57 protein-coding genes (2 of these 57 running past the window's edge) are annotated in these 55,631 nt (G+C 70.7%); 24 read left to right on the top strand and 33 right to left on the bottom strand.

Annotated features, from left to right (window positions below):
- The 3 genes from AB0G04_RS27800 to AB0G04_RS27810 all read right to left on the bottom strand — a co-directional run.
- Positions 1-470: the 5' portion of a LamG-like jellyroll fold domain-containing protein gene (locus AB0G04_RS27800; RefSeq protein WP_360988271.1), read on the bottom strand. The gene continues 1,966 nt to the left of window position 1, outside the view; 470 of the gene's 2,436 nt are visible here — the first part of the coding sequence; its start codon is at positions 468-470; its stop codon lies beyond the left edge, outside the window.
- A complete protein-coding gene (locus AB0G04_RS27805) occupies positions 470-1,021 on the bottom strand; it encodes a hypothetical protein (protein WP_360988273.1) in 552 nt (183 codons plus the stop codon). The genes AB0G04_RS27800 and AB0G04_RS27805 overlap by 1 nt, the downstream gene beginning before the upstream one ends.
- Positions 1,022-1,098: 77 nt before the next feature.
- The gene (locus tag AB0G04_RS27810; RefSeq protein ID WP_360988275.1) at positions 1,099-1,767 is read right to left on the bottom strand and encodes a helicase; all 669 of its coding nucleotides are present in this window, start codon (positions 1,765-1,767) and stop codon (positions 1,099-1,101) included.
- 134 nt (positions 1,768-1,901) lie between these two features.
- Between AB0G04_RS27810 and AB0G04_RS27815 the strand changes: the two genes are divergently transcribed.
- Positions 1,902-2,501, top strand: a complete 600-nt coding sequence (locus tag AB0G04_RS27815) for a signal peptidase I (protein ID WP_360988277.1) — start codon at positions 1,902-1,904, stop codon at positions 2,499-2,501.
- A gap of 78 nt (positions 2,502-2,579) precedes the next feature.
- Here the strand turns inward: AB0G04_RS27815 and pafA are convergent, their stop codons facing one another.
- The 8 genes from pafA to arc all read right to left on the bottom strand — a co-directional run bounded on the left by pafA (position 2,580) and on the right by arc (position 12,114).
- Positions 2,580-3,938: a Pup--protein ligase gene (gene pafA / locus AB0G04_RS27820; protein WP_360988279.1), complete on the bottom strand. Its 1,359-nt coding sequence runs from the start codon at positions 3,936-3,938 to the stop codon at positions 2,580-2,582.
- 106 nt (positions 3,939-4,044) lie between these two features.
- The gene (prcA, locus tag AB0G04_RS27825; protein WP_360988281.1) at positions 4,045-4,842 is read right to left on the bottom strand and encodes a proteasome subunit alpha; all 798 of its coding nucleotides are present in this window, start codon (positions 4,840-4,842) and stop codon (positions 4,045-4,047) included.
- Positions 4,843-4,873: 31 nt separating this feature from the next.
- Positions 4,874-5,713, bottom strand: coding sequence for a proteasome subunit beta (gene prcB / locus AB0G04_RS27830; protein WP_360988283.1), 840 nt, complete (start codon positions 5,711-5,713; stop codon positions 4,874-4,876).
- A 142-nt stretch (positions 5,714-5,855) separates the two neighbouring features.
- Positions 5,856-6,071: a ubiquitin-like protein Pup gene (locus AB0G04_RS27835; protein ID WP_106320381.1), complete on the bottom strand. Its 216-nt coding sequence runs from the start codon at positions 6,069-6,071 to the stop codon at positions 5,856-5,858.
- A 101-nt stretch (positions 6,072-6,172) separates the two neighbouring features.
- Complete coding sequence (gene dop, locus AB0G04_RS27840) at positions 6,173-7,690, bottom strand: depupylase/deamidase Dop (RefSeq protein ID WP_360988285.1); 1,518 nt, start codon at positions 7,688-7,690, stop codon at positions 6,173-6,175.
- Positions 7,691-7,737: 47 nt separating this feature from the next.
- On the bottom strand, positions 7,738-9,033 hold the full coding sequence (locus AB0G04_RS27845; protein ID WP_360988287.1) for an acyltransferase: 1,296 nt from the start codon (positions 9,031-9,033) through the stop codon (positions 7,738-7,740).
- A 58-nt stretch (positions 9,034-9,091) separates the two neighbouring features.
- Entirely contained in the window at positions 9,092-10,273 is a 1,182-nt protein-coding gene (locus tag AB0G04_RS27850) for an acyltransferase (RefSeq protein WP_360988289.1), read from the bottom strand.
- A gap of 59 nt (positions 10,274-10,332) precedes the next feature.
- Positions 10,333-12,114: a proteasome ATPase gene (arc, locus tag AB0G04_RS27855; protein ID WP_360988291.1), complete on the bottom strand. Its 1,782-nt coding sequence runs from the start codon at positions 12,112-12,114 to the stop codon at positions 10,333-10,335.
- 174 nt (positions 12,115-12,288) lie between these two features.
- Between arc and AB0G04_RS27860 the strand changes: the two genes are divergently transcribed.
- Positions 12,289-12,573: a ferredoxin gene (locus tag AB0G04_RS27860; RefSeq protein ID WP_360988293.1), complete on the top strand. Its 285-nt coding sequence runs from the start codon at positions 12,289-12,291 to the stop codon at positions 12,571-12,573.
- A gap of 46 nt (positions 12,574-12,619) precedes the next feature.
- On the opposite strand, the gene AB0G04_RS27865 is transcribed toward AB0G04_RS27860, so the two are convergent.
- The 3 genes from AB0G04_RS27865 to AB0G04_RS27875 form a co-directional block, all read right to left on the bottom strand.
- Positions 12,620-13,210 (bottom strand): hypothetical protein, encoded by a 591-nt coding sequence (locus tag AB0G04_RS27865; RefSeq protein WP_093611934.1) that lies wholly within the window; start codon positions 13,208-13,210, stop codon positions 12,620-12,622.
- A gap of 224 nt (positions 13,211-13,434) precedes the next feature.
- Complete coding sequence (locus AB0G04_RS27870) at positions 13,435-14,370, bottom strand: tRNA (adenine-N1)-methyltransferase (protein ID WP_360988295.1); 936 nt, start codon at positions 14,368-14,370, stop codon at positions 13,435-13,437.
- Positions 14,371-14,391: 21 nt separating this feature from the next.
- On the bottom strand, positions 14,392-15,483 hold the full coding sequence (locus AB0G04_RS27875; RefSeq protein ID WP_360988447.1) for a site-2 protease family protein: 1,092 nt from the start codon (positions 15,481-15,483) through the stop codon (positions 14,392-14,394).
- A 242-nt stretch (positions 15,484-15,725) separates the two neighbouring features.
- On the opposite strand from AB0G04_RS27875, the gene AB0G04_RS27880 reads away from it, so the two are divergent.
- The 3 genes from AB0G04_RS27880 to AB0G04_RS27890 are packed head-to-tail and all read left to right on the top strand — an operon-like array spanning position 15,726 to position 17,927.
- On the top strand, positions 15,726-16,946 hold the full coding sequence (locus AB0G04_RS27880) for a PD-(D/E)XK nuclease family protein (protein ID WP_360988449.1): 1,221 nt from the start codon (positions 15,726-15,728) through the stop codon (positions 16,944-16,946).
- The gene (locus AB0G04_RS27885) at positions 16,939-17,202 is read left to right on the top strand and encodes a hypothetical protein (protein ID WP_360988297.1); all 264 of its coding nucleotides are present in this window, start codon (positions 16,939-16,941) and stop codon (positions 17,200-17,202) included. Before AB0G04_RS27880 ends, AB0G04_RS27885 begins: the two co-directional genes overlap by 8 nt.
- Positions 17,184-17,927, top strand: coding sequence for a response regulator transcription factor (locus tag AB0G04_RS27890; RefSeq protein ID WP_360988299.1), 744 nt, complete (start codon positions 17,184-17,186; stop codon positions 17,925-17,927). Before AB0G04_RS27885 ends, AB0G04_RS27890 begins: the two co-directional genes overlap by 19 nt.
- Positions 17,928-17,998: 71 nt before the next feature.
- On the opposite strand, the gene AB0G04_RS27895 is transcribed toward AB0G04_RS27890, so the two are convergent.
- Together AB0G04_RS27895 and AB0G04_RS27900 are read right to left on the bottom strand one after the other, a co-directional pair.
- Entirely contained in the window at positions 17,999-18,634 is a 636-nt protein-coding gene (locus AB0G04_RS27895) for an HAD family phosphatase (RefSeq protein ID WP_360988451.1), read from the bottom strand.
- A gap of 68 nt (positions 18,635-18,702) precedes the next feature.
- Positions 18,703-19,419: a neutral zinc metallopeptidase gene (locus tag AB0G04_RS27900; protein ID WP_360988301.1), complete on the bottom strand. Its 717-nt coding sequence runs from the start codon at positions 19,417-19,419 to the stop codon at positions 18,703-18,705.
- A gap of 197 nt (positions 19,420-19,616) precedes the next feature.
- On the opposite strand from AB0G04_RS27900, the gene AB0G04_RS27905 reads away from it, so the two are divergent.
- Together AB0G04_RS27905 and AB0G04_RS27910 are read left to right on the top strand one after the other, a co-directional pair.
- Positions 19,617-20,384, top strand: coding sequence for an ABC transporter ATP-binding protein (locus AB0G04_RS27905; protein WP_360988303.1), 768 nt, complete (start codon positions 19,617-19,619; stop codon positions 20,382-20,384).
- Positions 20,384-22,918: an ABC transporter permease gene (locus AB0G04_RS27910; RefSeq protein WP_360988305.1), complete on the top strand. Its 2,535-nt coding sequence runs from the start codon at positions 20,384-20,386 to the stop codon at positions 22,916-22,918. The genes AB0G04_RS27905 and AB0G04_RS27910 overlap by 1 nt, the downstream gene beginning before the upstream one ends.
- Positions 22,919-22,976: 58 nt before the next feature.
- On the opposite strand, the gene AB0G04_RS27915 is transcribed toward AB0G04_RS27910, so the two are convergent.
- The 3 genes from AB0G04_RS27915 to AB0G04_RS27925 form a co-directional block, all read right to left on the bottom strand.
- Entirely contained in the window at positions 22,977-23,417 is a 441-nt protein-coding gene (locus tag AB0G04_RS27915; RefSeq protein WP_360988307.1) for an SRPBCC domain-containing protein, read from the bottom strand.
- Positions 23,414-23,743, bottom strand: a complete 330-nt coding sequence (locus AB0G04_RS27920) for a metalloregulator ArsR/SmtB family transcription factor (RefSeq protein WP_360988309.1) — start codon at positions 23,741-23,743, stop codon at positions 23,414-23,416. The genes AB0G04_RS27915 and AB0G04_RS27920 overlap by 4 nt, the downstream gene beginning before the upstream one ends.
- Positions 23,744-23,823: 80 nt before the next feature.
- Complete coding sequence (locus AB0G04_RS27925; protein ID WP_360988311.1) at positions 23,824-24,378, bottom strand: hypothetical protein; 555 nt, start codon at positions 24,376-24,378, stop codon at positions 23,824-23,826.
- A 125-nt stretch (positions 24,379-24,503) separates the two neighbouring features.
- Between AB0G04_RS27925 and AB0G04_RS27930 the strand changes: the two genes are divergently transcribed.
- Positions 24,504-25,373, top strand: coding sequence for a PAC2 family protein (locus AB0G04_RS27930; protein ID WP_360988313.1), 870 nt, complete (start codon positions 24,504-24,506; stop codon positions 25,371-25,373).
- Between the two features lie 48 nt (positions 25,374-25,421).
- On the opposite strand, the gene AB0G04_RS27935 is transcribed toward AB0G04_RS27930, so the two are convergent.
- The 3 genes from AB0G04_RS27935 to AB0G04_RS27945 all read right to left on the bottom strand — a co-directional run bounded on the left by AB0G04_RS27935 (position 25,422) and on the right by AB0G04_RS27945 (position 27,080).
- Complete coding sequence (locus AB0G04_RS27935) at positions 25,422-25,613, bottom strand: DUF397 domain-containing protein (protein WP_360988315.1); 192 nt, start codon at positions 25,611-25,613, stop codon at positions 25,422-25,424.
- A 21-nt stretch (positions 25,614-25,634) separates the two neighbouring features.
- Entirely contained in the window at positions 25,635-26,555 is a 921-nt protein-coding gene (locus AB0G04_RS27940) for a helix-turn-helix transcriptional regulator (protein WP_360988317.1), read from the bottom strand.
- A gap of 114 nt (positions 26,556-26,669) precedes the next feature.
- Positions 26,670-27,080 carry a DUF6232 family protein gene (locus AB0G04_RS27945; RefSeq protein WP_360988319.1) on the bottom strand — a complete coding sequence of 137 codons (411 nt, stop codon included), beginning with the start codon at positions 27,078-27,080 and terminating at the stop codon, positions 26,670-26,672.
- A gap of 304 nt (positions 27,081-27,384) precedes the next feature.
- On the opposite strand from AB0G04_RS27945, the gene AB0G04_RS27950 reads away from it, so the two are divergent.
- Positions 27,385-28,176, top strand: coding sequence for a GntR family transcriptional regulator (locus tag AB0G04_RS27950; protein ID WP_360988321.1), 792 nt, complete (start codon positions 27,385-27,387; stop codon positions 28,174-28,176).
- Positions 28,177-28,185: 9 nt separating this feature from the next.
- Here AB0G04_RS27950 and AB0G04_RS27955 read toward each other — a convergent pair whose 3' ends face one another.
- Positions 28,186-29,550 carry an alpha/beta hydrolase gene (locus AB0G04_RS27955; protein WP_360988323.1) on the bottom strand — a complete coding sequence of 455 codons (1,365 nt, stop codon included), beginning with the start codon at positions 29,548-29,550 and terminating at the stop codon, positions 28,186-28,188.
- Positions 29,551-29,660: 110 nt separating this feature from the next.
- Here AB0G04_RS27955 and AB0G04_RS27960 point away from each other — a divergent pair, with 110 nt between their 5' ends.
- The gene (locus tag AB0G04_RS27960) at positions 29,661-30,821 is read left to right on the top strand and encodes a histidine kinase (protein WP_360988325.1); all 1,161 of its coding nucleotides are present in this window, start codon (positions 29,661-29,663) and stop codon (positions 30,819-30,821) included.
- A gap of 130 nt (positions 30,822-30,951) precedes the next feature.
- Positions 30,952-31,623 (top strand): response regulator transcription factor, encoded by a 672-nt coding sequence (locus tag AB0G04_RS27965; protein ID WP_360988453.1) that lies wholly within the window; start codon positions 30,952-30,954, stop codon positions 31,621-31,623.
- A gap of 1,584 nt (positions 31,624-33,207) precedes the next feature.
- Here the strand turns inward: AB0G04_RS27965 and AB0G04_RS27970 are convergent.
- From AB0G04_RS27970 to AB0G04_RS27995, 6 genes are all read right to left on the bottom strand, one after another.
- Positions 33,208-33,525: a hypothetical protein gene (locus tag AB0G04_RS27970; protein WP_360988327.1), complete on the bottom strand. Its 318-nt coding sequence runs from the start codon at positions 33,523-33,525 to the stop codon at positions 33,208-33,210.
- A gap of 212 nt (positions 33,526-33,737) precedes the next feature.
- Complete coding sequence (mshC, locus tag AB0G04_RS27975; protein WP_360988329.1) at positions 33,738-34,982, bottom strand: cysteine--1-D-myo-inosityl 2-amino-2-deoxy-alpha-D-glucopyranoside ligase; 1,245 nt, start codon at positions 34,980-34,982, stop codon at positions 33,738-33,740.
- Positions 34,983-35,142: 160 nt separating this feature from the next.
- Positions 35,143-35,937 (bottom strand): SCO1664 family protein, encoded by a 795-nt coding sequence (locus tag AB0G04_RS27980; protein WP_360988455.1) that lies wholly within the window; start codon positions 35,935-35,937, stop codon positions 35,143-35,145.
- A 17-nt stretch (positions 35,938-35,954) separates the two neighbouring features.
- A complete protein-coding gene (locus tag AB0G04_RS27985; protein WP_360988331.1) occupies positions 35,955-36,554 on the bottom strand; it encodes a DUF3090 domain-containing protein in 600 nt (199 codons plus the stop codon).
- 109 nt (positions 36,555-36,663) lie between these two features.
- Positions 36,664-37,356 carry an MSMEG_4193 family putative phosphomutase gene (locus AB0G04_RS27990; RefSeq protein WP_360988333.1) on the bottom strand — a complete coding sequence of 231 codons (693 nt, stop codon included), beginning with the start codon at positions 37,354-37,356 and terminating at the stop codon, positions 36,664-36,666.
- Positions 37,356-38,408, bottom strand: a complete 1,053-nt coding sequence (locus AB0G04_RS27995; RefSeq protein ID WP_360988334.1) for an LLM class F420-dependent oxidoreductase — start codon at positions 38,406-38,408, stop codon at positions 37,356-37,358. Before AB0G04_RS27995 ends, AB0G04_RS27990 begins: the two co-directional genes overlap by 1 nt.
- A gap of 137 nt (positions 38,409-38,545) precedes the next feature.
- Between AB0G04_RS27995 and AB0G04_RS28000 the strand changes: the two genes are divergently transcribed.
- The 5 genes from AB0G04_RS28000 to AB0G04_RS28020 all read left to right on the top strand — a co-directional run bounded on the left by AB0G04_RS28000 (position 38,546) and on the right by AB0G04_RS28020 (position 42,651).
- Positions 38,546-39,544, top strand: coding sequence for an aldo/keto reductase (locus AB0G04_RS28000; RefSeq protein WP_360988336.1), 999 nt, complete (start codon positions 38,546-38,548; stop codon positions 39,542-39,544).
- Between the two features lie 5 nt (positions 39,545-39,549).
- Complete coding sequence (locus AB0G04_RS28005; RefSeq protein WP_360988457.1) at positions 39,550-40,689, top strand: histidine kinase; 1,140 nt, start codon at positions 39,550-39,552, stop codon at positions 40,687-40,689.
- On the top strand, positions 40,686-41,321 hold the full coding sequence (locus AB0G04_RS28010; protein ID WP_360988338.1) for a response regulator transcription factor: 636 nt from the start codon (positions 40,686-40,688) through the stop codon (positions 41,319-41,321). Before AB0G04_RS28005 ends, AB0G04_RS28010 begins: the two co-directional genes overlap by 4 nt.
- Before the next feature lie 62 nt (positions 41,322-41,383).
- A complete protein-coding gene (locus tag AB0G04_RS28015; protein ID WP_360988340.1) occupies positions 41,384-42,454 on the top strand; it encodes a hypothetical protein in 1,071 nt (356 codons plus the stop codon).
- A gap of 5 nt (positions 42,455-42,459) precedes the next feature.
- Entirely contained in the window at positions 42,460-42,651 is a 192-nt protein-coding gene (locus AB0G04_RS28020) for a DUF5703 family protein (protein WP_360988342.1), read from the top strand.
- 263 nt (positions 42,652-42,914) lie between these two features.
- Here AB0G04_RS28020 and AB0G04_RS28025 read toward each other — a convergent pair whose 3' ends face one another.
- Positions 42,915-43,607, bottom strand: coding sequence for a hypothetical protein (locus AB0G04_RS28025; protein WP_360988344.1), 693 nt, complete (start codon positions 43,605-43,607; stop codon positions 42,915-42,917).
- Between the two features lie 22 nt (positions 43,608-43,629).
- Positions 43,630-44,937 carry a M20/M25/M40 family metallo-hydrolase gene (locus AB0G04_RS28030; RefSeq protein WP_360988346.1) on the bottom strand — a complete coding sequence of 436 codons (1,308 nt, stop codon included), beginning with the start codon at positions 44,935-44,937 and terminating at the stop codon, positions 43,630-43,632.
- A 67-nt stretch (positions 44,938-45,004) separates the two neighbouring features.
- Here AB0G04_RS28030 and AB0G04_RS28035 point away from each other — a divergent pair, with 67 nt between their 5' ends.
- Positions 45,005-45,586, top strand: a complete 582-nt coding sequence (locus AB0G04_RS28035) for a hemerythrin domain-containing protein (protein WP_360988348.1) — start codon at positions 45,005-45,007, stop codon at positions 45,584-45,586.
- 125 nt (positions 45,587-45,711) lie between these two features.
- Entirely contained in the window at positions 45,712-46,692 is a 981-nt protein-coding gene (locus AB0G04_RS28040; protein ID WP_360988350.1) for a LysR family transcriptional regulator, read from the top strand.
- A gap of 48 nt (positions 46,693-46,740) precedes the next feature.
- Here the strand turns inward: AB0G04_RS28040 and AB0G04_RS28045 are convergent, their stop codons facing one another.
- Positions 46,741-49,284 (bottom strand): ATP-dependent Clp protease ATP-binding subunit, encoded by a 2,544-nt coding sequence (locus tag AB0G04_RS28045; RefSeq protein WP_360988352.1) that lies wholly within the window; start codon positions 49,282-49,284, stop codon positions 46,741-46,743.
- Between the two features lie 201 nt (positions 49,285-49,485).
- Between AB0G04_RS28045 and AB0G04_RS28050 the strand changes: the two genes are divergently transcribed.
- The 5 genes from AB0G04_RS28050 (at position 49,486) to AB0G04_RS28070 (ending at position 55,087) form a co-directional block, all read left to right on the top strand.
- The gene (locus AB0G04_RS28050; RefSeq protein ID WP_360988354.1) at positions 49,486-49,968 is read left to right on the top strand and encodes a hypothetical protein; all 483 of its coding nucleotides are present in this window, start codon (positions 49,486-49,488) and stop codon (positions 49,966-49,968) included.
- Between the two features lie 372 nt (positions 49,969-50,340).
- Positions 50,341-50,601, top strand: a complete 261-nt coding sequence (locus tag AB0G04_RS28055) for a hypothetical protein (protein ID WP_106320458.1) — start codon at positions 50,341-50,343, stop codon at positions 50,599-50,601.
- Positions 50,602-50,606: 5 nt separating this feature from the next.
- Positions 50,607-51,530, top strand: coding sequence for a hypothetical protein (locus tag AB0G04_RS28060; protein WP_360988356.1), 924 nt, complete (start codon positions 50,607-50,609; stop codon positions 51,528-51,530).
- A 27-nt stretch (positions 51,531-51,557) separates the two neighbouring features.
- Positions 51,558-54,374 (top strand): FtsK/SpoIIIE domain-containing protein, encoded by a 2,817-nt coding sequence (locus AB0G04_RS28065; protein ID WP_360988358.1) that lies wholly within the window; start codon positions 51,558-51,560, stop codon positions 54,372-54,374.
- Positions 54,371-55,087, top strand: a complete 717-nt coding sequence (locus tag AB0G04_RS28070) for a hypothetical protein (RefSeq protein WP_360988360.1) — start codon at positions 54,371-54,373, stop codon at positions 55,085-55,087. The genes AB0G04_RS28065 and AB0G04_RS28070 overlap by 4 nt, the downstream gene beginning before the upstream one ends.
- A gap of 12 nt (positions 55,088-55,099) precedes the next feature.
- Here the strand turns inward: AB0G04_RS28070 and AB0G04_RS28075 are convergent, their stop codons facing one another.
- Complete coding sequence (locus tag AB0G04_RS28075) at positions 55,100-55,261, bottom strand: hypothetical protein (protein WP_360988362.1); 162 nt, start codon at positions 55,259-55,261, stop codon at positions 55,100-55,102.
- Between the two features lie 30 nt (positions 55,262-55,291).
- Between AB0G04_RS28075 and AB0G04_RS28080 the strand changes: the two genes are divergently transcribed.
- On the top strand, positions 55,292-55,631 hold the 5' end (the start) of the coding sequence (locus AB0G04_RS28080) for a DUF72 domain-containing protein (protein ID WP_360988364.1). It continues 434 nt past the right edge of the window; only the first 340 of its 774 coding nucleotides appear in the window; its start codon is at positions 55,292-55,294; its stop codon lies beyond the right edge, outside the window.

The raw sequence follows: 55,631 nt of genomic DNA on the forward strand, positions 1-55,631 counted from the left end.
GACGGCGTCCCGGAAGGACCTCCCGTGTTCGTCGATCCGGACGCGTCCGCCCAGGACGTCGCGTTCGTGTCCTCGTCCAGGCGCCACCACAACGACGAGTCGTCGGTGGCGATGCTGTAAGTCCCGTCCAGGTTGTTCGTGGAGGAGTCCTCGGCCACCGTCCCCGCCGGGGTGTCCCCGGTTTCCTCGCCGCGGTGGTAGAACACCGGCCCACCGCTGTTGACCACTGCGGGAAGGCCGGGAAAGGAGGCGGCCGCCGAGATCGTGGCCGGCAGCGACGTCGATGCGCTCCACGTGGCGGAGGTCACCGGCAGCAGCGCCACGGCACCGAGCAGGGTCAGCACGGTCAGGCATGCGACGACACGCCGGCGCGGCCGCGCGTCGCGGCGCATCACCGCCGCCGATCGCGCCGATGAACTTCGCGGGCGCTCTGCGTTCGCGTCCCGGTCCTCCCGGAACGAGGCCGTCATCAGATCTGCGCCTCCCAGACCGCGGTGAAGGCGGCGCTCAGCCCGGCGGCCGTGTCGTCACTGGGCAGCAGCAACTCCAGCTGCCAGACTCGCGTGTCGCTCTGCGTCGCCGGCCAGGACCCGTCACCAGTCGTCCAGTCGGTGTGCGCGGTCAGGTAGTCGTTCAGCTTCAGCGTGCCGGCCGCGTTGTAGAGCACACCGGCTGCTACGAAGTCGGCGCAGTCGGTCCGCGTGCCGCTGCCGTGGCGGACCCGCGCGATCAACTTGGCGGCCAGGCCGCCGCTGACGCCGGTGAAGTACATCCGGACGGTCGCCGGGATCGAGCCGGTGTACTGCGTGATCACGCAGGTGATCGGGTTGCTGCCGGGGATCGCACCGGTGACGTCGAAAACCTTGCTGCCCGGCGCGGTCGCGCCGATCGACACGGTGCCGGCGGTGAAAGTGTTGCCGCTCGACGCGGTGGTGACCACATATGCGGCATCCACGAGCAGCAGCTGCAGCCCCGCCACCGCCGCCAGCACGAGGGCGTGAGGCCACTTTCCTCTCGCCATGTCATGCTGTTCGGCCGCTTCCGCGACAGGCTTAGCCGTGTGCCCGGGTGGCTCGGCCAGCCACCCGGGCCGGCCGGTCAGCCCACCTGCGCCTCCCAGGTGAACACGGCCGATGTGTTCTGGCCGGACGACGTGTTGGCCGTGCCGGACGGCAGTAGCCAGGAGATGCGATACCAGACGTTCGTGGTGGTCATGGCTGGGGTCCATTCGTTTCCGGAGGCGGCGTTGAAGTTGCCGGGGAACCCGCTGAGAACACCGCCGGCCTTGGTGCCGGCCGAGTTGTAGACGTCGGCTACGTAGGAGAAGGCGGTGCAGTTCGCATCGGTCGTGCCGTCACCGGTTCCCCTGTCCACCTTGATGATCAGGTCGTTCTGCAGGACCCCGCCCGGGGTGCCACCGGTTGCGGACACGTACATCCGGACCCGGGCCGCGCTACCGGTGTACTGCACGTTCACGCATTTGGTCTGGCCGGTGTAGCCGTTGTCCGGTGAGAACGGATAGGTGATGGCAGTGTCGGCGCTGTCCGGCCGGATGTTGGTGACGGTGAACTGCACGCCACCGGACATCGTGTTGGTGATGTTGGTGACCGAGCCCGAAGCCCACGAGTTGTTGGCACTGTCGGTGGTCACCGAGTAGGCCGCCTGTGACGACTGCCAGACCAGCAACGACCCGAGCAGGATGCTCAGCGGCACCGCGGCGCCGGTCAAACGGCGACGGCGACGGCGACCGTCGGCTGACTGCGTCATGTGCTCTCCCTCTCGAACCGGTGCCTTCAGTGAGCACATTCGGTCACTGGCACGGCGCGTTGAGGAATCGCCGGACTCAACACCTTCCCGCAACAGCCGATCGGACATTCAGGTGATAGTCCGAGGAGAGAGACTTGAACAGGGCGGAGACCGGCGCATGGGCGCGGATCGCGATGATCCTCGCTGCCCGGATCACGATCGGCACCGCCTGTGTGGCCGTACTCTGGTCTCTCGCCCCTGTCCCGTTCGGCTGGACGAGTGTGGTCGTGACGTCCGGCTCGATGGAACCACGTATCCGGACCGGCGACGTGGCGATCGCCAGTCCGGCCGACGGCGACGACATGCAACCGGGGCAACCGGTCCTGACGGACAACCCGGTCCGCCCCGGCACGCTGTTGCTGCACCGGGTGGTCCGCCGCAACCCCGACCGGTCTCTGGTCACCAAGGGCGACGCCAACCGGACCGAGGACTCGACTCCGGTGCCACCGGCCGCCGTCGTGGGGCGGCCCCGCCTCCTCGTCCGCTACATCGGCCTGCCGATGTACTGGCACGGCATCGGCGAGCATCGCAAGGTGGTCGTGACCGTCGTAGTGAGCGTGATGCTCACCATCGTCGCCGCCCGGCGCACCGATGATGAGGAGTTCCCCGGCGTGGCGCCGCCCGTCACCTCGTCGCGGACACGGGCGGGCGTCCACCGGTACCGGCGTAGACGGCCCGCGCACCGCCTTCGGTGACCACCTCGGACCTTTCTCGACACGACGGTCCGGCCGCGCCCCACGGCGCGAGCCGGACCGGTGAGGTGTCGACGCGAATCACATACTGGCGATCAGGCGCTCCACCCGCTCGTCGTAGGCGCGGAACGGGTCCTTGCACAGGACCGTGCGCTGCGCCTGGTCGTTGAGCTTCAGATGCACCCAGTCGACGGTGAAGTCGCGCCGCTTCTCCTGTGCGTGCTTGATGAACTCGCCGCGCAGCCGGGCCCGGGTGGTCTGCGGCGGCGTCTCCTTCGCCTCGAAGATCTGCAGGTCGTTGGCGATCCGGTCGACCTGCTTGCGCTTCTCCATCAGTGCGTAGAGGCCGCGGCCCCGGCGCACGTCGTGGTAAGCGAGGTCGAGCTGCGCAATCCTCGGGTGCGACATCGGGATCTCGTGCTTGGCCTGGTAGCGCTCGATCAGCTTGTACTTCGACACCCAGTCGATCTCGCGGGACACCGGGTCGAGGTCACCGCTCTCGATGGCGTTGAGCACCCGGCCCCACAGCTCCACGACCCGCTTGGCGACCGGGTCGCCACCGCGGCGCTCGACGAACTCGGTGGCCTTCGAGAGGTACTCCTGCTGGATCTCCAGCGCGGAGACCTCCTTGTTGTTCGCCAGGCGGATCTTGCGGCGCCCGGTGACGTCGTGGCTGACCTCGCGGATCGCCCGGATCGGGTTCTCCAGGGTCAGGTCGCGCATCACCACACCGGCCTCGATCATGCGGAGCACGATGTCGGCACTGCCCACCTTGAGCAGGGTGGTGACCTCGTTCATGTTCGAGTCGCCGACGATCACGTGCAGGCGGCGGTAACGCTCGGCGTCCGCATGCGGCTCGTCGCGGGTGTTGATGATCGGCCGGGACCGGGTCGTCGCGCTGGAGACGCCCTCCCAGATGTGCTCGGCCCGCTGGGACAGGCAGAACACCGCGCCCCGCGGCGTCTGCAGCACCTTGCCCGCACCGCAGATCAGCTGGCGCGTGACCAGGAACGGGATCAGGACGTCGGCGAGCCTGCCGAACTCGCCGTGGCGGCTCACGAGGTAGTTCTCGTGGCAGCCGTAGGAGTTGCCGGCCGAGTCGGTGTTGTTCTTGAAGAGGTAGATCTCCCCCGCGATGCCCTCGTCGTGCAGACGCTTCTCCGCGTCGACGAGCAGGCCTTCGAGGATTCGCTCACCGGCCCGGTCGTGGGCGACCAGATCGGTGACGGAGTCGCACTCGGGGGTCGCGTACTCAGGGTGGGAACCGACATCGAGGTAGAGGCGTGCGCCGTTGCGGAGGAACACATTGCTGCTGCGTCCCCAGGACACCACTCGGCGGAACAGGTAGCGGGCCACCTCGTCGGGCGACAGCCGCCGCTGCCCCCGATAGGTGCACGTGACTCCGTACTCGGTCTCGAGGCCGAAAATTCGCCGTTCCATGACAGAACACTACCGGCAGAAACCGGTTCAGCGGCACCCACAACCGACCCTTTCCATGATTGCGGGGCGTGGTAGTCGTAACCACGCCCCGCAATCGTGGACAGACTTACTCCTCGGTGTCCTGCGAGGCCGCCGACTCGGTCGGTTTGCCCTCGGCCGGCGCGGGCGGGGCCGCGTCGACCTCGCCCAGATCCGCGTCCGACACCGACTCGTGCCCGAGCAGGGTGGTGAGCGCCGCCCCGGTGAGCCGCCGGAACGCCCGGCCCGGCCGCCGCCGGTCGAGCACGGCCACCTCGAGCTGCTTGTCGGTGAGCTGGCGAGGCTGCCCGTTCTCCCCGCCGACGCTGCCGAGCGCCTCGGACGCCAGGGACAGTGCCACGGTCAGCTCGGCCGTCGCGTCGTGCCGGTCACGCAACACGTTCGCGATCGCCTCGGCCTGGCCGCCCATCGCCATGAAGCCGGGCTCGTCCATCACCGAGCCGTCGTAGGTGATCCGGTACAGCTCGTCGGCCTCCGGCGTGGCGCCGACCTGCGCCACGCAGATCTCCACCTCGTACGGCTTCTGCGTCTCCGAGAAGATCGCACCGAGCGTCTGGGTGTAGGTGTTGGCCAGCGCGCGGGCCGTCACGTCGCGCCGGTCGTAGCTGAGACCGACCATGTCGGCCATCCGCACGCCGCCGCGCCGCAGCGCCTCGAACTCGTTGTACCGCCCCACCGCGGCGAACGCGATCTTGTCGTATATCTCGCTGATCTTGCGCAGGGTGGTGATGTTCTCGGCGACCAGCAGGATGCCGCCCTCGTAGGTGAGCACCACGGCCGACCGGCCACGGGCGATGCCCTTGCGGGCGTACTCCGAGCGATCGCGCTGGACCTGCTCGGGTGATGCGTAGAACTGCATTGCCACAGGTGGCTACCTCTCTTCCTCGAAGTGCGGGTCAGCCGCCCGGGTTCTCGTGACGCCCCGCGACGACCCTCTCGGCCACCGTGGTGATCTCTTCGTCGCTGAGCCGGTGGGTGCCGGCCGCCGTGGCGGTCATCACCACCGGGTAGATCTTGCGGATCACGTCCGGCCCGCCGGTCGCGGTGTCGTCGTCGGCCGCGTCGTAGAGCGCCTCGACCGCCAGGGCGATGGCGTCCTCGGTGCTCACACCCGCCCGGTAGCGCTTCTTCAGCGCCGACTTCGCGAACAGCGAACCCGACCCGATCGCCTCGTAGCCGGTCTCCTCATAGAGGCCGCCGGCCACGTCGAAGCTCCAGATCCGGCCGGGTCCCACACCCGTGGCCGGCGCCAGGTCGAACCCGGCGAACAGCGGGACCACGGCCAGCCCCTGCATCGCCGCGCCGAGGTTGCCGCGCACCATCGCGGCGAGACGGTTGGCCTTACCGTCGAGCGAGAGCATGGCGCCCTCGATCTTCTCGTAGTGCTCGAGCTCGACCTGGAAGAGACGGATCAGCTCGATGCCGATGCCGGCCGTCCCGGCGATGCCGATCAGCGAGTAACCGTCGGCCGGGTGCACCTTCTTGATGTCCCGGCTGGCGATGAGGTTCCCCATGGTCGCCCGGCGGTCACCGGCCATCACCACGCCGTCGGCCGTCGCGATCGCGACGATCGTGGTGCCGTGCGGGGCGATGTCCGCGGACAGGCCCGGTGGAAGCGGCCGCCGGCCCGGCAGCAGCTCCGGTGCGGCCTGGCTCAGGAACTGCGTGAAGGAGGACGTCCCCGTGCTGGTGAAGAAATCCGGTAGACGCCCGGATGGATCAAAGCCCGTCGCCACGTGGTTCCTTTCGAGTACGTGCAGTTGAAGCACAATATCCCGCCAGAGCCTGCGGGTGCGATCAACACCATCGACATGTCTTGAGAAATGGCGGGCGCCGCCGAAACGGCGGCGCCCTGTCAGTCAGAAGCGGACAAAGCGGTCACTGACCGCCTTTTTGTACGTATCCCCTGACGAACTCTTCGGCGTTCTCCTCCAGGACGGAGTCGATCTCGTCCAGCAGGTCGTCGACGTCCTCGGTGATCTCCGCGTGCCGTTCCGCTACCTCGGGATTGGCCTCGACGGTGACGTCCTCGATCTCCTGGTCGCTGCGGCCCTTGCCACTCTGCGACTGACCACCTGTGTCTCGGGTTGCCATGGATGTCCCCCTTCAGAAGCCACCCGAAGTTCTGCAACATCGGGTTGGAAAAAACCTACCTCGCACCTGTGACGAAACAGCCCGCCGGAACGGGTGTTTTATTACCGGCTCGTGATCACCTCGAGCAGATCCTTGGCGGTGTCGCACTTGTCGAACAGCGCCCCGACATGCTTCTTCGTGCCCCGCTCGGGTTCCATCATCGGCACCCGGACCAGCGACTCCCGTCCCACGTCGAAGATCACCGAATCCCAGCTGGCGGCCACCACCTCGGACGCGTACTGCGCCAGGCAGCGGCCGCGGAAGTAAGCCCGGGTGTCCTCCGGCGGCTCGTACATCGCCCGCTGGGTGGCGTCCGGGTCGAGCAGGGTCTGCATCGAACCGCGGGCGACCAGGCGGTGGTAGAGGCCCTTCTCCGGCCGCACGTCGGAGTACTGGAGATCGACGAGCTGAAGTTTCGGCGAGGACCAGCCGAGGTTCTCCCGCTCCCGGTAACCCTCCAGCAGGCGCAGCTTGGCGACCCAGTCGAGGCTGTCGGACAGCACCATCGGGTCGCCACCCAGCTTCTCCAGGACGTCCTCCCACCGGTCGAGCACGTCGGCGGTCTGCTCGTCGATGTCGGTGCCGTAGCGGTCGTCGCAGAACTGGCGGGCCCGCTCGTAGTACGCCCACTGCAGGTCCAGGGCGGTGAGGCGGCGGCCGTCCCGCAGCCGCATCAGGTGCTTGAGCGAGGGGTCGTGACTGACCGCCTTGAGCTCGGAGACCGGGTCGGCGATGCCCAGCTCGCCGGTGAACACCTTCTCCTCGATCATGTTGAGCACCAGGGCCGTGGTGCCCACCTTGAGATAGGTGGAAATCTCCGACAGGTTCGCGTCGCCGATGATCACGTGCAGGCGGCGGTACTTGTCGGCGTCGGAGTGCGGCTCGTCGCGGGTGTTGATGATCGGCCGCTTGAGGGTCGTCTCCAACCCGACCTCGACCTCGAAGAAGTCGGCACGGGAGGAGATCTGGAAGCCGGCGCCGCTGCCGTCCTGCCCGATGCCGACCCGGCCGGCGCCGCAGAAGATCTGCCGGGTCACGAAGAACGGCGTGAGGTGGGCGACGATGTCGGCGAACGCGGTCTGGCGCCGCATCAGGTAGTTCTCGTGCGCGCCGTACGATGCGCCCTTGTTGTCGGTGTTGTTCTTGTAGAGCTGGATCCGGTGCGTGCCGGGGATGGTGGCGGCCCGGCGCGACGCCTCGGCCATCACCCGCTCGCCGGCCTTGTCCCACTTGACGATGTCGAGCGGGTTGGTGACCTCGGGAGTGCTGTACTCCGGGTGGGCGTGGTCGACGTAGAGGCGGGCTCCGTTGGTCAGTATCACGTTGGCCAGGCCGAGGTCCTCGTCGGCGAGGGCTTCGGCCGGGTCGTAGGCGGCACCGGAGTAGGTGAAGCCGCGGGCGTCGCGCAGTGGCGACTCCTCCTCGTAGTCCCAGCGGGCACGGCCTTTGCTGCTGAGCTCGGGGCGGGCGCCGTAGGCGTTGACCACCTGGGAGGACGTGACCATCGGATTGGCACCGGGCTGACCGGGGACCGAGATGCCGTACTCGACCTCGGTACCCATGATCCGTCGAACGCTCATGCGACCACCCTGTCCGCCACGAAGCTGCGCCTGCTCATGCATCGAGCCTAGACGCTCTGCCCGGCCTTTCCGAAACTCCGCGTGCCCGCGTCGGAACCTTCAGTCGCAGCCGGTGGCCGCAATGGCTGTTCGGGACCGAGAACGATCCCGGCCCGCCGTTGCAGGCGCCGGCCGAGCGCCTGGCCCGGCTGCTCGACGAACCGGTGGGCGAACCAGGACGCGAGCAGCGTGCCGGCGGCGAAGAGCAGCCCGAACAGGATCGGGCCGGCCGTCTCGGCCGGGACGGCCTGCCGGAGCAGGCCGAGCACGACCACGTGAAGCAGGTAGATCGAAAAGCTGACCGCGCCGAGCCAGGTGAGCGCGGCCGGCATGCGGCGCTCGCGCAGTGCGAAGCCCAGCACGAAGGTGATCGTGACCGCCGCCGTGACGCCGGCCCAACGGACGAGTTCTTCCGGCTGTCCGGTGTGCAGCCAGTTCGTGAGGACACAGCCGAGGAACACCACGGTGAGCGCCGCGAACGCCGGGCGCCGCCGGATCTCGCCGTGCTCCACGCGGTGGACGACCGTGCCGGCGAACATCACCCCCAGCATCAGCAGGGCCTGCCACGAGGCGGAGGCCACGATCCACCGGGTGGCGTGCCCGTTCACTGCGGGCAGCAGCACGAACCCGATTCCGGCCGCCCCGGCGGCCAGCACGAGCAGGCGCCGGCCGCTGAGGTAGGCGCACAGGCACGCGGCGACCACCAGCACGAGGACCGCGGCGAGCACTCGCCGCCGTCCGGGGGTGCCGCCCAGCAGCGCGTCCGGCAGCGCCGGGCCACCGAGAGCCGCGGCCAGAGTGAGCCCGGCCGCCCACCACGCGCTGAGGCGGTGCAGATTCCACGCGAAGAGTCCGGCGACGATCAGATAGAAGGTCATCTCGAAGGAGAGCGTCCAGAACGGTGTGATCATCCCGCTCACGCCCACGAAGTCCTGAAGCATCGTGACCTGGCCCAGCCCGCTGCCGACGGTCTCCTCACGCACACCCGGATGCGGCTCGCTGATCCCGGCCGCGACGAGGAGGACGACCACGGCGACGGTGAACAGATAGGCCGGGTAGATCCGGAACAGGCGGCCGACCCAGAACCGGCGCAACGACCCGTGCCGCTCCAGCGACATCGGGATCACATAGCCACTGACCAGGAAGAACAGCAGTACACCGTACTTCCCCAGGTCGAAGTGCTCATAGATCCGGAGGTGGTTGTCCCGGCCGATGACGTACGGGCTGAGGTGGAACAGCGCCACGACGACGGCCGCGAACCCGCGTAACGCGTCGAGCCACGCCATGCGCGGGGTGTTTGTCACGGGCGGGGACGATAACTGCCGTCCGGGGTGTTTCCTCCACCTGGAGGCCACGAGCCGGTTAACGGGCACTTACCGGTGTGCGGCGAGGTTCCGGCGGCCCGGCGGGGCTGTGCCGGGAGAAACGCCGCGCCAGAGCTTGCGCGGGTTGTTCGACCCAGCGATGACCGGCCCAGGCCACGGCGAGCGAGCCGGCAGCGAACGCCACAGCGGTCAGGACCGGGTCGTCGGTGAAGCGGCGGACCACGGCGAGCACCGGGATGTGCAGCAGATAGAGCGAGTAGCTGATCGCGCCGAGCCGGGTCAGCGCGACCGGGACGCCTCGCCGCCGCAATGCCCAGGCGAGCGCGAAGGTCGCCGCCACCGCCGCCGCGACGGACGGCTTGATCTGCACGGCCACCCCGATGGCGACCAGGAGCAGGACGACCGCCGCGGCGGGCCGCCGGATCTCCCCGTGCTGGGCCCGGTAGATCACCGTTCCGGCGAACATCACCGCGAGCATCTGCGCGGCCTGGGCCGACGACCGGCTGGTCACCTCATCGGTGGCATGACCGTTGAGAAGCGGCAGGGCGACGGCGCAGATCCCGGCGGCACCGGCGGCGAGGGCGAGGGGCCTGCGGCCGATGATGTACGCGCAGAGTCCGCCGGCCAGCAGCAGGAAGGCCACCACCGCGGTGATCCGGCGGCCGGCGGCCGTCGCGCCGAGCAGATCGTCCGGCGGGCCCACCGCGGCCACGACGGTCAGTCCCGCCGCCCACCAGGCACTGTCCCGGTGCCGCCGCCACGCGAAGAGGCCGGCCACGATCAGGTAGAACGCCATCTCGAACGAGAGCGTCCAGAACGGGCGCACCACGCCACGGGTGCCGAGCAGGTCCTGCAGCATGGTGGCGTGCCCGAGGATCGCGGTGGTGGTCTCGGTGGCGACCTGGCCGGGCATGCGCATCAGCCCGGCGGCGCCCAGGGTCAGTGCGACGGCGACCGCGAGCAGGTAGGCCGGATAGATCCGCAGCAGCCGGCCGACCCAGAAACGCCGCAGATCGCCGTGCCGTTCCAGCGACATCGGGATGACATAGCCGCTGACCAGGAAGAACAGCAGCACACCGTACTTGCCGAGGTCGATGACGCCGAAGATTCGCAGGTGCAGGGTGGTACCGAGGACGAGCGGGCTGACGTGAAACAACGCCACGATGATCGCGGCCCAGCCGCGGAGGGCATCGAGCCATGCCAGGCGGCCTTGGGTCATACGGGTTGAACGAGGGCGGGGCCGGAGGGAAACCCTCCGGCCCCGCACCGTAACGCGTCTTACAGGTACTGACCGGTGTTCGTCGCGGTCTCGATGGACCGGCCGGCCTCGGCGCCCTTGCCACCGGAGACGAGCGTACGGATGTAGACGATCCGCTCACCCTTCTTGCCGGAGATGCGGGCCCAGTCGTCCGGGTTGGTGGTGTTCGGCAGGTCCTCGTTCTCCCGGAACTCGTCGACGCAGCTGTCGAGCAGGTGCTGCAGCCGCAGTCCCTTCTTGCCGGAGGTGAGGAACTCCTTGATCGCCATCTTCTTGCCGCGGTCGACGATGTTCTGGATCATCGCGCCGGAGTTGAAGTCCTTGAAGTACAGGACCTCCTTGTCACCGTTGGCGTAGGTGACCTCCAGGAAGCGGTTCTCCTCCGTCTCGGTGTACATCCGCAGGACGACCGCCTCGATCATCGCGGCGACCGTGGCGTCCCGGTTGCCACCGTGCTCGGTCAGGTCGTCCGAGCTCAGCGGCAGGTCCGCCAGGATGTACTTGGCGAAGATGTCCTTCGCCGCCTCGGCGTCCGGGCGCTCGATCTTGATCTTCACGTCGAGTCGTCCGGGGCGCAGGATCGCCGGGTCGATCATGTCTTCCCGGTTGGAGGCGCCGATGACGATCACGTTCTCCAGGCCCTCGACACCGTCGATCTCGCTGAGCAGCTGGGGGACGATCGTGTTCTCCACGTCACTGGAGACACCCGAACCACGGGTCCGGAAGATCGAGTCCATCTCGTCGAAGAAGACGATCACCGGGGTGCCCTCGCCGGCCTTCTCACGGGCCCGCTGGAAGACCAGGCGGATGTGCCGCTCGGTCTCACCCACGTACTTGTTGAGCAGCTCCGGGCCCTTGATGTTGAGGAAGTAGCTGGTGTGCTTCTCCTCACCACGCCGCTCGGCGATCTTCTTGGCCAGCGAGTTGGCCACCGCCTTCGCGATCAGGGTCTTGCCACAGCCGGGCGGGCCGTAGAGCAGGATGCCCTTCGGCGGGCGCAGCTGGTGCTCCCGGAACAGGTCCGCGTGCAGGAACGGGAGCTCCACGGCGTCGCGGATCTGCTCGATCTGGGAGTGCAGGCCACCGATGTCGGTGTAGTCGACGTCGGGCACCTCCTCCAGGACGAGCTCCTCGACCTCGCTCTTCGGGATCCGCTCATAGGCGTACGCCGAGCGGGGCTCGATCATCAGCGAGTCACCGGCGCGCAGCTTGCTGACGTCGAGCGAGTCGGCGAGGAACACGATGCGCTCCTCGTCGGCGTGCGACATGACAAGCGCCCGGTCACGGGGGCCGCCGGACGGGTTGTCCAGGACCTCCTTGAGCGAGACCACCTCGCCGGTGCGCTCGAACCCGAACGCGTCGACGACGTTGAGAGCGTCGTTCAGCAGGACTTCCTGTCCCCGCTGGAGCTCGTCGGCGGCGAGCGACGGCGAGACCGCCACCCGCAGCTTGCGGCCGCCGGTGAACACGTCCACCGTGCCGTCCTCGTGTGCCGCCAGGAACACGCCGTAGCCGCTCGGCGGCTGGGCTAGCCGGTCAATCTCTTCCTTGAGAGTGACGATCTGGGCTCTGGCTTCCTTCAGGGTTGCCACGAGCCGCTCGTTGTTTTCCGTCACTCGGGAGAGCTGCGCCTGCGTTGCCGCGAGCCGTTCCTCGAGCTGCCGGACGTGCCGGGGGCTCTCGGTCAACTTTCTCCGGACCAGAGCTAGTTCCTCTTGCAGGAACGCGACCTGGCTCGAGAGATCGTTGGCCTCCTTCTCCCATCGTGCGGCGCGGGAGTTCTCATCGTCGCTACGTGCCACGTCCCACCTCCCCGGGGGGCTTGAACGTCTTGGCTCAACACTAGCCGTTCAGAAACTGTTTTTGACCCATGCAACACCCTCGTCACCGACTCTTGATCGATTGGTCCGACCGCGGCTGAGCCGGTCGGACAGAGTTCGGGTACCGTCGGCCCCGACGGGTTGCAGGAGGTAGATGTGGCGTCGGACACTGATGAGCTGCGGGTCTGGATCGATCAGGATCTCTGCACCGGCGACGGACTCTGTGTCCAGTACGCCCCGGAAGTGTTCGAACTCGACATCGACGGCCTCGCCTACGTGAAAAACGGCACCGGCGAGTTGCTCCAGGCACCGGGCGTCCGCGCGGACGTGCCGCGGCAGCTGCTGCTCGAGGTCATCGACTCGGCGAAGGAATGTCCCGGCGACTGCATCCACGTGGAGCGCTCGGCCGACGGCGTCGAGGTGGCCGGCCCGGACGCCTGACCCGGCCTCGGGCCTCTCCAAGGGCCGGACGGCCCACCCGGGGCTCTCAGAGGGTGGGCCGGCCGACCAGGGACGCGACCACCCGGGAGAACTCCTCCAGGCGGGCGATCTGGCCGGCACCGCCGTCGTCGAGTGTCTTGCCGAACCGCAACGCGTCGTGCCGGAGCGGCGCCCGGCCCTCATCCTCGCCCACACCGGGCGGCGGCACCGCATCATCCACCGAGCTGAGCAGCAGATACACGTCGATGCTGTCGACCCGGGCCTGACCGTTCGGGGTGCGGGTGAGCCGCCGCCGGCATCCCACCTCGGTGACCGTGGACAGCGGCACCACCCGCAACGACGACGTCATCGCACCGACCGGGCCGTCGCCGGGCGCCACGTCCTCGCCGTGCCAGAGCACGAGGCGGCTGCCGTCGCAGACGACGACCTCCTGCCACACCCCGTTCACCTCGTTGACGAAGCGCTCGAGTGTGAAACACAGCACTTGCGCTCCACGCAGCACCCCGAAGAGCGCTTCCAGAGCCACCTCGGGGTCACGCAGATAGGCACGCGCCGCCGAATCCAGGTCCGGGTAGGGCGACCAGTCCGGGAAGACGGCAGGCATCTCGTTGCTGCCGCCGAACGGCGGAGAGCTCATCGCGCCACTCCTGTCCTCCCGAGCCGGAAACCCTCAGGGAACCTACCCGACGCCAGCAACGGCGGTCACTCCCCCGCCGCCTCCGCGGGCGGCCGGGCCGCCGCCAGCCTCACGGACGGTCACCAAGCCACGGCTTCGGTCCCCCGCCGACCTTACGGAACGTTACGTCACCGCCGGCCTGACGGGCGGTCCGTCGCTCGCCGCCGCCCGACTCAAGGGCGGCCTCAGTCGCTCGCCGCCTCCACGGCCTGCGCGGCCAGTGCCGCCTGGGTCGCCTTGCGAATCGCGTACGCCTCGGCGCCCTTGCTCGGTTTACGCCGCCGGGGCGGCGCCGTGACACCGGGCGCGAGCTTGCGTGCCGACACCAGGAACGCGGTGTGCGCGATCATCCGGTGGTCCGGCCGGACCGCGAGACCGTCGGCGTGCCAGTCGCGCACCAGCGACTCCCACGCGCGCGGCTCGGTCCAGCCACCCCGCTCACGCAGCGCCTCGACCAGCTCGGACAGCTGCGGGGTGGTCGCCACGTAGCCGATGAACACGCCGCCCGGGATGAGCGCCTTCTCGACCATGTCGAGGGCCTCCCACGGGGTCAGCATGTCCAGGATGATCCGGTCGAAACCACTGATGTCGTTACCGGCCACGTCGCCGTGGTGCAGGTGCCAGGCCGGATGCGGGCCACCGAAGAACGCCTCCACGTTCTTGCGGGCGATCGCCGCGAAGTCGTCGCGCAGCTCGTAGCTGTGCACCTCACCCGAACTGCCGACGGCCCGCAGCAGCGAGCAGGTCAGCGCACCCGAGCCGGCACCCGCCTCGAGGACTTTCGCGCCCGGGAAGACGTCGCCCATCGCGACGATCTGGGCCGCGTCCTTCGGGTAGATCACCTGCGCGCCGCGCGGCATCGACAGCACGTAGTCCGACAGCAGCGGGCGCAGCGCCAGGTAGGCGGTGCCGCTGGTCGCGGTGATGACGCTGCCGTCCGGCAGACCGATCAGCTCGTCGTGCTGCAGAGCGCCGCGGTGGGTGTGGAACGCCTTCCCGGGTTCCAGCACGATCGTGTGCATCCGCCCCTTCGGGTCGGTGAGCTGAACGCGGTCGCCCGCCCGGAACGGCCCGCGGTGCGCGGGCACGTCGTCGACGACGGTGGCTGAGGTTGTGGTCACTGCTCTTCTCTCAGGAGATCGCTAATTACGGCTCGCACGCCGCGGTTCCAGGACGGCGGCCACGTCGGCGACCCGCAGGACGCCCACGACATCCTCGCCTGCGGTCACCAGGTACTGGGCGCCAGGGTGGGCCTGCAGCGCGCGAACCACCTGCTCACCGGTGAGTCCGGGTGGCAGCGTGGTCAGTGCGTCACGGGACCGGGCCACGCTCTCCACGCTCACCCAGGGCCGCCGGTCGACCGGAACCCGCTCGGCGGCGACCGGATCGACCAGTGCGGTGAGGCTACCCGCAGAGTCGGAGACCGCCAGCACCACGTCCGGTCTCGGGTCCTCGGCCCGGCGCCGCTGCGCCTCCCCCAGTGGTGTCCCGGCCGGCACCGCCAGCACCGGACGCACCAGCGTCCCCAGGTCGACGAGCGGGAACCGGCCGGTCATCCGGCCCAGCCGGATCGACTGCCCGGCACCCTGCCAGAGGGTCAGCACCACCAGCAGCACGAAGACAAGACCCAGCAGAGTGACCAGGCCCACCCGGTAGAGCACGATCGACACGGCCGCGGTCAGCAGCGCCAGCGCCCGGCCCGCCCAGCCGGCCACCACGGTCGCCCGGTTCCGGTCCTTCAGCACCGCCCACAGCAGCGCCCGCAACGCCCGGCCGCCGTCCAGCGGCAGGCCCGGAAGCACGTTGAAGAACGCCACCAGCACATTGCTCAGTGCCAGCTGGAAGGCGATCTCCCCGGCCACCGTCCGGTCCGGGAGCACCAGCGCGCCCGCCGTCGCCACCCCGCCGAGCAGCAGCGACACCGCCGGGCCGGCCAGCGAGACGAGGGCGTCCACCCGCGGGGCGGGTGCGTCCCGGTCCATCTCGGTCCAGCCGCTGAGAAGCTCCAGCGTGATCCGGCGCACGCCGATGCCGAAGCGGCGGGCGGTCAGCGCGTGGCCCAGCTCGTGCAACAGCACCGAACCGAGCAGGCAGACCACGAAACCGAGGCCCACCAGGTACGCCCACGGCTGCACGAGCCCCAGCTCGGCGCGGGCGTAGTTCCCGTACACCACCGTTACCAGCACCGCGAGCAGCACCATCGACGCGTTCGCGTGCACCGGGATGCCGGCCACGTGCCCGACCGGCCGCCCGATGCCCGGCGGCGGCCCCGCCTGCGGACCCGGCTGCCGATCCGGTGACGGCTCGCGCGGTCCCTGGCTCTGCTCCACGCGATCGATGCTACGGACACGCCCGCACCGGACCCACCCCGCGTTTTTCGTCGTACCCCTGGCCTAGCCTCTGTGACATGACGGCGCTCTCTCCCATGGCGGCCCAGCCGGTCTCCCCGCCCCCGCAGCCCGGCGAGACGCCGGTGGTGCCCCCCGCCCGGTCCCGCCGGCCGGAGACCCCGGCCGGGCCGTCGCTGTCGCCCTCCCGGGCGGCCGACTTCAAGACCTGCCCGCTGCTGTTCCGCTTCCGCACCGTCGACAAGCTGCCCGAGACGCCCTCGGCCGACCAGGTCCGGGGCACTCTTGTGCACGCCGTCCTGGAGCGCCTGTTCGACCTGCCCGCCGCCGACCGCACCCCGGAGGCTGCGTCCGCCCTGGTCGCCCCCGAGTGGGACAAGCTGGTCGCCCAGGAGCCCGAGCTCGCCTCCCTGTTCGCCACCGAGCCACCAGGCCGGGGCCGGCCTGCCCCCTCCGGCTCCGCCGGTCCCGCCGCCACCAGCCCGGCCGTGACCGCCTCCGCCTCTCGAGCGGCTGCTTCTGCACCAGCTGCTTCTGCCGGGGCTGCTTCTGCCGGGGCTGCTTCTGCCGGGGCTGCTTCTGCACCACCTGCTCCCCGCCCGGACGGCACCGGCTCCGGCACGGGGGCGGCCGGCGGTGACCCCGGCCCCACTGCGGCGCCGGTGCGTGACCCCGCGGCGGTCGAGGCCGAGATCGACGCGACCGGCCAGGCGGCGCTCATCGACATCCCGGGCGGGTCGGCGGAGGCGGCCCGGATCGCCGCTTTCCTGGCCGGTGCCCGTGACCTGCTGGCCGGCTACTTCGCCGTGGAGGACCCGCGCCGTCTGCAGCCGGCCGAGCGCGAGACCCTGATCTCCACGATGATCGGCGACGAGCTGTTGCTCCGCGGCTACATCGACCGCCTCGACGTCTCACCCGCGGGCGACCTGCGCGTCGTCGACTACAAGACCGGCGGCGCCCCACGGGAGGCCTTCGAGGGTCGGGCCCTGTTCCAGCTCAAGTTCTACGCCCTGGTCCTGTGGCGCGCCCGCGGGACTGTGCCGCGAGCGCTGCGGCTGCTCTACCTGAAGGACGCCGAAGCCCTCGACTACAGCCCCGACGCCGGCGAGCTGGAGCGTTTCGAGCGCACCCTGATCGCCCTGTCCCAGGCGATCGAGCGCGCCAAGCGCAGCCAGGACTTCCGCCCCAAACCGAGCCGCCTGTGCGGCTGGTGCAGCCACCAGAGCCTGTGCCCTGAGTTCGGGGGCACCCCGCCGCCCTACCCGGTCGCCGCGCCCCCCGCCGACGTCACCGGCGACCAGGAACCCGACCGTGTCGGCACCCTGCTCCGGGACGACCCTCTTGGCTGACCCGGCCGATCCGCTGACGCCGCCGGCCGCTCACGGCACTGCCGCCGGACTGTTGAGACACGGCCTGATGGGCGACAACTTGGTGAACGCCGGCATGGCGGGCGACGGACTGGTGGACGACGGACTGGCGGGCGCTGGCTTGGTGAGCGCCGGCTCGGTGGACGACGGACTGGTGGACGACGGACTTGCGGGCGCTGGCTTGGTGAGCGACGGCCTGATGGGCGGCGGTTCCGGCGGGTGGGTGGCCGGGCCGTGACCGGACCGCTGCGTGTGCTCGTCGCCGACGCCGCTCCCCTGCACCGGGCCGGCCTGCGGACGGTTCTCACCGCTTCGGACGCACCCCGCGACGGCGATCCCGATGCGGCAGGCGGGCACGGACCCGTCACGCAGCGGGAGATCGTCGTGGCCGGGGAGGCCGGTGACGGGACCGAGGCGGTCGACCTCGCCCGGCGCCTGCTGCCGGATGTGCTGATCTCGGACGTCGCACTGCCCCGGCTCGGCGGTCTGGGCGTGGCCCGGGCGGTCACGGAGGCGCGGCTCGCGGTGCCGGTGCTGCTGCTGACCGACCGGGACAGCGACGACGAGGTGGTCGCCGCGATCGCCGCCGGCGCCGCGGGTTACCTGTGCAAGGACACCCCGCGCGAGGAGCTGGTCGCCGCCGTACGGGCCGTCGCCGCCGGTGGCGCGGTCATCACCCCACCGGTGCTGGCCCGGATCCTCAACCGGATCGCCGCGGCGCTGCCCGCCGAGCAACCAGGCATCGCGGCCGCCCGGCTGGCCCCGCTGACCGGCCGGGAACGCGAGGTCCTGGTGCACGTCGCCCGCGGGCGCAGCAACAGTGAGATCGCCGGGCTCCTCGGTGTCAGCGAGACCACCGTGAAGACGCACGTCGGCCACGTGCTGGCCAAGCTGCGCCTGCGCGACCGGACCCAGGCCGTCGCCCTGGCATACGAGACGGGTCTGGTCCGGCCGGGCTCCTGACCCGGCGCCCAGCACGGCACACGAAGCGGGAGGACAACACCACCAACAAGCCGGCCGGCGTGGAGGGCCCGTCAGACCAGCAGGCCGGCCAGGTAGGCGATGTCGACGCCCGCCAGGGTGGACCGCAGGTGCACCCCGTCGACCGGCGCCAGCTCCAGCTCGGCCGGCACCGCCAGCACCACCGCGCCGGCGGCGGACGCGCTGGCCACCCCGCTGGGTGAGTCCTCGACCGCCACGCATGACCCGATCGGGACGCCGAGCATTGCGGCGGCGGTCCGGTAGGGCTCGGGGTCCGGTTTCGGCCGCTGTACCTCGTCACCGCAGACGACGACGTCGAAGTTCTCCGGGCCGAGGGTCTTGAGGGCCACGTCGACCAGCCGCCGGCCGGTGGACGTGACGAGCGCGGTCGGTATGCCGGCCGCCCGTACGGCGAGCAGCAGTTCCATGGCGCCGGGCCGCCACACCAGGCCGCCGGCGAACAGTTCCTCGACCCGGCTGCTCAGCCAGGCCACGTCCGGTGCCTCGGGCCGGTCGGGCTGTCCCAGGTCGTCGCGGAAGATCTGCATGCTGCGGGCCATGCTGGTGCCGACCATGGCCAGTCGGGCGGTGTCGGAGAGGACGCCGCCGGCGTGTACGGCGAGTTCGGCCAGGGCGATGCCCCAGATCCGCTCGCTGTCGACCAGCGTCCCGTCCATGTCGAAGAGCACGGCGGCAGGATTCACCGCACCATTCTCCGGTCGTCATGGCCGGGCGCCGATCGATTGTGATGGTGGCCTCAGAGCCCGCAACGTTCGAGCGACTCCTCGTATCCGTCGGCGAAGGACTGGAATCGCTGGCCGGGTGATCCGTGTGCGCCGGGGGCGAACCACGGCTGGTCGGGGTCGTCGCCGACGGCTTCCAGTCCGTCGGCGAGTTCCTTGGTGTCGTCGGATTCCATGCTGAGGGTCTTGTCGCGGACCTTGTCGCCGATGAACGCCCCGGCCATGCAGTCGGCCTGGAGTTCCTGTTCGATGGTGAACTCCTTGCGGATGCCGAGCCGGGCCTGAATGGCGTGCGCGTACTCGTGACCGAGCAGGTAGTACACAAACGCGTCGCCGAGCTGCCGGAACGCGGCGAACGCCCAGTTGACGTCGTAGGCGATGAAGTCTCCGGCCGAGCAGTAGACGGCGTTGTTACGCGGCAGTGGTTGCCCGGCGCAGTCGAGTTCGCCGTCGCGCTCGTACGTGAGGATCTCTCGCACCGGCTGGAAGCCTGAGCCGAGCCGCTGGCTCCAGTAGAGCTCCGCGACGTGTTGCGCCACCCGCATGTCCTGCTCGAACTCCTCGGGTGTGTCGGTGCCCTCGGGACCGAGGTCGCCGGTGCCGGTGGCGCCGGGTGTGGCGGCGGGCCGGCTGCCGGGCGGTTGTTCCGGCACAGGCATGCAGCCGGCGGTCAGCACGACCGCGGTGAGAGCGACGAGAAGGGCCCGGAGCTGTGCCGGTCGAGCGCGCATGCGGTCCTCCAGGACGGGAGTTTCCACGGTAATCCGGATCGACCAAGATCGACCGGCTCAGGGAGTCCCCTGAGAGTCCCCTGGGTGCCACCCCCAGGGAAATCTCCGCGTCGGTGTACGCCGGGGGACGGACGCCGCCGGGCCCGCACGCCGGAACACTGAGCCGGACGGAAATCGACACCACAGGGGGAGACACGGTGGCAGCGACGAATGCCGGCGGGCCGGTAGCGGCGCGTGCGGGGGAGATCTGGAAGGTGTACGGCTCGGGCGAGGCCCAGGTCGTGGCGCTGCGAGGGGTCAGCGCCGAGTTCGGCAGGGGCCGGTTCACGGCCATCATGGGCCCGTCCGGCAGCGGCAAGTCGACGCTCATGCACTGCCTGGCGGGCCTGGACACGGTCGACAAGGGCACGGTCCACATCGGCGGCACCGAGATCAGCACGCTCGGCGACAAGGCTCTGACCCGCCTGCGGCGTGACCGGGTCGGTTTCATCTTCCAGCAGTTCAACCTGCTGCCGACGCTGAGCGCGGCGGAGAACATCACGCTGCCGCTGGACATCGCCGGCCGCAAGGCCGACCCCCAGTGGTGGGACACGGTGATCGCCACGGTCGGGCTCTCCGACCGTCTGGGGCACCGGCCGAGTCAGCTCTCCGGCGGCCAGCAGCAGCGGGTGGCGTGCGCACGGGCCCTGATGGGCCGCCCGGACGTGATCTTCGCGGACGAGCCGACCGGCAATCTGGACTCCCGGTCCGGCGGTGAGGTGCTGGCGTTCCTGCGTTCCAGCGTGCGCGAGCACGGGCAGACCATCGTGATGGTCACCCACGACCCGGTGGCGGCGAGCTACGCCGACCGGGTGGTCTTCCTGGCCGACGGTTCGATCGTCGACGAGCTGGCGGACCCGACCGCGGAGACCGTGCTGGACACCATGAAGCGGCTGGACGCGCCGAGCGACCCGGTGATGCTCTGATGTTCCGCGCCACTCTCAAGAGCCTGCTCGCCCGGAAACTGCGGCTGGTCCTCTCCGGTCTCGCGGTGATCCTCGGCGTGATGTTCGTGTCCGGCGCGCTGGTGCTGACCGACACGCTGAACCGTTCGTTCGATTCGATCTTCGCCTCCGCCTACGCGGCGACCGACGTCTCGGTCGCTGCAAAGCCCAAGGTCGACGTCTCGGAGAGGGAGGGAGAGGACGTCGCGGCGCCCTTCCCGGCGTCCGTCGTGGAGACGATCAAGACCCAGCCGGGCGTACGGTCGGCGACCGGCCGCGTCGACGCGGACGGTGCGCGGGTGATCGCCACCGACGGCAAGGTGCTCACCTCGTTCGGCCCGCCCCGGATCGGCTCCAACTGGACCGGCGCCGACGCGACGATGGAGATGCGTGCCGGCCGCGGACCGGAGGCGGCCGGCGAGATCGCCATGAACGCCACCACCGCCGAACTCGCCGGGTACCGGGTCGGTGACCGGGTCCCGGTTCTGACCCAGCAGCCGAAACGGGAGTTCACCCTGGTCGGTGTCTGGGGCTACACCGGTGGCCGGGACAGCATCAGCGGTCTGCAGGAGGTCGCGTTCACCACCCCGGTCGCGCAGGAGCTGATGCTCGGCGAGAAGGACGTGTTCACCTCGGTGACCGTCGCGGCCGCCGACGGGGTCACTCCGGAGCAGCTGCGTGACCGGCTCGCCCCGGTGCTCGGTTCCGGGTACGACGTCAAGACCGGCGACCAGCTCGCCGCCCAGAACTCCGCGGATCTCAAGGAGGGTATGGGCTTCTTCAACCAGATCCTGCTGGGCTTCGCCGGTATCGCGCTGTTCGTCGGCATCTTCCTGATCCTCAACACGTTCTCGATCGTGGTGGCGCAACGGACCCGCGAACTGGCGCTGCTGCGGGCGATCGGCGCCAGCCGCCGCCAGGTGATCAATTCGGTGCTGGTGGAGGCCGTCGTGGTCGGCGTGATCGCCTCGGTCCTCGGCCTGGCCGCCGGAGTCGGTGCGGGCGCCGGGCTGGGCGCGCTGTTCAGCAGCATGGGTGGTGGCATGGACCTGGCTCCGCTGGGCGTGCCGCTGTCCGCGGTGATCAGTTCGTTCGCGGTGGGGATTCTGGTGACCGTGGTAGCCGCGGTGCTGCCCGCGCTGCGCGCCTCCCGGATCGCCCCGGTCGCCGCCATGCAGGACGTCGCCACCCCGGACCGCCCGCTCACGAAGATCACCGTCGCCGGTGCCGTGGTCGCCTCGGCCGGTGCGGCGGCCCTCGGCACCGGCCTGTTCGCCGACGCCGGTGACGCCACCCTCTACCTGATCCTCGGCGGGGTGCTGGTCACCTTCATCGGGATCGCGCTGCTCACCCCGCTGATCAGCCGGCCGGTCGTGTCGCTGCTGGGCCGGCTGTTCTCGTGGTCGGTGCCGGGCCGGCTGGGCCGGCTCAACTCGGGCCGCAACCCGCGCCGCACGGCGATCACGGCGGCCGCCCTGATGGTCGGCATCGCCCTGGTCACCGGGGTCACCGTGGTCATGGATTCGGCCAAGAGCAGCCTGAAGGCGGAGGCGGCGCGGATCCTCAAGGCCCAGATCATGATCAGTGGCGATCAGGGCGGGCCGCGGCCGCCGACGTACGATCCGGCCGTGCTCGATCGCGCCGCGCAGATCCCCGGCGTGCGGGCGGCGGCCGGCCTCTGGAACGACCTGGTGGCGATCGGCGAGGACCGCACCTATGTGGCCGCCACCCGGGACCTGTCGGTGATGGCCGAGGCCTACGGGACGACGGCACCGAGACTGACGGCGGACCAGATCGCGGTCAGCGCTCCGGAGGCGGCCGAGCGCGGCTGGCAGACCGGGACCACGGTCACGGTCCAGACGGCGCGGGGCGACCCGCACACGTACACCGTCGCCGTGGTCTTCCCGGAGAACGCGCTGCCCGGCAGCATCATCATGCCGGCCGAGGCGATCAAGGGCTTCGGCATCAGCCAGCCGGTCCTGGGCTTCATCCGCCTCGACGACGGCATCACCGTGTCCTCGGTGCTGCCGCAGGTCAAGGCGCTGGTGGCGGACAGTCCGGAGGTTTCCGCGCTGGACCAGCAGACCTTCGTCGACGACCAAGCCGCCGTCTTCGACCAGTTGATCATGATGATCCAGATCCTGCTGGGCCTGGCCATCCTGATCGCGGTGCTCGGCGTGATCAACACGCTGGCGCTGTCCGTCCTGGAACGCACCCGGGAACTGGGCCTGCTCCGCGCCGTCGGCCTGGGCCGCGCCCAGACCATGCGCATGATCACCGTCGAGGCGGTCGTCATCGCGGTCTTCGGCGCGCTGCTCGGCGTCGCGGTCGGGGCGGGGATGGGCAGCGCGGTCGCCCGGGCTCTGAAGGACGACGGCATCACCCAGATCGTCCTGCCCTGGGACCGGATGGCCACCTACCTGGTGCTGGCCGCGCTCGTCGGTGTGATCGCCGCCGTCGTGCCGTCGATCAGGGCCGCCCGTCTCAACGTCCTGAACGCCATCGCGCACGACTGACCGCCCACGCGGACGCGGACGGCCCCGGCTCCGGCCGGGGCCGTCGGTGTCCCGCCGGTCAGGCCAGGATCTTGTCGAGCTTGGTGAAGCTGGACCCCCAGCCCTCGCGGGCGCCGTCCGCCATCACCTCGGGGAACGGGCTCTGCGTCACCACCAGGCGGGTGCGGCCGCCGTCCTCCTCGTAGAACTCGATGCGTAGCCGCAGCTTGTCGGCGCCGAAGTCCGGGATGTGGCTGACGTCCTCCTCACCGACAAGCAGCTCGTTCTCGACGACCTCGAGGAAGGTGGCGTTCACCGGCGACGACATCGACGGGTCGTCGTCATTGACCATGGTGAAGACCTGCTTGCCACCGGGGCGGGCATCGATGTCGATCGTGTCGCGGGGAACCGACCAGCCGACCGGGCCGAACCACGCGGCCAGCTGGTCGGGGTCGATGAAGGCTTGGTACACCAGGTGACGCGGGGCGTCGAAGATGCGGGTGATGACGAGGTCGGTCACTGGTCGTCCTCCTGAATACGTCGGAGATGGGCGTCGAGGCGGTCGAGGTTGTCGTCCCAGAAGCGCCGGTAGCGCTCCATCCACGCGGTCGCCTCCCGCAGCGGTGCGGGCTCCAGACGACTGGAACGCCACTGCGCGGAACGGCTGCGGGAGATCAGTCCCGCGTTCTCCAGCACTTTGAGGTGCCGGGAGATCGCCGGCAGGCTGATGTCGAACGGCTCGGCGAGCTCGTTCACGGTGGCCTCGCCGTCGGCGAGACGGGCCAGGATGGCGCGGCGTGTGGGGTCGGCCAGCGCCGAGAAGATCACGCTCAGGCGATCCGCCACTGTCGTACGCCCTCGTCTTTATTTAACGCCCCGGTTAATTAACGGATAGGTTAAGAACCTAACCACGCCGGCGGCGCCTGTCAAACCTTGCTGGGGATACGCCGGTGCAGCTCGGCGAGAAGGACCTCGGGTCCGGGGGACATCAGGCCCACATCGATGATGTACGCGAACTCCCCGCCCCGCCGGCGCACACGAGGCGCGCCGCCCCGACCGGGCAGCTCACTCGCGTAGTCCTCGGCGATCGGGGTGATCACCAGCTCGGTGAACGGGCCACGGCCGTGCAGTGCCACGGCGGCGATGCCCGACCAGGGCAGATGGATCGGGCGGCGGCCGGTGGCGGCGAAGTCCAGTCCGTGCACCGAGGTGTGCAGCCAGCCGAGGCGACGCCAGACGAGCAGCATCAGAGCGGCGGCCGCCACCGCCGGGACGATCAGGGTGAGCTCGGCGAGGACCACGATGTCGCCGGCCCGGGGCCGGTGCCCGGCGGCAGCCCGGACCAGCAGGGTGATCAGGAGCATCGGCAGCCAGGCGGCGGCCAGGACCCACAACGCGGTCACGTAGAACATGCCGCGCGCCTGGAAGAAGCTGACGGTGTCGTCGGTGGGCCCGAGCACCTGATCCACATGGTCGGCCATATGCTGCATTATGCCCGGATATAAACGACTTGGTGTGTGGTATCGACAGTGAGCATGATCGATGACCCCAGGGGCCCGGCGCGGCCGTCGGGTACGTTCCCGCGCCCGCACGTAGGCTGTGTGCCATGACTGAGTTCGACGGCCTTCCGCTGCTCCGCTCCCCCGTGGCCATCGCCGCCTTCGAGGGGTGGAACGATGCTGCGGACGCTTCGACCGCGGCCGTGGAACACCTCGAGCAGGTCTGGGAGGCCCGGGAGGTCACCAGCATCGACCCCGAGGACTTCTACGACTTCCAGGTCAGCCGGCCCACCATCACCATGGCCGAGGGCGAGACCCGCAAGATCGAGTGGCCGACCACCCGGTTCACCGTGGCCAGTCCGCCCGGCGCCGACCGTGACGTGGTCCTGATCCGCGGCATCGAGCCGAGCATGCGGTGGCGCACCTTCTGCGAGTCGGTGCTGGAGATCTGTCACAGCCTGGAGGTCTCCCGGATCGTGCTTTTGGGCGCCCTGCTGGCCGATGTGCCGTACACCCGGCCCCTCCCGATCAGCGGCACCGCCAGCGACCGTGACACGGCCGAGAAGTACAAGGTCGTGCCGACCCGCTACGACGGCCCGACCGGCATCGTCGGCGTGCTGCAGGAGGCGGCCGGCCGCGCTGAACTGGACGCACTGTCGTTCTGGGTGCACGTCCCGCACTACGCCAACAACCCGCCCTGCCCGAAGGCCACCCTGTCGCTGCTCAGCCGGATCGAGGACGTCCTCGACCTGCCGGTCCCCATGGCCGACCTGGCCGAACAGGCCGACGAGTGGGAGAAGCGGGTCCGGGCCGCCGCCGAGCAGGACGCCGAACTCGGCGAGTACGTCCGGGAGCTCGAGGAGAGGGTCGGGGACGCCGGCATCCAGCCGCTGACCGGCGACGAGATCGCCAGCGAGTTCGAGAAGTACCTGCGCCGCCGCGGCGGCTCCGCGGGCCCGACCGCCGGCTCCTGGTGAAACGAAACGGGCGTCCCAGCGGGACGCCCGTTCTTCGTTTGGCCGGCTTCAGGAGGACTTCCCGATAGCTATGACCTGGTGCTGGAATCCAGCCCACTGCTCATATGTGAAGACCAGAGCGGGCTGACTGGGATTTTTACCATCACGGAGCCGGACGGTGCCATCGACCTGCGCCACCTCAACACAGGCTCCGTTCGAGCAATAACTACTACGCTGCCACACCGTTGTGGTTGGTTTCATCTCGAACCTCTCATGCGGGAATCAGGACTCCATGCCCTGATCTTGGCTCAGATCTCTGGCAATCCTCGCCCGAAGGTCGTAAACCCGGGCAAGGATGAGCGCCCGGCTGGCTTCGACGCTGAGCGCTCGCTTCCAGAACCGCTCGAAAGCGTCACGGTGATACTCGACCTGCGCCGGGTCCTCGATGACCTCATCGCGCATGTACTCCTCCCGGTACAGCACCGCGTCGGAAGGATCATCGCTGAGGTCCAGCGCCATGAAGTAGCCGAAGGTCCCCATCATCATGCCGTCGTCCATCGGCAACACCCGGATGTGCACGTTCGGCCACCGGGACGTGGCGGCGAGTTCCTCGAACTGCTCAACCGCCGCAGCCGGGCCCCCGACCGTGCGCCACAGCGCGGACTCGTCCAGCAACAGACAGAAATGCGGTGGATTCTCGCGCTTGAGCACCTGCTCCCGACGGGCCAGACGTACGTCACGGCGCACCCGCCGCCGCTCCTCGCTCAGGCTCTGGCCGAACCAGGCGAGAATCGCCTCCGCAACGGCCGGCGTCTGCAGATATGCGGGGATCAACGTCGAGTGGTACTCCCGGATGGTCGTCGCCGCCCGCTCGAACTGCAGTAGCTGCACCAGACCCGGAGGAAGATGGTCCCGATACTCCTGGGAGATCCAGTAACGCTCGCGCCGGGCGGTCCGGGCGTCGGCGCTCAGCCGCGCGATGTGCTCGGCGTCGGTGACCTGGTAGACGTCGAGCACCGCGCGGAGGTCGGTGGGCGAGATAGTGACCTCACCCAACTCGATGCGCTGCACCTTCGAGAGCGACCACCCAAGCTGCTTGGCCACCTCGATCTGGCTCAGCCCGGTGCCTTCGCGGGCCGCGCGCAACGCCAATCGCACGCGCCGTCTAGCAACAGCGGGCAACTCGTCGCGCGCAGCCGACATCCATCCCCTAACCAATCATTGAGCGCTAAAGTCGCTAATCGCCCGTGACTGCTATGTTGCAGACTGCATCATCGCAAGCCTGCCGAAGAATACCGTAGGGTTCCCACTGTCGGGTCAGGACTCCCCGTACTCCAGGGAACGAACCAGGCCACGGCAGAACTCGGAGAACTCGCGCTCGTCACGGGATGCGAAGATCTCGATGACGTCGCCCCGGTAGCCGGCTCGCAGCTGCCACCAGCGGCCCGATCGGGGCCGTAGGCAGAGCACGGCACCGATGCCGAGCGCCGCCGACACCACGATGGTCAGCAGGAGCGATGCGGGACCCACCACGGGAACCGCCATGACCGCCGCGACCAGGGCCGACACCCCAGCCACGTACCTTCCCGCATCGTCCGGCGCGGGGTCGAACCGGACGATGTGGAGCTCGCTCATCTCGGCCACCACGTAGAGTCTCCGGTGCTCCTTCGACACCTCGACGACCTGGTGCGTGATGATGGCTCTCGGACCTCGGTAGAAGACCGGCAACTCTCACCCCTCCCCTCGGCTTGCACGACGGAGGAGGGGTGCACGAAGATAGCGGTTGACAAGGCTCTCCTCCCCCATGAGCGAGAGGCCTCGGCGGCGACCAGCGGCTACTGGTCGCCGCCTCTTCAATTGATCCCCATCGCCCTTAACGTGGATTCAGTATGGGGCTAATCACACGCATCCGCCAGATGCCTGACAGCCTTGTAGCTGATAGACGAATTCACTCACGGGTTTTCACGCGTGTCGTGCCGCTGAGCACGCATCCCGTACCGCATCCTAGGAACCTAGCTGGAAGGAGACGGGCATGAACATCAATCCGGGAGCCGCCGAGTTCCCGCACCGGCAGATCGCATCCCAGCTGCGGGAACGCATCCGGCGCGGGGACTGGCAGCCGGGCGAGAGGCTGCCGTCCATCCCCGCCATGGCGGAGATGTTCGGCGTCGCTAAGCAGACCGTGCAGCGCACCGTCGACCAGCTGCGGGTCGAGGGCATCCTGATCACCAAACCCGGTTCCGGTACGTACGTGCGCGGCACCCGCCGGCGCCTGAACCGGCTGTCCCGCGGCCGGTACGGCGCGCACCGCGGCTACCACGCCGACCTGGCCGCCCGGTACCGGCAGCAGCTGACCGGCGTCGGCCGGGAAGCGGCACCGCCCGAGGTCGCCGACGCCTTCGGGGTGCGTGACGGCACGGAGATGCTGGTCCGGCGACATGTCGTACGCACCGACGACGCCACCGTCGAGCTCGGCGCCTCCTGGTTCCGGGTCACCGACGCCACCGGCACCTCACTGGAACGCATGGAGGCGTTCGGCCGGCCCCTCTACCAGGAGGCCGAGGAGGTGCTGGGCCGCCGCTACACCTCGGCGACCGACACGATCAGCGCCCGGCAGCCGAGCCGTGAGGAGGCCGAGATCCTGCAGATCCGGCCGGACACCCCGGTGCTCCACCTGCTACATGTCGCCTTCGACGAGACCCGCAAGCCGATCGAGGTGGCGCAGGCGACCTGGCCCGGACCGATGACCACGCTGACCGAGGAGTACCGGATCCCGGCACCCGCCCCGGATCCCGACCCGGACCCGGGGCTGACGCTGGCCTGAAGCTTCCCGCTAACCCCGCGGCAGGCCCGCGAGCGTGGCGACGAACCGGTCCGGTTGCTCCGCCATCGGCCGGTGACCCGCCTCCGGGAAGGTGACCAGCCGCTTGTCCGGCGACCGCAGTGCCTCATACCAGGACGCGAACTCCACGGCCAGGCCGCGCATCTCCCGGCCGCCCTGCACGAAGTAGGCCGGGATCGTCAGGTCCGGCACGTCCCGGTGCAGGTCGACGTCCTGCATGCGGGGGTAGAGAGCGTCCCAGGTGTCCAGCATCGTGGTCATGAAGTGGGCGTTCTGCAGGAAGGTGTGCTCCGGGACGCCCAGGTCGACCGGTGGCTCCGGCAGTCCGTACGCCTGGGTGCCGTACAGCTGGAAGGTCTCGTAGTCGTAGGCGTCCGGCCACGGTGGTGGCCCCTGCCGCGTCAGCTGCGACACCACGTCGTCGCGGCCGCCGGCCCGCGCCCAGGCCATCACATCGGCGTAGAACAGCTGGTCGGAGGCCCGCAGATCGACGGCCTGCCCGGTGCCGACGTAGGCGCGGTACAGCTCAGGGCGGCGGTGGGCGGCCAGAACCGCCGGGATCGAGCCGCCGGAGTGCCCGAGCAGAAAGATCCGATCCTGCCCGAAACGTGCCCGCAGGTGATCGGTGACGGCGAGGATGTCGGCGACCTCGGTGTCCACGGTGACCGCCGCGTCGCGCCCGAGACCGCCGGCCGACGCTCCCCCGCCGCGCCGGTCCAGGGTCGCCACCACGAAATGTCGCTCCAGGCCGGATACCCGGCGGCGCATCGTCCCGGTCTCCGAGCCGCCCGGCGGGCCCGGCACATAGAGCAGCACCGGCAGCCCCGCCGACCCGCCACGGATCATTACGCCCAGGTCGCCGACCCGGGCCAGTTCGGCGACACCGCCCGCAATCGCCGGCGTCCGGGCCGGAATCGCCACCGCGACGGCGACGGCGACGGTCACGGCGGTGGCGAGACCCGCGGCGACCCGGCCGGCGACCCGCCGGAACCGGGTGCGGGCCGGGCGGCGGTGGCCGTAGGCGGCGCCGGCCATCATGGGCAACAGGGCCAGCAGGCCGTGCAGGCCACGGCCGGTGACCAGGACGAGGATGCCGAGCAGCGTCGGTTGCGGCAGGTCCACGGAAGGGCCGGACACACTCAGCCTGGTCAGTTCGAGCGCTACGGCGTACCCGATCGGGGTTGTCAGGATCGCCCACCGGGACCGCGTCAACCGGCCGGCCAGAACGCCGACGCCGGCGCTGATCACGATGGACGCGAGCGCCTCCACCCCGGTGAGCGGTCCGCGTGGGGTCCAGAGACCGGCCGTCACGCCCCAGGCGGCCGCGAGCAGGAAAGCGCCGATGAATGAGGTCATGCCCGGCAGCATCCGTGGCCGGCCGGTTCGTCCACAGCGGCCGATGGAACCGATCAGGAACATACTTTGGTAGGTCCCGGAAGCCTTCGGTCAGAACCTAGGGTTGCGGCATGTTCTTCGCGCTTCTGGTGCCCGACCCCGGTTCCGGCCGGAACACGGCCCGGAACCGGGCCGCTGACACCGTCGCCATTGTCCTCGCCCTGTTCTACGGCACGGTGATGATGCTGCTCGGCGACGCCACCCGGGCGGGCGCGGCACTGCCGTGGCAGGCCGATCTGGCACTGGGCCTGCTGTGCGCCGCGGCCCTGACCGTCCGGCGCCGGCACCCACTGGCGGTCGCTGTCGCGGTGCTGCCGTTCGGCGCGGTCTCGGTGGCCTCGACCGGTCCGATCATCGTGGCGCTGTTCACCGTGGCGATCCGCCGGCGGCCACCGCTGCTGCTGGTGCTCGGCCTGATCAACGTCGGCACCGGTGTCCTCTACTTCCTGCTGCACGACCGGCCCGGCTACGGGATCTGGATGGACCTGCTGGTGCGCTCGGTGGTCACCGCCGCAGCCATGGGCTGGGGGCTCTTCGTGCAGGCGTACCGCCGCCTGACGACCTCGCTGCGTGAGCACGCGGCCAGGCTGGAGGCCGAACAGCATCTCCGCGAGGAACAGGCCAGGCTCACCGAGCGGGCCCGCATCGCCCGCGAGACGCACGACGTCCTGGCCCACCGGATGTCCCTGATCAGCCTGCATGCGGGCGCCCTCGAGGTGCGAGCCGGCGTCTCACCGGAGGAGTTGTCGATCGCCGCCGGGGCAATCCGCGGCAGCGCCCACGAGGCCCTGGAGGAACTACGCTCGGTGATCGGTGTACCGAGCGGGCGGCCCGAGCCGCCGCAGCCCGGACTCGCCGACATGTCCGGCCTGATCAGCAGCGCACGGGAGGCCGGCATGACGGTCGACTACGACAACGGCGTGCCCTCCGACGGCCTGCCGGCACAGCTCGGTCGCACGGCGTACCGGATCGTCCAGGAAGGACTGACCAACGCCCGCAGACACGGATCAGCGCCGGCCGCCGCGGTGGTCCTGGCCGGCGGCGCCGGCCGGGCATTGCGCATCACCGTCGTCAATCCCTTCTCCGGTACGGGCTCCGCAGGCGGCCCCCACAGCGGCGGCCGGGGCCTGCTCGGCATCGGCGAACGGGTGGCCCAGGCCGGTGGCCGCGTCACCCACCGCGCCGAGCGGGGCGAGTTCCGCCTCGAGGCCGAGCTGCCGTGGCCGTCCTGACCCCGGCCCGCCAGGCCCGCATCACGGTTCCGGCCGGCCCGAACCGGGGTGGACCGGGGCCGGACGACGGCGGGGCTCACCAGACTGCCGGTGACGTGCCGCCGGCCCCGGAAAGCCGGAGGCGATGGAGATGACGGTGACCGGCGAACGGCCGATCCGGCTGGCGATCGTTGATGACGATCCGCTGGTCAGGGCAGGCTTGAGGATTTTGGTGGGCGGCTCACCGGACATCGAGGTGGTCGCCGAGGCCGGCGACGGGGCGGAAGCGGTGACCGCAGCCGACGCGCATTGGCCGGACATCATCCTGATGGACATCCGCATGCCGCGCGTCGACGGTCTCGTCGCCACCCGCCGGATCCGCAGCCGGGAGGGCGCGCCGCAGGTGATCGTGCTGACCACGTTCGACGCCGACGAGTACGTCCTGGAAGCACTGCGCGGCGGCGCCAGCGGCTTCCTCCTCAAGGACACTCCGCCCCGGGAGATCCTGGCGGCGGTACGTTCGGTCGCGTCCGGCGCGGCGACCCTCTCCCCCACCGTGATCCGGCGGCTGATCGACCATGTGGCCGACCCGGAGGCGGGCACCCGGCGGGCCCGCGCCCGCGACCGCCTGGCCGACCTCACCGACCGGGAACGCGAGGTCGCGGTACTCGTCGGTCACGGACATTCGAACGCCGAGATCGCCGGTGGACTCGGGATGAGCCTCCCGACCGCCAAAGGCCACGTGTCGCGTCTGCTGAGCAAACTCGATCTGAACAATCGCGTGCAAATAGCCCTGCTGGTTCACGACGCCGAACTGCTCTGAGCCCGCGCGCCAATAAAGAAGAGACCGCCCACTACCAGGGGAAATAGCCACGCGTTGTGGTTTCGCCCGGTGCGAACCGGGTAAGCGGGCGGATTCCGCAAACGCTTCGGGTTCGCCTGCGCACCCAGGTCACCTCCATTACGTCGGCGAACTTCGCTTGTCGCAATCTTTGTCGATGTGCCGGCCGCACTCTCCGGCGGGCGAGAAGAATCGAGCCGGTGCCACACGGGCGGGCCCGCCAGAGGAATCCGGATCACGCTATGAGGACGACCTGCCGGACCCTCGGCGGACGACCTGACAGGACCGGTCGACACGCGCGACACGACGGCTGTGCACGTCCCGCCGGGTGCGCCGCCGTTGGTCCGGCAACACCGGCCGGGTTCGGCAAGGAGGATTTCCGCACCAGGGCGGCACGCCATGCCCACCACGCACGCGCCACATGTCGACCACGCACGGGCCATGACCACCGGCGAACACCATGACCACCGGCGAATGCCATGTCCACCAGGGCGAATACCGGAGCGCCATGCGAACAGGACGGCAGAGCTTGACGTGCGGTGCAGCGAAAAGATCGGTACAAGGCCGACCCGGTGCGCACGTATCCGGGCGGCACAACGGCAGACAAACATGAAGGTGGTCCGCCGGGACGGCGCAGTTTCTCCGCCACCGTGGACGAGCCGCCGCAATAGAGGTGTCCGGCTAAGCTGGAGGAAGATGTCCGGCCTGGCTGGAGACGAAAGCCTGCGAGTGAGGACATGCCGGCAAGGCGCGCGGCGCAGCAGATCGGCACGGCGAGAAAGCGGCGCGCCGCAGGTGGGACATGCGCTGCAGGTCCAGCGTGGGCACGGCCGGTCGGCATGGCAGGTCCTGCGCAGCACACTCGTCTGCGTAGCAAGTCCTGCTCAGCCCGCCATTGCGACACGGCGGGAAGCTGTGGGTCCAGGTTGAGCATGGCGGGAGCGGCCCAGCGCGGCGGGCCAAGCCCGGCCGGGCGGGCCCGGCGCGACGCGGCCGGTCCGGCGGAGTTTGTTTCGGCACGCGGCGCAGCAAGTCGGCGCGGCGCAGCGACTCGGTATGACGCCGCAGGGCGGCACAGCGCGGCGCGGCAGGTCAGCCCGGCACCTGCGGCGCGGCAGGTCAGCGCGGAAAGTGCGGCGCGGCAGGAGCGGGGCGGTGGGTTGTTCCTGCGGAAGGCGGCAGGTCGGCGCGGCGAGTCCTGCGCAGGAAGGCGATTTCGGCGCGGCCGGAAACGGCGCAGCAAGGTGACGCGGCGGAAACGGCGAGGCCGTCGGGGCGGATCCGGTGATGAACGGACGTTCCGGCATGACAAGTGGTGGTCCGGTGAACGAGGGGAGTCGCCGGGAACAAAAGATCCCCGGCAACAGGCTGCTGGACCTGCCGGACGGGGACGTGTCGGTGGGATGGCCGGACGGGGGTGTCTCGGTCAGATCGGAGGCTGGTGTGGAAGGGGGACATACACGGTGGCCCGGACTGGAAACGACTGAGGCCCGGGGCGCCGGAAGGCGCCTCGGGCATCAGTCGTTCATGGTCAGACCGTTTTCAGGCCCGCCCGTACGACTCGTCTCAGAAGATGCCGATCGGGCTGTCGATCAGGCCGACGTTGACGAGACCGTTCTGGTTGACGGCCTTGTACGAGTTGACCTCGTAGTTGCCGCCACCGTAGCCGCCGCCGTAGCCACCGCCGTAGCCGTAGCCACCGACCGGGACGACCGCGACCGGAGACGCGTAGCCGTAGCCGTAGTCGTTGCCGTAGCCGTAGTAGTTGCCAACGACGTAGTCCTTCTTGCACTTGCCGTCGGCGGCCTGGGCGGGGGCCGCCATCGCGAGCGTGGCGCCGGTGGCCAGGAAGAGACCGCCGAGGTACAGAGCCGTGCGACGCATGTTTTTTCCTTTCAAGCGGTTGGTTGCTTGGGGAAAATTCTGGACGACGCAACACCGTTTCGCGCGCATTTGCCCGAATAAAACGCCATCTTTCATCATTTCGTGGTTTAGCAACCGAAATCCGAGTAAACCGGCTAAGGTCTCGCGGGGCGTTGCACCGCAAAAGCAGAATCCCCCACCCCTAATAGCGGGTGGGGGATCTTCAAATGCTCTTACAAACGCACTCCTAGCAGGGCATTTACCGTACGGACCATCAGTTCGGGTGCCTCGGAGTCGTCACCCGCACCGGACAGGACCGCCTCGACCCATGCGTCCACCACCGCAAGGGCGCCCGGCGTGTCGAGGTCGTTGGTGAACGCCTCGCGGACCGCGCCGAGCAGACCGGCGCCGGACGGGCCCGAGGCGGCGGTGGCGGCCTCACGCCAGCGCGCCAGCCGCTGCTGACCGGCTTTCAGCACGTCATCGGTCCAGTCGCGGTCGGTGCGGTAGTGCCCGGACAGCAGGCCGAGCCGCACCGCCATCGGGTCCACGCCGTCGCCACGCAGCCGCGACACGAAGACCAGGTTGCCGCGGGACTTGGACATCTTCTCGCCGTCCAGGCCGATCATCCCGGCGTGCACGTAGTGGGCGGCGAACGGTTCGGCGCCGGTCAGGACCTCGGCGTGCGCGGCCGAACACTCGTGATGCGGGTAGAGCAGGTCGCTGCCGCCGCCCTGCACGCTGATCGTGTCGCCGAGCAGGTTGAGCGCGATGGTGGCGCACTCGATGTGCCAGCCGGGGCGCCCGGGGCCCAGGTCGCCGCCGTCCCACACCGGCTCGCCGTCGCGGGCGCCGCGCCACAGCAGCGGGTCGAGCGGGTCGCGTTTGCCCGCGCGGTCCGGGTCACCGCCGCGCTCGGCCGACAGGACGAGCATCTCCTGACGGGACAGATGTGACTCGTAGCCGAAACGCGGTGCCGACTCCAGGGAGAAGTACACGTCGCCGGTGCCGTCCTCGAGCTGGTAGGCGGCGCCCTTCGCGACCAGGTCGTGCACGTGGGTGACGATCGACGGGATGGACTCCACCGCGCCGACGTAGTGGGCCGGCGGGATGATCCGCAACGCCTCCATGTCCTCCCGGAACAGGGCCGTCTCGCGCATCGCCAGGACGATCCAGTCCTCGCCGTCCCGCTGGGCGCGCTCCAGCAGCGGGTCGTCGATGTCGGTCACGTTCTGTACGTACCGGACGTCGAGGCCCTGATCGCGCCACACCCGGTTCACCAGGTCGAAAGTGATCATCGTGGCGGCATGACCGAGGTGGGTGGCGTCGTACGGCGTGATGCCGCATACATACAGCGAGGCACTGCCGTTCGGCGTGCTGGGCTGCACCGACGCACGCGCCGTGTCGTAGAGCCGCAGCGGGCCACGCCCCGGCGTGTCCGGCAGGGTGGGAACGTCGTGACCGGTCCAAGCATCCATGTTCGGAGCCTAACCAGCACCCCGACCACTGACCCCGGTGCGTGAGGTAAACCTCAAGGTTCCGGCTCGCCGCCTCAGAACTGCGGGGCGCGGGGAGAAGAAGGGCGGCTTTCCAGGTGCGGGGCGCGAGCGCGGGCGGGCGCAGCGCGGGTGCGGGGTGTCAGATCGGCGGCCAGGGAATGGCCGGCCAGTCCTGCGGGGGCTGTGGGAAGCGTGCGGCGCGCAGGAGGCGTTTGACCCGGAGGCCGACGTGCTGCACCTCGGAGAGGGTCAGGTGTTCCTCGAGGGCGGCGCCCAGACGGCCGGTCAGCTGCTCGCTCAGGTGACTGAGGACCTCGCACGCCTCGCCGGGCAGTGGCCTGCCGGTCCAGCCCCAGAGGACCGTGCGCAGTTTGTTCTCCACGTGGAAGCTGACCCCGTGGTCGACGCCGTGCACGCCGCCGCCGGCCGGGTACAGCACGTGACCGCCCTTGCGGTCGGCGTTGTTGATGACCGCGTCGAAGACGGCCAGGCGGGCCAGCCGCGGGTCGTCGGCGTGCGCCAGCGCGTAGGCGTCGCCGTCGTCGTCGCGGGCCGCGGCCACCGGGAACCAGCCGTCGGGGACGTCGTAGGCCGGGACGAAACCGATCAGCGCGTCGGTTTCGTCCGGCTCGTCGATCCAGAGTTGCAGTGCGCCCGGGCCGAGCGGCCCGTCGCGCAGGATGGTCGGCGGCACCAGGTCCCAGCCGGTGGCCCGGGACACCAGGTACGCGGAGACCTCCCGGCCGGCCAGGGTGCCGTCGGGGAAGTCCCACAGCGGACGCTCGCCCCGCACCGGTTTGTAGACGCAGCGGCGGGTCAGCCCGTCCAGCGTGATCTCGGCACGGAGAGTGGTGTTGGAGGCGGCGGCGAGGCGACCCTCGATCTCGATGCGGCCGCGTTCGAGCAGCGCGAGAGCGTCGGCTTCAGCCAGCACGGAGGTGGGCTCCGCCGTCACCGGTGGTAACCGTTGTGCCGGGGGCAGAGGTGGCCGGCCGGGTCGAGCGGCTGGCCGCAGAGCGGGCACGGCGGGCGGCCGGCGGCCACCACACGACGGGCCCGGTCGATGAACGCGCGGGTCGCCTCGGGGGTCAGCCGGACGCGCAGACGATCGAGGTCGTCGTCGGGCTCGTCGTCCTCGTCGTCGTCGGGCTCGTCCTCGTCGTCGTCCTCCTCGAGGGGATCGCCGATCAGATCGGGCTCCGGCTCACCGGCCTCGATCGCCTCGATCACGACGGTGCTGGTGTCGACGTCGAAGGCCAGACCCAGGGTCCCGACGCGGAACTCCTCGTCGACCGGGGAGTCGAGTGGCTCGTTGTCGTGCACCGCCAGGAGCGGCTCCTCCGGCATCGAGACACCGAACCGCTTGCTTGCCTCGAGCAGGAGCTCCTCGAGTTTCTCGGCGAGCAGCGACACCTGGACCTTCTCCAGCGCGACGCTGATCACCCGGCCACCACCGCGGGCCTGGAGGTAGAAAGTGCGGTCACCCGGCTCGCCCACCGTTCCGGCGACGAACCGCTCCGGCGGCTCGAAGGCATGCACTTGGTGGGTCATGCCGACAACCCTAGCCATCCAAGCGGACAACCGCGCGGGCCAAGGGACCGGGTTCGCCGAGGGCGCAAAGGGGTACACGCTGCGGCGATGCGGCAGACACGGAGCGTCGTCAGACGCCGGCTCCGGCGCCGCCGCCCACCGCCGCGTCACTGTCCGCGGCCTTCTCCCGGCCGTCCGATTTCGGTGGTACGAGCGACCCCAGTTCACCGGTCTCGTTCACGCGCACCAGGAACGGCCGGCCCGGCGTGTACCGGATCACGGTGATCGATGCAGGGTCGGCCACGATCCGCTGGAACTGGTCCAGGTGCAGACCGAGCGCGTCCGCGACGATGGCCTTGATCACATCCCCGTGGCTGCAGGCGACCCAGATCGCCTCCGGGCCGTGCTCGGCGGTCACCTTCTCGTCCCAGCGGCGTACCGCGGCGACCGCGCGGGCTGACATCGCGGCCATCGCCTCGCCGTTCGGGAAGACCACGGCACTGGGATGGTGCTGGACGACCGGCCAGAGCGGTTCCTTGGCCAGTTCCTTGAGCGGACGGCCCTCCCAGTCGCCGTAGCCGCATTCGATCAGACCGTCCTCCAGCGCCGGTTCGGCGTCGGGCAGGGCGATCTCCAGCGTCTGCCGGCAACGGATGAGCGGGCTGCTGACCACCGCGGCCAGCGGGAGTTCCCGCAGGCGCGCACCGGCCCGGCCGGCCTGCGCGCGACCGGTGTCGTCGAGTTCGACCGGCTGCCGTCCGGCCAGGCCGCCGGACGCGTTCGCCGTGGTCCGGCCGTGCCGGAGCAACAATACGGTGGCCACTAGTTCGCCACGCCGGACTCTTCGAACGCCTCGGCCACGATCCGCAGCGTGTCGAGGCCGCTCTGCAGATCGCCGACGTACGGGCTGATCGACAGCGTGCCGACACCGGCCGTTGCGTACTCCCGGATGCGCCGGACCACCTGCTGACGCGTACCGATGATGGAGGTCCGCTCGATGAAGTCGCGAGGCACCGCTGCGGCCGCCTCGCGTGGCTGCCGGCTCAGGTAGAGGTCCTGCACGACCCTCGCCTCGTCGGCGTAGCCCATCCGGACGGCCAGGCCGTTGTAGAAGTTCTGTTCACGGCTGCCCATGCCGCCCACGTAGAGCGCGGCGTACGGCCGGATCACGTCGGCACACGCGTCGAGGTCGTCACCGATCACCACCGGCACCGAGGCCACCACGTCGAACCCGGTCAGGTCCTTGCCCGCCTTCGCGCGGCCGGCCCCGATGTGAGCCAGCTGGTCACCGGCCGCGTCCGGGGCCAAGAAGACGGCCAGCCAGCCGTCGGCGATCTCACCGGCGAGTTCCAGGTTCTTCGGGCCGACGGCCGCCAGGTAGATCGGGATGTCCGAGCGCAACGGGTGGAAGCCCAGCTTGAGGGCCTTGCCGGCGCCGCCGGGCAGCGGCAGCTCGTAGTGCCGGCCCTGGTACGACACCGGCTGCCGGGCCAGGGCCAGCCGCACCACGTCGACGTACTCACGCGTACGGCCGAGGGGTTTGGCGAACCGCACACCGTGCCAGCCCTCGGAGACCTGGGGCCCGGAGACGCCGAGGCCCAGCCGGAACCGGCCGCCGGACAGAGTGTCGAGAGTGGCGGCGGTCATCGCCGTCATCGCCGGCGTCCGCGCCGGGATCTGCATGACCGCGGCGCCCAGGTCGATCCGCTCGGTCTGCCCGGCCATCCAGCCGAGCATGCTGACCGTGTCCGAGCCGTACGCCTCGGCCGTCCACAGCACGGAGTAGCCGAGGCGGTCCGCCTCGCGGGCCATCGCCAGGTGGTCGGCGGGTGTGCTCCACGCCGTCTGATAGCCGAGACTGAGTCCGAGCCGCACGAGCATGCCTCCCGCAGATCATGGGTGTCAGCGGCAAGCCTACTGATCCGTGCCGGCCGGGTTTCGGTCCGGTAACCGACCCACCCGGCTGAGGCCTGAGCATTTCGCTGAGCAGGGAGTCTGAATAAGGTTCACTCATGCATCAGCGACCGCTCGGCCGAAGCGGGCTAGCGGTTTCGCGGCTCGCGCTCGGCACCATGTCCTGGGGACGGGACACCGACCCCGACGACGCGGCGGATCAGCTGAAGATCTTCCTCGAGGCGGGCGGGACACTGATCGACACCGCCGACGTGTACGGCGACGGTGACGCCGAGTCGGTGATCGGTTCCCTGCTGGACCACCTGATCCCGCGCGACGAGATCATCATCGGCACCAAGTCCGGTCTCACCCCGCACCGTTACCGTCCACGCGACGGCTCCCGCGGCAACCTGCTGCGCTCGCTCGACGCGTCGCTGCGGCGGCTCGGCACCGACTACGTCGACCTGTGGCAGGTGCACGGCTACGACGCGCAGACCCCGTTCGAGGAGACGCTGGCCGCCCTCGACCAGGCGGTGTCCAGCGGCCGGGTCCGTTACATCGGGGTGTCGAACTTCTCCGCCTGGCAGACCGCACGGGCCGCCACCTGGCAGGCCGCCTACCCGGGACGGGCCCCGATCGTCGCCGCGCAGATGGAGTACTCGCTGCTGGAACGTGGCATCGAGCGGGAGATCCTGCCGGCCGCCGCGGCCCTCGGCTTCGGGGTGCTGGCCTGGTCGCCGCTGGGCCGCGGGGTGCTGACCGGCAAATACCGCAACGGCCGGCCGCTGGACTCGCGGGCCGCGTCCGAGCACATGGCGCCGTTCGTGCAGACCTATCTGGAGCCGCGCAGCTCCAGCATCGTCGAGGCGGTGGTGACCGCCGCCGCCGGCCTCGGGGTGTCGCCGCTCGAGGTGGCGCTGGCCTGGATCCGCGACCGGCCCGGTATCTCCTCGGTGATCCTCGGCGCCCGCACCTCCGGGCAGTTGCAGGGCTCGCTGCGCAGTGAGGAGCTCACCCTGCCCGCCGAGATCGCGTTCGCGCTCGACGACGTGTCGGCGATCGAGGTGGGCTACCCGGAACGCGAAGGCGTCGGCCACCCCAACACCTACTTCGGTTGAGCGGCGTGCTGCGGGCCGTCTTTCTCCTGCTGGGTGGGGTGCTGCTTCTGCCGTACGCCCTCGGGGCCGGAGTTTTCACGCAGTTGATCGTGGAGGAGACCGGAAGCCGCGCCGGTGTCCTGGCCATCGCCGTGGTCGCGGTGGTGATCGCGACGGTGCCGCCGTTCCTCGGTGGTACCCGGGAGCTGGAGATCGCTGCGGCGCGCGCACTGCTCGGCGTCGACCTGCCCGGACACGACCGGTCGCGGCCGCCCGCGCTGGAGACCCGGCTGCGGTCCGCCCTCTGGTTCGCCCTGCATCTGGCCAGCGGCGGGCTCGTCGGCGTGGCGCTGCTGATCGCGGTCCCGCTGGCGCTGCTCGCGTTCACCGAACGGCTCGGGCTGACCGCGGGCGCGCTCGGCCCGCTCACACCGGCCGGGCGCTGGTGGTGGACGCTCGCCGGGGTGGGGCTGCTGCTCGTGACGGTCGCCGGAACCGCCGGGCTCGGCCGGCTGGCCGCCACCATGGCCCCGGTGCTGCTCGGCCCGTCACAGGCCGAGCGTCTCGCCGAACTGCACGCCCGCGAGCTGCGGCTCGCCGAACGCAACCGGCTCGCTCGCGAGCTGCACGACTCGGTCGGGCACGCGCTGACCGCGATGACCCTGCAGGCCGGGGCGGCGCGGGCGGTGTTCGGGGCCGACCCGGATTTCGCCCGGAGCGCGCTGGCCGCGATCGAGGAGACCGGCCGGTCCGCGGCCGAGGAACTGGACGCCGTGCTGGGCATCCTTCGCGACGACGTGGCCGACCGGTCGCCCGCGCCGACCCTCGCCGACCTCGACCGCCTGCTGACCGCGCAGGTGACGGCCGAGATCGGGGCGGTGGACGTGTCGCCGGTGGTGTCCCGTGAGGCGTTCCGCATCATCCAGGAGTCGCTGACCAACGCGGCCCGGCACGGCGACGGGCCGGTGACCCTGCGGGTCCGGCAGGAGGAGGAACTGGTGATCGAAGTGGTCAACCGGCGGGGTGGCGGACCGGCGCGAGAGGGCGGCGGGCACGGCATCGAGGGCATGCGCGAGCGGGCCCGGCTGCTCGGCGGCCGGGTCGGCGCCGGACCCGACGGCAACCTCTGGCGGATGACCGCCCGGCTCCCGGCGGGACCGCGGTGATCAGCGTTCTGATCGCCGACGACGACGTCCTGGTCCGGGCCGGGCTGCGGGCCATCCTGACGGCCGAGGCGGACCTGACCGTGGCCGGCGAGGCCGGCGACGGCTCCGAGGTGCTGCCCGCCGCGCTGCGCCTGCGCCCGGACGTGGTGCTGATGGACGTGCGGATGCCCCGGATGGACGGCATCCAGGCGACCCGGCTGCTGCTCGACCGGTTCGACGACCCGCCGAAGGTGCTCGTGGTGACGACCTTCGCCAACGACGAGTACGTCTACCAGGCGCTGCAGGCCGGTGCCGCCGGGTTCCTGCTCAAGCGGGCACGTCCGGAACAGATCACCGAGGCGGTACGGGTCGTCGCGCGGGGCGACTCGCTGCTGTTCCCGGCCGCGGTGCGACGGCTCGCCGCCGCCTACGGGCCACCCGACGGCCCGGTCGGCTCCCAGCTGACCGCACGGGAGGCCGAGGTGCTCACCCTGATGGCCGAGGGCCTGTCGAACGCGGAGATCGCCGTCCGGCTGATCCTCGGCGTGGAGACGGTGAAGAGCCACGTCGGCAGCGTCCTGGCCAAACTGGGGGTCCGCGACCGGACGCAGGCGGTCGTCGTCGCGTACCGCTCGGGCTTCGTCCCTCTCTAGGGGGAGACGGTCCCCTCCCGGCGGGGATCCGCCGGGATCCCGCGGCGACGAGTGTCGACGACATGAGCGACACGAGAACGCGACTGGCGGCCGGATGGGCCGCCGCCTACGGAACCCTCGCCCTGTTCTGGACGGTCACCGGCCACGGCTACCCGTTCGGCGGCAACGACCCGGCGCCCGACACCAGCGCCCTGCGCGGCCTCGGCCCGGACGTCGGCGCCCCGCTGTTCGCAGCGGTGCTGCTGACCGCGGCCGTCGCCCTGCTGGCCACTGCCGGAGGCACGTCCCGCGGCCCGCTGCGGTACGCGCTGTCCGGCTACCTCTGGCTGACCGCCGGCGCACTGCTGCTCCTGGTCCCGGACGTGCGCCTGCTGGCGTTCGCCGGCTACCTGCCGATGCTGATCGCCGGCCTGCCGTTCGGCTGGCCGCCGGTCGACTACGGCGACGTCCTCACCTGGACGCTCGGGAACCAGGCGCTCGCCCTGACCGGCGGGGTGCTGATCGTCCGCGCGGTGCTGACCTGGCAGCGGCGCGCAGCCGGTGCCTGCGAGGACTGCGGCCGCCGCGACGACGGCGAGGCGGGCTGGACCTCACCGCGGGCCGCCGCCCGGTGGGGCCGGATCGCGGTGTGGATCGCCGCCGCCTGCCCCGCTGTGTACGCCGTGTCCCGCCTCGCCTGGGCGGCCGGCATCCCGCTGGGCATCGACGCCGGGGAGCTGAGTGCGATGCGTGCCGGCGGCGCTGCCGTCGCACCCGCCGGGCTGGGCGCGTTCGCGCTGGCCGGGGCGATTCTGACGCTCGGGCTCACGCAGCGCTGGGGTGAGCGTTTCCCGCGCTGGATGGTCGGGCTCGCCGGGAAGCCGGTCCCGATCCGGCTGGCCACCGTACCGGCGACGATCGTGGCCCTGCTGGTCGCCTCGGCCTCGGTCTGGGTGGTGACCGGCGAGCACAGTGTCAGCATGTTCGACGGAGCCGTCGTGCCCGTACTGCTGTGGCCGCTGTGGAGTGTGGCCCTCGGCGCCGCGACGTACGCCTACCACCTGCGGCGCAGGCCTCCATGCACGCGTTGCGAAGGACACGGCAACGACGACGTTCCGGGTCTTTTCACCGGGTCCGGAACGGGCGCATATTAGATCGCATGGACTACGAATACGCGCCGCTGCGGTTGCCTTCGAACGTCGATCGCCTGACCGCGGCGGCGCAGCTCGCCATTCAGGCCGAGTTCTCCGGCTGGGAGCTGGCCAGGGTTCAGCTCTTCGCCGACGGCTCCCGGAAAGTGATGCTCCGCCGCCGTCGCCAGCCCAGCCCGCAGCCCGGCCTCAGTTACTGAGCGGCAACGCGGAAGCGGCAGGCAACCGCCATCGCAGCGGTAACCGTGCCCCGCCCATAGCGCCCCTGACGTCGAGGGCTCCAGAAACGGCAAGCGAAGCGTCGCCGCAGCCGTAACCGTGCCCCCCGGGCATCGCGCCCGCTGACGTCGAGGGCTCCGAAAACGGCAAGCGAAGCGTCGTCGTTTTCGGCGCCCTCGACGTCAGCTTCAAGGGGCGCGATGCAGCGAGCCGGAGGCGAAGCAATCAAGCCCAGCAATCAGACTCAGTGTCTGTGGCCGGCGTGGTCGTGACCCTCGTGGCCGTGGCCCTCGTGGTCGTCCTCGTCGGGCAGGAACGGGTGCTCGTCGAGCCGGCCGACCAGCACGTCGGTCTCCAGCGGGGCGAACGGGCCGGACCCGTCGGCGTCGTCGAAGGCCTCCAGGTCGAGGGGCTCGCCGACCTCGGTGACCGTGAGCAGACCGTCGAGCGGCTCCAGCTCGGGCACGTCCAGCGACGAGAGCGATCCGTCGCCGGCCTGCAGCAGCTCCAGCACGGCCTCACCGACCGACTCGACCGGACCGGCGTCCTCGTCCTCGGGCACCGCGCTGCGCCGGGCGGTCTCGGCGACCCGCAGCAGCGCCGAGACGCTGGGCACCCGGTAGTCGCGGCGCTGACGGACCGAGAGGATCTGCGGGTACGGGTCGGCGCCCGCCGCGCCCGGCTCGGTGATCTGGCCGAACCGCCGGTCCGCCTCGTCCGGGTCGATCGCTTCGACGTCCCAGGGCGTCACCTCGCCGAAAGCGTCGAGCAGCTGCTCGTCGTACGCGAAGGAGGCGTTGTTGAGGTCGACGTACGCCTGCCAGACGTCGTCGTCGTCGATGCGACCGGCGGCCGCCTTGACGGCCGCGAGGTGCGCCCGCGCCGCCTCGATCACCCGGTCGAGGGCGACGTCGAGTTCGGCGTTCTGGTCAGTCATGGGATTGGGGGTCCTTCCGATCTCAGCTGTTTCGGAGCAAGCGGTCGAGCACACGCACGCCGAACTTTAGTCCCTCCACCGGAACTCGCTCGTCGATGCCGTGGAACAGCGCACTGAAGTTGAGGTCCGGCGGAAGCCGCAGCGGAGCGAAGCCGAAGCACCGGATGCCGAGGGTGGAGAAGGCTTTGGCGTCGGTGCCGCCGGACATCAGGTACGGCACGGTCCGCGCTCCCGGGTCCTCGGCGCGCAGCGCGGCACCCATGGCGTCGACCAGCGCCCCGTCGAACGAGGTCTCCACGGCCGGCTGCTGGTGGACGTGCTCGATCTCCAGGTCGGGGCCGATCACGTCACGCAGCTCGCGCAGGAACGCGTCGGCGTGTCCGGGCAGGGTGCGGCAGTCGATGGTGGCCGACGCCTTGCCGGGGATGACGTTGTCCTTGTAACCGGCCTCGAGACGGGTCGGGTTGGCGGTGTTGCGCAGGGTGGCACCGATGAGGTTGGCGATCGGGCCGAGCTTGGACACCGCGAGTTCCGGTTCGTCCGGGTCGAGTTCGATCCCGATGGCGTCGCTGACCTGTTCCAGGAAGGAGCGCACGGTCGGGGTGAGTACGGTCGGGAAGCGGTGCCGGCCGACCCGGGCGACGGCCTCGGCCAGTGTGGTGACCGCGTTGTCGTCGTGGATGAAGGAGCCGTGGCCGGGACGGCCGGTGGCGTGCAGGCGCAGCCAGTCGAGGCCTTTCTCGGCGGTCTGCACGAGATAGAGGCGAAGATCGTCGTTGACGGTGTACGAGTACCCGCCGACCTCACCGATCGCCTCCGTGCACCCCTCGAACGCGTCCGCGTGGTTCTGCGCGAGCCATTGGGAGCCGTACTCCATGCCGGCTTCCTCGTCGGCCGTGTAGGCCAGCACGATGTCACGCGGCGGGACGTAGCCGGTGCGCCGCCACTCGCGGACGACGGCGAGGACCATGGCGTCGAAGTCCTTCATGTCGACCGCGCCGCGGCCCCACAGGTAGCCGTCCTTCTCCTCGCCGGCGAACGGGTGCACCGACCATTCGCTGGCGTCGGCCGGGACCACGTCGAGGTGGCCGTGCACGAGCAGCGCGCCGCGCGAGGGGTCGGCGCCGGGGATGCGGGCGATCAGGTTGGCCCGTTGCGGCGCCGACTCGAGCAACTCCGACTCGACGCCGACCTCGGCCAGCTTCTCCGCGACGTATTCGGCGGCGGCCCGCTCTCCCACGGTGGTGCGCGGGTCGCCGGTGTTGGTGGTGTCGATGCGGAGGAGGTCGCGGCACAGGCCGACGACCTCGCCCTCGGCGGTCGTTGTCATCCGCCCTTCTTACCAGGAGGTTGTCACGGGGGTTTGCGCGCAGAGGCCCGGCGGGTACCAGCGGGCCGTGTCTGACGTTAACCTTCCCCCGCTGCCGCCGACCGGCGGCGAGATCCCCGGGCGCAGCATCGTCGATGTCGTCGCCGCGCAGCACCGCGAGCTCATCGGCCTGACCGAGCGCCTCAACGCGAGCCCGGACGACCCGGACATCAAGTCCGTGCTGGTCGCGACGCTGTCGCGGCACCTGGCCGCCGAGGAGCAGTACCTCTACCCGGCGGTCCGTGCCGCGGTTCCGGGCGGCGAGCAGATCGCGGACCGGGAACTGGCCGAGGATCAGACGATCATGGAACAGCTGCGCGATCTGGAACGCACCGGCGACGGCCATGAGGGGCTCGCCGAGGCGGTGCGCCGGCACGTGGCCGCCGATGCCGGGGAACTGCTGCCGCTCCTGGAGCAGATGGTGCCGGCCGAGGACCTGGTCCGGCTGGGCAACCGTTTCGAGACCGCCGAGGAGGCCGCGCCGACCCGGCCGCACCCGTCCACACCGTCGACGCCGCCCTGGAACAAGGTGGTGGATCCGCTCGTCGGCGTGGCCGACAAGGTTCGTGACGTGATCACCTCTCGCGCCACATATGTGAGCGATCTGTAATTAAACTATGACTGCAGCCGGTAAGCGGCGTGTGTCCTGTTCGTTCATACGTTTGTCACAGGTTGCCGATCATTCCACGGCTTGTGGACTAGCGTTCGATCCCTTTCTAGTCCTAACGTCACGCTATGAACCTCGAGCTGCGGCATCTGAAGGTGGTCTGCGCCATCGCGGAGACCGGCAGCGTGACCAAGGCCGCGTCACAACTCGGCCTTGCCCAGCCTGCGCTCACCGCACAACTCCAGCGGATCGAGCGAACACTGGGTGGCCCGCTGTTCGACCGTGACCGCCGGGGCGCGCGCCCCACCGCCCTGGGAGAGCTGGTGCTGTCCCGCGCCAGAGTGCTGCTGCCCGCGATGAAGGGCCTGCAGGACGAAGCGGCCCGGCTTGCCGCCGGCGGCGATCACGACATCTTGAGCAGGTACCGGATCGGTGCGGTCGGCGGTCCCGTCGTCGCCCATCTGGTGCACCGCCTGTCGGCTGCCCAGCCGGAGGCACAGATCTCCACCCACGCGTCGTACTACATCTCCGAGCTGGCCGGCATGGTGCTCGCCGGCAAGCTGGACTTCGCCCAGGTCGGTGTCTGCGGGGACGCCCTGCCGTCGGCGGAGTACGGCCTGGTCTGGCAGACCATCGGAATGGACGCGGTCTGCGTGCTGATGCCGGACGACCACCCACAGGCCAAGAACCTGTCGGTCGACCTGGCGGAGCTGGCCGACGAGCAGTGGGTGGCCGGTGCCGGTGACGGCTGCTTCGGCGACTGTTTCGCGGCGGCCTGTGCGCGGTCCGGATTCGCCCCGCGCCGGGTCCTGGAGTCCGACGTGCGCAACTGTGTCGACATGGTCGAACTGGGCCTGGCCATCGGTCTGTGCCAGCCGACGTTCCGCCCACCGGCGGGACTGACCAGCCGGCCGTTGCGTGGCGCCCCCCTGCGCTGGCGGCTGGTCCTCGGCTGGCACCCGGAGTCCCCGGCGTCGCGCAGCGCGTCCAAGCTGATGGATCACGCGACCGAGGCGTACCAGGAGATCCTGGCGCGCAACGAGCACTACACCCAGTGGATGCAGAGCCAGACCATGGGCGGCAGCAGCAACCACCTCGCCGCGGCCTGACCTCACGGAGAAGGGGCGCCCCGGGCGGGGCACCCCTTCCCGGCCGGCTCAGCGGGCCGCGGCGGTCAGGTCCACATCGAAGACCAGCTCACCGTCACGGGCGTCCACCCGGACCGTACGGCCCGGCGCCAGATCAGCGGCGATCAGCATCTTCGACAGCCGGTTGTCCAGCTCGCGCTGGATCGTGCGGCGCAGCGGGCGGGCCCCGAACTCGGGCTGGAACCCGCGCTCGGACAGCCAGTCCACCGCCTCCGGCGTGATCTCCATCCGTACGTCCTGCGCCTGCAGCCGCTGCCTGGTCTCACCGAGCATCATCTCGGTGATCCGGTGCAGCTGGTCGCTCTCCAGCTGCCGGAAGACGACGATCTCGTCGATCCGGTTGATGAACTCCGGCCGCAACTGCTCCTTGAGCCGGCGGTCCAGCCGGTCGCGCAGCTCGTCCTCGGCCGACCGGCCGGTGCCCTCGGCCCCGAAGCCGACACTGCGCTTCGAGCCGGTGATCAGATCCGAACCCAGGTTGCTCGTCATGATCAGCACGGTGTTCTTGAAACTGACCGTCCGGCCCTGACTGTCGGTGAGCCGCCCGTCGTCGAGTACCTGCAACAGCATGTTGAAGACGTCCGGGTGGGCCTTCTCGATCTCGTCCAGGAGCACCACGCTGTACGGTCGGCGCCGCACCGCCTCGGTCAGCTGCCCGGCCTCGTCGTAGCCGACGTATCCGGGCGGCGCACCGACCAGCCGCGACACGGTGTGCCGCTCCTGGAACTCGCTCATGTCCAGCCGGATCAGGCGGTCCTGCTCACCGAACAGCGCCTCCGCCAGCGACCGGGCCAGCTCCGTCTTGCCCACCCCGGTCGGCCCGAGGAACAGGAAGCTGCCGACCGGCCGGTCCGGGTCGCCGAGCCCGGCCCGCGAACGGCGCACCGCCTCGGCCACCGCGTTCACCGCGTCGTCCTGGCCGATCACGTGCCCGTGCAGGTGCTGTTCGAGACGCAGCAGACGGTCCCGCTCCGCCTCGGTCAGCTGGGCGACCGGGATACCGGTGGCCCGCGACACCACCTCGGCGATCTCCTCCGGCGACACCTGCGGCACCCCGTCGGCACCCGCGTTCGGTCCGGCCAGCTGCGCCTTCAGCGCGTTGATCTCGTCCCGCAGCTGTGACGCCTGCTCGTAGTGCTCGGCCGCGACCGCCTGGTCCCGGTCCCGGGTCAGCTGCTCCAGACGCCGTTCCCGCTCCCGGCGGCCGGCGTCCGGTGTCTTGGTGCGCAACCGGACCCGCGCCCCGGCCTGGTCGATCAGGTCGATCGCCTTGTCCGGCAGGAACCGGTCGGTGATGTAGCGGTCGGACAGGATCGCCGCCGCGTCCAGGGCCGCGTCGGTTATCCGTACCTGATGGTGGGCCTCGTAGTTGTCCCGGAGGCCGCGCAGGATCGCCACGGTGTCCTCGACACTGGGCTCGCCCACCACGACCGGCTGGAAGCGCCGGGCCAGGGCGGCGTCCTTCTCGATGTGCTTGCGGTACTCGTCGAGGGTGGTCGCGCCGATCACCCGCAGCTGTCCCCGGGCCAGCGCCGGCTTGAGCATGTTCCCGGCGTCCATGCCGCCGCCCTCGCCACCGCCGCCCGCACCGACCAGCGTGTGGATCTCGTCGAGGAAGACGATCAGCCCGTCCCCGGACGCCTTGATCTCCTCGATCACCTTCTTCAGGCGTTCCTCGAAGTCACCGCGGTACCTGGTGCCCGCGACCAGCCCGGCGAGGTCCAGCTGGATGACCCGCTTGTCCTGCAGCGTCAGCGGCACCTCGCCGTCGACGATCCGCTGTGCCAGGCCCTCCACCACCGCGGTCTTGCCGACACCGGCCTCGCCGATCAGCACCGGGTTGTTCTTGGTACGCCGGGACAGGATCTCCACGGCCTGCTCGATCTCGTCCGCCCGGCCGATCACCGGGTCGATCTCGCCACGCCGGGCCGACTCGGTCAGGTCGACCCCGAACTGCTCGAGCGTCGGCGTCGGGGCGCCGGTCGAGCGCTGGCCGCTCTGGCCCGGGTTGTTCGGCTTCGGCAGCTCACTGTGGTGCGGGATGTTCCGCGGATCCACGATCCGCCCGGCGAGCAGACGGCCCGCCGCCGAGTCGGTGTTCATGCCGAGCGCCATCAGGATGTGTTCCGGCCCGATGTACGAGGCGCCCACCGCCCGCGAGATCTGCAGGCTGTCCAGGAGCGCCCGCTTCGCCGCCGGCGTCAGCGAGATGCTCTCCGGCAGCGCGCCGGGCCGCTCGGCCGGCCGGCCCAGCTCACTGAGCAGCCGGTCCGGGTCGGCGCCGGCCCGGCGCACGGTGTCCTTCATGGGATCCTGCTGCAGCAACGCCCACAAAAGATGATCGGTGTCGAGGTCGGCGAGCGGCCGATCGGCGGCGGCCAGCTCGGCTGCCCGGCGTGCCGCGTCGGCAAGCACCTGCCGGGCGTCGTTGCTCATGTAACGCGCGATGTCGAAACGCTGCGCCTGGCGGCGCGGCTCGGCCGCACCGAAGAAGCGCGCGAACAGGTCGTCCCACTGGCCGGGCCCGGCAGGCCCGAACGGTCCGATGCTCATCAGTCTCTCTTCTCCTGGTACCTCGGGCCGGTCGCCCCGCAGGGCCTACCCGGCCGCCCGGGCGGCAAACGCGCCGTCCGCGTGTGTCCGGCCAGGACCGGATCCGGTTGCGATTCCTGTCCCGACCAGGGACTACAGCGCCCGGACCGTCCCGCTGATTCCCGGATCGCCGAAAAAGTTGACACGACTACACTCAACTTCATGGCCGCGCCGCAGGATCCGCACTCCGCTCCACCGCCCTCCCCGGCACCGTCGCCCTCGCCTTTCCCGCAGCCTTCCCCGCCGTCGGCCCCGCTGCCCGCGGATTCCGGGATCCCGTTGGTGATCGTCGACGGCGCCAACGTGGTCGGCTCGGTCCCGGACGGGTGGTGGCGCGACCGGGCGGGTGCGGCCGGGCGGCTCCGCGACAGCCTGGCGACGGTCCCCGCCACCGGCCTGCCCGACGTGCCGGCGCCGGTGGAGGTGATCCTGGTGGTCGAGGGGAAGGCCCGGGACATTCCGCAGGGCCCGCCCGGGGTGGACGTCGAACGCGCGTCCGGCTCCGGCGATGACAAGATCGTTGATCTGGTACGCGGTACGCCCGCCGGCCGCCGCACCATCGTCGTCACCGCGGACCGCGGGCTGCGCGACCGTGTCACCGCCCTCGGCGCCGAGGTCCGCGGCCCGTCCGCGGTCCCCCGCTGACCGCCCAGTCCGGCTGACGGGTCGAGGCCTGGTCGAGGCCTGGCTGTGCAGCACCGCTGACTCGGCCCGCTTGAGACAGCGGTGCCGTACAGCCAGGGTGGGGTTCTGGTGACCCGGCCGGCTGACCCTCGGGGGAGGGCGTGTCGGAGCCCGGGACGGTGATGCCGGACGGGCGCCCCGGGGGGCCTTGATCCACTGTGGAACGTCTTCGGATACGATCCGACCTGCGCGATCTTCGGCCGGTTCCAGAAAAGCGGCGGCGTGCCGTCCCTGGCAGGCTCTGATAAAACGGGGCATGCGAGGACGGCCGGGCGGGAACCGGACGCTAGGCTGGAGCCGCAAGACGTACACCCTGTTCAGGAGGCTACCCGGGTGGCCAGTGTCGCCGAACTCAGAGCTGCCGTGGAGGCCGCGCTTCAGCAGGTCACCGAGGGGCAGCAGGCGATACAGGCGGCGCGGGAGAAGATCGGTGAGGCTCAGCAGAGCCTGGCCGCCGCTCTCGACGGCAGCGCCAACGACGCGGTGGGTGCCGCGCACGCCTCGCTGTCCCAGGCGGACCAGCAGCTCGAGGATTCGATGAGCGCCACGTTGGCGGCAGTTGAGCAGGCACATACCTACACGGCGAACCTCTGACGGCGATGTCGCTGCTGCAGGAACTCGGCGCCCAGCTCCGGGCGACCTCCGACGAACTTCCCACCGGGCTCGTCGCGGCCGCGATGGACAAGATCCGCAGTGCCACCGAGTTGCTCCGGTGGGTGCAGGAGGAGTCCAGCAAGGACCTGGGTGTGCAGCGTCTGGGCCACGCCACCGAGCACGCGGAGACCGCGGCGGCGGCGCTGCGTGCCGTGCAGGACGCCGTCGAGACGTACCTCGGCGTGCTCGGCCTCTCCGGGACGCCCGGTGCCGCGCCGGGCCAGGAGTGGCGGACCGCGCTGCGCCGCGAGGAGGACCGGGAGCAGAAACCGGCGGCCGGTGAGACGGAGCCGGATGAGCCGGTGGAGAGTCTCGGCCCGTGGTGGCAGCAGCGGGTGGCGAAACTGACCGGTGAGGCGGCACCCGCCGGGAAGGACGGGCCGGAGATGGGCAAGCCGGCCGACGCCTCCGAGCTGCTGCGCCGGATCGCCGCGGGGGTGCGGTCCGGGGACCGGGGCCGCCTCGGCCGGGAGTTGCACGCGGTCAACGCGTCGACCGGGCTGGGGCTGTCGGCGGTCACCCCGCAGGTGCTGCACCGGCTGGCCGGTGACCTGCTCGGGCACGACCCACGGCCGGAGGACGTGCCGCGGCTGCGGACGGCCGCGGAGAACCGGGTGCGGGCCCTGCTTCCGGGCACCCCGCCGGGCGCGCTGGAGACGCTCCTGGACCGGATCTGCCGGGTCCCGCTGGACCAGCGGCGGCAGCGGCACGGTGACCAGCCGGCGCCGCATCCGGCGGACAGCGCGGTCACCGCGAGCGTGCTGACCGGGGTGTTCCTGGCCCGGCTCGGCCGCGACGCCTCGTCGCTGGACCCGGACGCGCCGGAACCCGTGCGCCCGGCGCCGGACACGCCGGAGGGCAGCCGGTGACCCGGCTCGAGAGATCGGATGCGGGTCGTGGCTGAATCCACCAAGAACCGGGTGATCGAGGTCCGGGCCGGCCTGTCCCAGGCACTCGGTGCCGCGCAGGCGGCTCTCGAGCGGGCACATGAGGCGCGGGAGGCGGCCGAGGCACGCTACCGGCGGATCGTCGCGGCCGCGACGGCCCGGCGGCGGAAGCTGGCGGCGGCACGGGACGAGCGGATCAGCGAGATCGACTCCTGGCACGACACGGAACTGGCGTCGCTGGCCGGTGCGGCGGCGGCCGCGGCCGACCGGGCGGCACCCGGTGCGGCCGGCGAGCCGTGGCACAGCTGGGAGCCGACGCCACTGGAACGGGCCGCCGAGTTGCGCGTCGGCCGGCTGATGCTGCCGGAGGCGCCGCTGCCGCCGCCGGTGCGCAACGAGCGGCCGGCGACCGGAGGGCGGCCCGCCGACAACGGCGATCGGTGGACCGGCGGCGCCTGGGCAGGTGCACCGGGAGAGGTCACCGAGGCGTGGGCCGGGCCGGACAGTGAGCCGCCGGAGAGCGTTCCCGGGCCGGTCGCCGGCGACTCACCGCCGATCACTCCGGCGCTGGTACGGCTGCTCGATCACGGGCACATCGTGGTCGAGGGCGACCAGCGTCTCGGCGACGACGTGGTGGCGGGGTTGCTGCTGCGGGCGCTCGGTACGAGCACTCCCGGGCAGGTGCGGATCATCGGGTACGACCCGGAGCACCTCGGCGGCGGCCTGGCCGGGTTCGCCCCGCTGGCCACCGCGGGCGTGCTCACCTTCGTCGGCCCGGGCGGGCTGGACAAGCTGCTCGACGAGCTGGTCGGGCACGTCCGGCGGATCAACGAGACGGTCCTGGCCGGTGAGTACACGTCGTTGCGGGAACTGCACGCGGCCACGAAGCGGCGGCCGGAGCCGTGGCGGGTGGCGGTGCTGCTGGGCGGCGGCGACCTGTCCCGGCACGAGCGCTCGCAACTGGACCGGCTGCTGCGCAGCGGTGCGGCCTGCGGGGTGCATCTGGTGATCCGGGGACACGCGGTGGAGCCGGGACCGGGCATCGAGTTCGTGGTGGCGGCGCCGGGTGACGACGCCCGTGTGGACAGTGCGGGTGCTCTGCCCGTACGGCTGGATCCCGGTCCGACGCCGACCCTGGTGACCGTGACCTGCCGGCAGATCGCCGAGGCGGTGGCCGCCGGGCCGGCGCCGGTGGCGCTGGACAGCCTCCTTCCGGAGGCCGGTGCGGAGTGGCGGGAGAGTTCGGCGACCGAGCTGACCGCGCCGCTCGGGGACAGCCCGCAGGGACCGCGCGTTCTGGTGACGCTGAGCGACTATCCGCCGCATGCGTTGATCGCCGGGCCGTCCGGAACCGGCAAGACGAACCTCATCTACGCCTGGATGGGTGCGCTCGCCGCCCGCTACTCCCCCGACGAGCTGGCGTTCTACCTGCTCGACTTCAAGGAGGGCGTGTCGTTCGCCCGGTTCGCGCCGGGCCGGCGGGACCCGAGCTGGCTGCCGCACGTCCGGCTGGTCGGGGTGAACGTGAACACGGACCGTGAATTCGGTCTGGCCCTGCTGCGGTTCCTCAGCGCCGAGCTGAAGCGGCGGGCCGACGCGGCGAAGCAGCACGAGGTGACCAATCTGGCCGAGCTGCGGGCCGAGGACCCGGACTCCTCGTGGCCACGGATCGTGGCCGTGGTCGACGAGTTCCAGGTCCTGCTCTCCGGCCGGGACGCGGTTTCGGCCGAGGCCGTCGACCTGCTCGAGGACCTCGCCCGCCGGGGCCGCTCGCAGGGCATCCACCTGATCCTGGCCAGCCAGGACGTCTCCGGCATCGAGGCACTGTGGGGCCGTCCGGCGCTGGTCGCCCAGTTCAGCCTGCGGATCGCCCTGCCCCGGGCGCGGCGGGTGCTGGCCGAGACCAACGCGGCGGCCGATTCGCTGCCCCGCTATCACGCGGTCGTCAACGCCGACTCCGGTGCCACCGAGGCGAACCGGGTGGTCCGGGTGCCGGCCGCCGGCGACCGGGAGCGGTGGAGCGCGCTGCAGCACCGGCTGTGGCGGCGCCGCCCGCCGGAGCTGGGCCCGCCGCGGCTGTTCGACGGTGACGTGATTCCCAAGCTCGCCGACAGCCCCGACTACCGGCTGCTGCAAGCCGGCGCGTCGACCGCGGCGCCGATCGCCCTGCTCGGCGAGACCATCGACGTGGCGGCGCGGTCGGCGCGGACCGTGCTGCGCCGGGCTCCGGGCCGCAACCTGGCGGTGCTCGGCACCCGGGTGGACGAGGCGTGCGCGATCCTGGCGACGGCGGGGCGGTCGCTGGCCGCGCAGTTCGCCCCGGACGGGGCCCGTTTCTCGGTGGTCTGCCTGGACCAGGACGCGCAGACCGCGGCGGAGGCGCTGCACGCCCGCATCCCGGAATGCGGCTGGTACGACGCGGAGAATGTGGACTGGCTCCTGGAGGACGCGGCCGCGGAGGCGACCGCGGCGTGGCCGGCGGACCGGCCGCACTTCATCCTGATCTACGCGGCCGACGCTCTGCCCGGCGGCAAGGAGGCCGCCGAACAGCTGCAGACGGTACTGCGCCAGGGACCGGAGCGGCGGTTGCACGTGCTCGGCTGGTGGCGCGGGGCCGGGCTGCTGCGGGACACGCTCGGCGGGCACGCGTCGCGGACCGATGCGATCGGCGCGTGGGTCGCCCTGGATGTGCACGGCAGTGAGCTGTCGCCGTACTACCCCGGTCAGGGTGCGCCGAACTGGTACCCGCGGCCGTGGCGAGCCCTGCATTTCGACCGTTCGGTGCACCGCGGCGCCGAGGTCATCATCCCTTACGGAACCTCATGAGCGATCTGCAGCCGGCCGACTTCGAGCGCGCCGACTACCGTACCGTCCTGCGGCGGCTGACCAGTCTCGACGAGAAGGCGACCGGCCTGCGGGCCGAGGCCCGGCGGTGGTACGCCGACCGCGCCGCCGCCGCCGACGCCGCGGTTCAGGAGGCCGCCGCCGAGATGGACGCGGCCCAGCACGCGGTCCGGGCCGCGCAGCGCGACCTGGAGCGGGTGGACGCCCGGGCGGCCGGTCTGTGGTCGGACTTCGTGCACCGGGTCGGGCCGGTGGCCGAGCGGTTCGGGCGCACCCTGCCACCGGCCAGCATCCCGCGGCAGCGCGGCGACGACGATCAGGACCGGGACGCCGAGGACTTCCTGAAAGAGGTGGAGAACCGGGTCCGGTACACGCCCCCGGCCCGCCCGATCACCCTCGGGACGAAGATCCTCTTCGGGTTGCTGGGTCTGGCCGGGGGTCTGCTCGGCGTCATCGGCAATCTGATGGTGCGGCGCACCGGCACGGCGGCCGGCGGCGACTGGCAGCAGGCCGCCCCGGTGGTCGCGTTGCTGGTGCTGCTGCTGTGCCCGGTGCTGGCGGTGGTCGCGGCGAAACTCATCGCCGACCGCCGGGACGCGCCGCTGGACACGTCGGCGGTGGTGACCGTCCTCGGAACCGGCCTGGTGACGGCCGGGCTGCTGTTCACCGCGGTGCTGGCGGCTCAGCCGACCTGACCGGGCCCGGCCTCAGCGGGGGTTGAGGTCGCGGTGCCGCTGGGCCTCCTCCTCGACCGCGGCCGGCACGTCGGGGGCCGCGTCGCCGCCACCGTGCGCCTCGTCGTACTCGTAGTCGCCACCGGACGTGCTGTCCGGTTCGTCCTCGCGGGCGTTCTCTGGTGTGTCGGTCATGAGACGGTTGTACCCGGGTATGGCGACGGAATGCTGAGAATCGGCACATCGGGTTGGCAGTACCGGGACTGGCGTCCGGAGCGCGGCGCCGACGACACCGGCTACCTGTATCCGGCGGGGCTGCCGCAGCGGGCGTGGCTGGAGCACTATGCCGCCCGGTTCGGCACCGTGGAGATCAACAACGCGTTCTACCGGCTGCCGGAGCGGGACACGTTCGCCGGATGGCGGCAACGGACGCCCGACGGGTTCGTCTTCGCCGTGAAGATGAGCCGGTACCTGACCCACATCCGGCGGCTGCGGGAGCCGGCCGAGCCGGTGGCGCGGTTCATGGGCCGTGCCGAGGCGCTCGGTGACAAGCTGGGGCCGGTGC

This window comes from Actinoplanes sp. NPDC023801 (assembly GCF_040639655.1).
Taxonomy (GTDB): Bacteria; Actinomycetota; Actinomycetes; order Mycobacteriales; family Micromonosporaceae; genus Actinoplanes.

What these genes read in the sequence shown, in the direction of transcription:
- AB0G04_RS27805 (WP_360988273.1), bottom strand. Translation starts at nt 1,021, where the DNA reads ATGGCGAGAGGAAAGTGGCCTCACGCCCTCGTGCTGGCGGCGGTGGCG.
- AB0G04_RS27810 (WP_360988275.1), bottom strand. Translation starts at nt 1,767, where the DNA reads ATGACGCAGTCAGCCGACGGTCGCCGTCGCCGTCGCCGTTTGACCGGC.
- pafA (WP_360988279.1), bottom strand. Translation starts at nt 3,938, where the DNA reads ATGGAACGGCGAATTTTCGGCCTCGAGACCGAGTACGGAGTCACGTGC.
- AB0G04_RS27835 (WP_106320381.1), bottom strand. Translation starts at nt 6,071, where the DNA reads ATGGCAACCCGAGACACAGGTGGTCAGTCGCAGAGTGGCAAGGGCCGC.
- dop (WP_360988285.1), bottom strand. Translation starts at nt 7,690, where the DNA reads ATGAGCGTTCGACGGATCATGGGTACCGAGGTCGAGTACGGCATCTCG.
- AB0G04_RS27850 (WP_360988289.1), bottom strand. Translation starts at nt 10,273, where the DNA reads ATGACCCAAGGCCGCCTGGCATGGCTCGATGCCCTCCGCGGCTGGGCC.
- AB0G04_RS27865 (WP_093611934.1), bottom strand. Translation starts at nt 13,210, where the DNA reads ATGAGCTCTCCGCCGTTCGGCGGCAGCAACGAGATGCCTGCCGTCTTC.
- AB0G04_RS27900 (WP_360988301.1), bottom strand. Translation starts at nt 19,419, where the DNA reads ATGCGCGCTCGACCGGCACAGCTCCGGGCCCTTCTCGTCGCTCTCACC.
- AB0G04_RS27910 (WP_360988305.1), top strand. Translation starts at nt 20,384, where the DNA reads ATGTTCCGCGCCACTCTCAAGAGCCTGCTCGCCCGGAAACTGCGGCTG.
- AB0G04_RS27925 (WP_360988311.1), bottom strand. Translation starts at nt 24,378, where the DNA reads ATGGCCGACCATGTGGATCAGGTGCTCGGGCCCACCGACGACACCGTC.
- AB0G04_RS27930 (WP_360988313.1), top strand. Translation starts at nt 24,504, where the DNA reads ATGACTGAGTTCGACGGCCTTCCGCTGCTCCGCTCCCCCGTGGCCATC.
- AB0G04_RS27935 (WP_360988315.1), bottom strand. Translation starts at nt 25,613, where the DNA reads ATGAAACCAACCACAACGGTGTGGCAGCGTAGTAGTTATTGCTCGAAC.
- AB0G04_RS27940 (WP_360988317.1), bottom strand. Translation starts at nt 26,555, where the DNA reads ATGTCGGCTGCGCGCGACGAGTTGCCCGCTGTTGCTAGACGGCGCGTG.
- AB0G04_RS27950 (WP_360988321.1), top strand. Translation starts at nt 27,385, where the DNA reads ATGAACATCAATCCGGGAGCCGCCGAGTTCCCGCACCGGCAGATCGCA.
- AB0G04_RS27955 (WP_360988323.1), bottom strand. Translation starts at nt 29,550, where the DNA reads ATGACCTCATTCATCGGCGCTTTCCTGCTCGCGGCCGCCTGGGGCGTG.
- AB0G04_RS27960 (WP_360988325.1), top strand. Translation starts at nt 29,661, where the DNA reads ATGTTCTTCGCGCTTCTGGTGCCCGACCCCGGTTCCGGCCGGAACACG.
- AB0G04_RS27965 (WP_360988453.1), top strand. Translation starts at nt 30,952, where the DNA reads ATGACGGTGACCGGCGAACGGCCGATCCGGCTGGCGATCGTTGATGAC.
- AB0G04_RS27970 (WP_360988327.1), bottom strand. Translation starts at nt 33,525, where the DNA reads ATGCGTCGCACGGCTCTGTACCTCGGCGGTCTCTTCCTGGCCACCGGC.
- mshC (WP_360988329.1), bottom strand. Translation starts at nt 34,982, where the DNA reads ATGGATGCTTGGACCGGTCACGACGTTCCCACCCTGCCGGACACGCCG.
- AB0G04_RS27985 (WP_360988331.1), bottom strand. Translation starts at nt 36,554, where the DNA reads ATGACCCACCAAGTGCATGCCTTCGAGCCGCCGGAGCGGTTCGTCGCC.
- AB0G04_RS28000 (WP_360988336.1), top strand. Translation starts at nt 38,546, where the DNA reads ATGCATCAGCGACCGCTCGGCCGAAGCGGGCTAGCGGTTTCGCGGCTC.
- AB0G04_RS28015 (WP_360988340.1), top strand. Translation starts at nt 41,384, where the DNA reads ATGAGCGACACGAGAACGCGACTGGCGGCCGGATGGGCCGCCGCCTAC.
- AB0G04_RS28020 (WP_360988342.1), top strand. Translation starts at nt 42,460, where the DNA reads ATGGACTACGAATACGCGCCGCTGCGGTTGCCTTCGAACGTCGATCGC.
- AB0G04_RS28025 (WP_360988344.1), bottom strand. Translation starts at nt 43,607, where the DNA reads ATGACTGACCAGAACGCCGAACTCGACGTCGCCCTCGACCGGGTGATC.
- AB0G04_RS28030 (WP_360988346.1), bottom strand. Translation starts at nt 44,937, where the DNA reads ATGACAACGACCGCCGAGGGCGAGGTCGTCGGCCTGTGCCGCGACCTC.
- AB0G04_RS28040 (WP_360988350.1), top strand. Translation starts at nt 45,712, where the DNA reads ATGAACCTCGAGCTGCGGCATCTGAAGGTGGTCTGCGCCATCGCGGAG.
- AB0G04_RS28045 (WP_360988352.1), bottom strand. Translation starts at nt 49,284, where the DNA reads ATGAGCATCGGACCGTTCGGGCCTGCCGGGCCCGGCCAGTGGGACGAC.
- AB0G04_RS28050 (WP_360988354.1), top strand. Translation starts at nt 49,486, where the DNA reads ATGGCCGCGCCGCAGGATCCGCACTCCGCTCCACCGCCCTCCCCGGCA.
- AB0G04_RS28060 (WP_360988356.1), top strand. Translation starts at nt 50,607, where the DNA reads ATGTCGCTGCTGCAGGAACTCGGCGCCCAGCTCCGGGCGACCTCCGAC.
- AB0G04_RS28070 (WP_360988360.1), top strand. Translation starts at nt 54,371, where the DNA reads ATGAGCGATCTGCAGCCGGCCGACTTCGAGCGCGCCGACTACCGTACC.
- AB0G04_RS28075 (WP_360988362.1), bottom strand. Translation starts at nt 55,261, where the DNA reads ATGACCGACACACCAGAGAACGCCCGCGAGGACGAACCGGACAGCACG.